The organism is Streptomyces sp. YGL11-2 (genome assembly GCF_050054615.1).
Taxonomy (GTDB): domain Bacteria; phylum Actinomycetota; class Actinomycetes; order Streptomycetales; family Streptomycetaceae; genus Streptomyces.
On sequence record NZ_JBNHIN010000017.1, the window covers coordinates 112,198 to 160,501 of the forward strand.

The 48,304-nt window shown below is 70.2% G+C and carries 45 protein-coding genes and 2 pseudogenes; 18 read left to right on the top strand and 29 right to left on the bottom strand.

Annotation, left to right across the window (positions count from 1 at the left end; genetic code table 11):
- The first annotated feature begins 933 nt into the window (after nt 1-933).
- Complete coding sequence (gene helR, locus ACO1BR_RS20870; RefSeq protein ID WP_426796584.1) at nt 934-3,084, top strand: RNA polymerase recycling motor ATPase HelR; 2,151 nt, start codon at nt 934-936, stop codon at nt 3,082-3,084.
- 1,126 nt (nt 3,085-4,210) lie between these two features.
- Here helR and ACO1BR_RS20875 read toward each other — a convergent pair.
- Nucleotides 4,211-4,843, bottom strand: a complete 633-nt coding sequence (locus ACO1BR_RS20875; RefSeq protein ID WP_426796639.1) for a TetR/AcrR family transcriptional regulator — start codon at nt 4,841-4,843, stop codon at nt 4,211-4,213.
- 67 nt (nt 4,844-4,910) lie between these two features.
- Between ACO1BR_RS20875 and ACO1BR_RS20880 the strand changes: the two genes are divergently transcribed.
- Both ACO1BR_RS20880 and ACO1BR_RS20885 read left to right on the top strand, forming a co-directional pair.
- Complete coding sequence (locus ACO1BR_RS20880; protein WP_426796585.1) at nt 4,911-6,245, top strand: alpha/beta fold hydrolase; 1,335 nt, start codon at nt 4,911-4,913, stop codon at nt 6,243-6,245.
- Nucleotides 6,246-6,808: 563 nt separating this feature from the next.
- The gene (locus ACO1BR_RS20885) at nt 6,809-6,958 is read left to right on the top strand and encodes a hypothetical protein (protein WP_426796586.1); all 150 of its coding nucleotides are present in this window, start codon (nt 6,809-6,811) and stop codon (nt 6,956-6,958) included.
- A gap of 76 nt (nt 6,959-7,034) precedes the next feature.
- On the opposite strand, the gene ACO1BR_RS20890 is transcribed toward ACO1BR_RS20885, so the two are convergent.
- From ACO1BR_RS20890 to ACO1BR_RS20900, 3 genes are all read right to left on the bottom strand, one after another.
- A complete protein-coding gene (locus ACO1BR_RS20890) occupies nt 7,035-9,710 on the bottom strand; it encodes a glycosyl hydrolase (protein ID WP_426796587.1) in 2,676 nt (891 codons plus the stop codon).
- A 385-nt stretch (nt 9,711-10,095) separates the two neighbouring features.
- Nucleotides 10,096-11,019: an LLM class F420-dependent oxidoreductase gene (locus ACO1BR_RS20895; protein ID WP_426796588.1), complete on the bottom strand. Its 924-nt coding sequence runs from the start codon at nt 11,017-11,019 to the stop codon at nt 10,096-10,098.
- Between the two features lie 221 nt (nt 11,020-11,240).
- Nucleotides 11,241-11,810: a cysteine hydrolase family protein gene (locus tag ACO1BR_RS20900; protein ID WP_426796589.1), complete on the bottom strand. Its 570-nt coding sequence runs from the start codon at nt 11,808-11,810 to the stop codon at nt 11,241-11,243.
- A gap of 229 nt (nt 11,811-12,039) precedes the next feature.
- Here ACO1BR_RS20900 and ACO1BR_RS20905 point away from each other — a divergent pair.
- A pseudogene (locus ACO1BR_RS20905) lies at nt 12,040-12,300 on the top strand (IS5/IS1182 family transposase); the annotation flags it as partial.
- Nucleotides 12,301-12,320: 20 nt separating this feature from the next.
- Here ACO1BR_RS20905 and ACO1BR_RS20910 read toward each other — a convergent pair.
- The 4 genes from ACO1BR_RS20910 to ACO1BR_RS20925 form a co-directional block, all read right to left on the bottom strand.
- A complete protein-coding gene (locus ACO1BR_RS20910) occupies nt 12,321-12,551 on the bottom strand; it encodes a hypothetical protein (RefSeq protein WP_426796641.1) in 231 nt (76 codons plus the stop codon).
- A gap of 317 nt (nt 12,552-12,868) precedes the next feature.
- Nucleotides 12,869-14,254, bottom strand: a complete 1,386-nt coding sequence (locus tag ACO1BR_RS20915) for a (2,3-dihydroxybenzoyl)adenylate synthase (protein WP_426796590.1) — start codon at nt 14,252-14,254, stop codon at nt 12,869-12,871.
- 422 nt (nt 14,255-14,676) lie between these two features.
- On the bottom strand, nt 14,677-15,498 hold the full coding sequence (locus ACO1BR_RS20920) for an SGNH/GDSL hydrolase family protein (protein ID WP_426796591.1): 822 nt from the start codon (nt 15,496-15,498) through the stop codon (nt 14,677-14,679).
- Nucleotides 15,485-16,054 carry a PadR family transcriptional regulator gene (locus tag ACO1BR_RS20925; protein WP_426796592.1) on the bottom strand — a complete coding sequence of 190 codons (570 nt, stop codon included), beginning with the start codon at nt 16,052-16,054 and terminating at the stop codon, nt 15,485-15,487. The genes ACO1BR_RS20920 and ACO1BR_RS20925 overlap by 14 nt, the downstream gene beginning before the upstream one ends.
- A 132-nt stretch (nt 16,055-16,186) precedes the next feature.
- Between ACO1BR_RS20925 and ACO1BR_RS20930 the strand changes: the two genes are divergently transcribed.
- Nucleotides 16,187-16,618: a nuclear transport factor 2 family protein gene (locus tag ACO1BR_RS20930; protein ID WP_426796593.1), complete on the top strand. Its 432-nt coding sequence runs from the start codon at nt 16,187-16,189 to the stop codon at nt 16,616-16,618.
- Nucleotides 16,619-16,965: 347 nt separating this feature from the next.
- Here the strand turns inward: ACO1BR_RS20930 and ACO1BR_RS20935 are convergent, their stop codons facing one another.
- The gene (locus ACO1BR_RS20935) at nt 16,966-17,574 is read right to left on the bottom strand and encodes a TetR/AcrR family transcriptional regulator (protein WP_426796594.1); all 609 of its coding nucleotides are present in this window, start codon (nt 17,572-17,574) and stop codon (nt 16,966-16,968) included.
- Nucleotides 17,575-17,619: 45 nt separating this feature from the next.
- Between ACO1BR_RS20935 and ACO1BR_RS20940 the strand changes: the two genes are divergently transcribed.
- The 3 genes from ACO1BR_RS20940 (at nt 17,620) to ACO1BR_RS20950 (ending at nt 19,943) form a co-directional block, all read left to right on the top strand.
- On the top strand, nt 17,620-18,453 hold the full coding sequence (locus tag ACO1BR_RS20940) for an SDR family NAD(P)-dependent oxidoreductase (protein ID WP_426796595.1): 834 nt from the start codon (nt 17,620-17,622) through the stop codon (nt 18,451-18,453).
- A gap of 135 nt (nt 18,454-18,588) precedes the next feature.
- The gene (locus tag ACO1BR_RS20945) at nt 18,589-19,233 is read left to right on the top strand and encodes a TetR/AcrR family transcriptional regulator (RefSeq protein ID WP_426796596.1); all 645 of its coding nucleotides are present in this window, start codon (nt 18,589-18,591) and stop codon (nt 19,231-19,233) included.
- Nucleotides 19,230-19,943 carry a VC0807 family protein gene (locus ACO1BR_RS20950; protein ID WP_426796597.1) on the top strand — a complete coding sequence of 238 codons (714 nt, stop codon included), beginning with the start codon at nt 19,230-19,232 and terminating at the stop codon, nt 19,941-19,943. Before ACO1BR_RS20945 ends, ACO1BR_RS20950 begins: the two co-directional genes overlap by 4 nt.
- A 232-nt stretch (nt 19,944-20,175) precedes the next feature.
- Here the strand turns inward: ACO1BR_RS20950 and ACO1BR_RS20955 are convergent, their stop codons facing one another.
- Nucleotides 20,176-21,222 (bottom strand): alpha/beta hydrolase, encoded by a 1,047-nt coding sequence (locus tag ACO1BR_RS20955; protein ID WP_426796598.1) that lies wholly within the window; start codon nt 21,220-21,222, stop codon nt 20,176-20,178.
- A gap of 379 nt (nt 21,223-21,601) precedes the next feature.
- Nucleotides 21,602-22,555 carry an SGNH/GDSL hydrolase family protein gene (locus tag ACO1BR_RS20960; RefSeq protein ID WP_426796599.1) on the bottom strand — a complete coding sequence of 318 codons (954 nt, stop codon included), beginning with the start codon at nt 22,553-22,555 and terminating at the stop codon, nt 21,602-21,604.
- A gap of 177 nt (nt 22,556-22,732) precedes the next feature.
- On the opposite strand from ACO1BR_RS20960, the gene ACO1BR_RS20965 reads away from it, so the two are divergent.
- Both ACO1BR_RS20965 and ACO1BR_RS20970 read left to right on the top strand, forming a co-directional pair.
- On the top strand, nt 22,733-23,923 hold the full coding sequence (locus ACO1BR_RS20965) for a PucR family transcriptional regulator (protein ID WP_426796600.1): 1,191 nt from the start codon (nt 22,733-22,735) through the stop codon (nt 23,921-23,923).
- Nucleotides 23,924-24,183: 260 nt separating this feature from the next.
- Nucleotides 24,184-24,795 carry a methyltransferase family protein gene (locus tag ACO1BR_RS20970; RefSeq protein ID WP_426796601.1) on the top strand — a complete coding sequence of 204 codons (612 nt, stop codon included), beginning with the start codon at nt 24,184-24,186 and terminating at the stop codon, nt 24,793-24,795.
- 109 nt (nt 24,796-24,904) lie between these two features.
- Here the strand turns inward: ACO1BR_RS20970 and ACO1BR_RS20975 are convergent, their stop codons facing one another.
- The 6 genes from ACO1BR_RS20975 to ACO1BR_RS21000 form a co-directional block, all read right to left on the bottom strand.
- On the bottom strand, nt 24,905-25,762 hold the full coding sequence (locus tag ACO1BR_RS20975; protein ID WP_426796602.1) for a class I SAM-dependent methyltransferase: 858 nt from the start codon (nt 25,760-25,762) through the stop codon (nt 24,905-24,907).
- 21 nt (nt 25,763-25,783) lie between these two features.
- Nucleotides 25,784-26,128: a VOC family protein gene (locus ACO1BR_RS20980; RefSeq protein WP_426796603.1), complete on the bottom strand. Its 345-nt coding sequence runs from the start codon at nt 26,126-26,128 to the stop codon at nt 25,784-25,786.
- 1 nt (nt 26,129) lies between these two features.
- Nucleotides 26,130-26,309: a CopG family transcriptional regulator gene (locus tag ACO1BR_RS20985; RefSeq protein ID WP_159506267.1), complete on the bottom strand. Its 180-nt coding sequence runs from the start codon at nt 26,307-26,309 to the stop codon at nt 26,130-26,132.
- Between the two features lie 365 nt (nt 26,310-26,674).
- The gene (locus ACO1BR_RS20990; protein WP_426796604.1) at nt 26,675-27,865 is read right to left on the bottom strand and encodes a glutathionylspermidine synthase family protein; all 1,191 of its coding nucleotides are present in this window, start codon (nt 27,863-27,865) and stop codon (nt 26,675-26,677) included.
- A 7-nt stretch (nt 27,866-27,872) separates the two neighbouring features.
- Nucleotides 27,873-28,205 (bottom strand): hypothetical protein, encoded by a 333-nt coding sequence (locus ACO1BR_RS20995; protein WP_426796605.1) that lies wholly within the window; start codon nt 28,203-28,205, stop codon nt 27,873-27,875.
- A 252-nt stretch (nt 28,206-28,457) separates the two neighbouring features.
- The gene (locus tag ACO1BR_RS21000) at nt 28,458-29,447 is read right to left on the bottom strand and encodes a phospholipase D-like domain-containing protein (protein ID WP_426796606.1); all 990 of its coding nucleotides are present in this window, start codon (nt 29,445-29,447) and stop codon (nt 28,458-28,460) included.
- A 766-nt stretch (nt 29,448-30,213) separates the two neighbouring features.
- On the opposite strand from ACO1BR_RS21000, the gene ACO1BR_RS21005 reads away from it, so the two are divergent.
- Nucleotides 30,214-30,852 (top strand): TetR/AcrR family transcriptional regulator, encoded by a 639-nt coding sequence (locus tag ACO1BR_RS21005; RefSeq protein ID WP_426796607.1) that lies wholly within the window; start codon nt 30,214-30,216, stop codon nt 30,850-30,852.
- Nucleotides 30,853-31,149: 297 nt separating this feature from the next.
- On the opposite strand, the gene ACO1BR_RS21010 is transcribed toward ACO1BR_RS21005, so the two are convergent.
- Nucleotides 31,150-31,740 carry a hypothetical protein gene (locus tag ACO1BR_RS21010; RefSeq protein WP_426796608.1) on the bottom strand — a complete coding sequence of 197 codons (591 nt, stop codon included), beginning with the start codon at nt 31,738-31,740 and terminating at the stop codon, nt 31,150-31,152.
- A gap of 99 nt (nt 31,741-31,839) precedes the next feature.
- Between ACO1BR_RS21010 and uppS the strand changes: the two genes are divergently transcribed.
- Entirely contained in the window at nt 31,840-32,655 is an 816-nt protein-coding gene (uppS, locus tag ACO1BR_RS21015) for a polyprenyl diphosphate synthase (RefSeq protein ID WP_426796609.1), read from the top strand.
- Between the two features lie 87 nt (nt 32,656-32,742).
- Here uppS and ACO1BR_RS21020 read toward each other — a convergent pair whose 3' ends face one another.
- Genes ACO1BR_RS21020 through ACO1BR_RS21030 form a run of 3 tightly spaced genes read right to left on the bottom strand, consistent with a single transcriptional unit; the run spans nt 32,743 to nt 34,153 of the window.
- The gene (locus ACO1BR_RS21020) at nt 32,743-33,216 is read right to left on the bottom strand and encodes a hypothetical protein (protein ID WP_426796610.1); all 474 of its coding nucleotides are present in this window, start codon (nt 33,214-33,216) and stop codon (nt 32,743-32,745) included.
- Complete coding sequence (locus ACO1BR_RS21025; protein ID WP_426796611.1) at nt 33,213-33,572, bottom strand: DUF6114 domain-containing protein; 360 nt, start codon at nt 33,570-33,572, stop codon at nt 33,213-33,215. The genes ACO1BR_RS21020 and ACO1BR_RS21025 overlap by 4 nt, the downstream gene beginning before the upstream one ends.
- Nucleotides 33,572-34,153: a DUF6230 family protein gene (locus ACO1BR_RS21030; RefSeq protein ID WP_426796612.1), complete on the bottom strand. Its 582-nt coding sequence runs from the start codon at nt 34,151-34,153 to the stop codon at nt 33,572-33,574. The genes ACO1BR_RS21025 and ACO1BR_RS21030 overlap by 1 nt, the downstream gene beginning before the upstream one ends.
- 360 nt (nt 34,154-34,513) lie before the next feature.
- Between ACO1BR_RS21030 and ACO1BR_RS21035 the strand changes: the two genes are divergently transcribed.
- Nucleotides 34,514-36,313, top strand: coding sequence for a coagulation factor 5/8 type domain-containing protein (locus ACO1BR_RS21035; RefSeq protein ID WP_426796613.1), 1,800 nt, complete (start codon nt 34,514-34,516; stop codon nt 36,311-36,313).
- Nucleotides 36,314-36,344: 31 nt separating this feature from the next.
- Here the strand turns inward: ACO1BR_RS21035 and ACO1BR_RS21040 are convergent, their stop codons facing one another.
- The 3 genes from ACO1BR_RS21040 to katG form a co-directional block, all read right to left on the bottom strand.
- Nucleotides 36,345-37,322: a fused DSP-PTPase phosphatase/NAD kinase-like protein gene (locus ACO1BR_RS21040; RefSeq protein WP_426796614.1), complete on the bottom strand. Its 978-nt coding sequence runs from the start codon at nt 37,320-37,322 to the stop codon at nt 36,345-36,347.
- 177 nt (nt 37,323-37,499) lie between these two features.
- Nucleotides 37,500-38,822 (bottom strand): cytochrome P450, encoded by a 1,323-nt coding sequence (locus tag ACO1BR_RS21045; protein ID WP_426796615.1) that lies wholly within the window; start codon nt 38,820-38,822, stop codon nt 37,500-37,502.
- 72 nt (nt 38,823-38,894) lie between these two features.
- The gene (katG, locus tag ACO1BR_RS21050; RefSeq protein WP_426796616.1) at nt 38,895-41,111 is read right to left on the bottom strand and encodes a catalase/peroxidase HPI; all 2,217 of its coding nucleotides are present in this window, start codon (nt 41,109-41,111) and stop codon (nt 38,895-38,897) included.
- Nucleotides 41,112-41,690: 579 nt separating this feature from the next.
- On the opposite strand from katG, the gene ACO1BR_RS21055 reads away from it, so the two are divergent.
- The 3 genes from ACO1BR_RS21055 (at nt 41,691) to ACO1BR_RS21065 (ending at nt 43,843) form a co-directional block, all read left to right on the top strand.
- The gene (locus ACO1BR_RS21055; protein ID WP_426796617.1) at nt 41,691-42,101 is read left to right on the top strand and encodes a Fur family transcriptional regulator; all 411 of its coding nucleotides are present in this window, start codon (nt 41,691-41,693) and stop codon (nt 42,099-42,101) included.
- A 49-nt stretch (nt 42,102-42,150) separates the two neighbouring features.
- Nucleotides 42,151-42,465 (top strand): hypothetical protein, encoded by a 315-nt coding sequence (locus ACO1BR_RS21060; protein WP_426796618.1) that lies wholly within the window; start codon nt 42,151-42,153, stop codon nt 42,463-42,465.
- A 136-nt stretch (nt 42,466-42,601) separates the two neighbouring features.
- Nucleotides 42,602-43,843 carry an FAD-dependent monooxygenase gene (locus tag ACO1BR_RS21065; protein ID WP_426796619.1) on the top strand — a complete coding sequence of 414 codons (1,242 nt, stop codon included), beginning with the start codon at nt 42,602-42,604 and terminating at the stop codon, nt 43,841-43,843.
- Between the two features lie 73 nt (nt 43,844-43,916).
- Here the strand turns inward: ACO1BR_RS21065 and ACO1BR_RS21070 are convergent, their stop codons facing one another.
- Nucleotides 43,917-44,783, bottom strand: a complete 867-nt coding sequence (locus tag ACO1BR_RS21070) for a helix-turn-helix transcriptional regulator (RefSeq protein ID WP_426796620.1) — start codon at nt 44,781-44,783, stop codon at nt 43,917-43,919.
- Nucleotides 44,784-44,933: 150 nt separating this feature from the next.
- Here ACO1BR_RS21070 and ACO1BR_RS21075 point away from each other — a divergent pair, with 150 nt between their 5' ends.
- The gene (locus tag ACO1BR_RS21075; RefSeq protein ID WP_426796621.1) at nt 44,934-45,695 is read left to right on the top strand and encodes an SDR family oxidoreductase; all 762 of its coding nucleotides are present in this window, start codon (nt 44,934-44,936) and stop codon (nt 45,693-45,695) included.
- Between the two features lie 223 nt (nt 45,696-45,918).
- Here ACO1BR_RS21075 and ACO1BR_RS21080 read toward each other — a convergent pair whose 3' ends face one another.
- The 3 genes from ACO1BR_RS21080 to ACO1BR_RS21090 all read right to left on the bottom strand — a co-directional run bounded on the left by ACO1BR_RS21080 (nt 45,919) and on the right by ACO1BR_RS21090 (nt 47,289).
- A complete protein-coding gene (locus ACO1BR_RS21080) occupies nt 45,919-46,695 on the bottom strand; it encodes a glycosyltransferase (RefSeq protein WP_426796622.1) in 777 nt (258 codons plus the stop codon).
- A 94-nt stretch (nt 46,696-46,789) separates the two neighbouring features.
- Complete coding sequence (locus ACO1BR_RS21085; protein ID WP_426796623.1) at nt 46,790-47,083, bottom strand: hypothetical protein; 294 nt, start codon at nt 47,081-47,083, stop codon at nt 46,790-46,792.
- 5 nt (nt 47,084-47,088) lie between these two features.
- A complete protein-coding gene (locus ACO1BR_RS21090) occupies nt 47,089-47,289 on the bottom strand; it encodes a hypothetical protein (protein WP_426796624.1) in 201 nt (66 codons plus the stop codon).
- A 137-nt stretch (nt 47,290-47,426) separates the two neighbouring features.
- Here ACO1BR_RS21090 and ACO1BR_RS21095 point away from each other — a divergent pair, with 137 nt between their 5' ends.
- Nucleotides 47,427-47,861 (top strand): VOC family protein, encoded by a 435-nt coding sequence (locus ACO1BR_RS21095; protein ID WP_426796625.1) that lies wholly within the window; start codon nt 47,427-47,429, stop codon nt 47,859-47,861.
- A gap of 69 nt (nt 47,862-47,930) precedes the next feature.
- Here ACO1BR_RS21095 and ACO1BR_RS21100 read toward each other — a convergent pair.
- Nucleotides 47,931-48,071: pseudogene (locus ACO1BR_RS21100) on the bottom strand (transposase); the annotation flags it as partial.
- Nucleotides 48,072-48,304 lie beyond the last annotated feature (233 nt).

Consider the following 48,304-nt stretch of genomic DNA (forward strand, 5'->3'; position numbering starts at 1 on the left):
CGGCTGCGCAGCCGCACCAGCAGACGAGCTTCACGAATCCTGGCCGGTTCACCTTCACGGTTCCCGGTAGCCCCACTGACGTGAAGATCCTGACCATCAGGGTCTGGGGCGCCGGGGCCGGAGGGAGCGCCGGAGGAGCCGGTGGTGGCGGGACCGGTGCCGGCGCAGCACGAGGCTGCCGCGGACTCCGGATACCTGGTCGATGCTCCGGCTCCGTGACACCGCGGTCGTGCGGCAGACGCAGGCGGCGTATCAGTGGGTCTTCGATCACCGGGGCGGGTTGGATCGTGGCGTGCGCTGAGCGGTGTCCGGCCCGCACGGCGGCTGTTGGCGGAGGGCTCGCCGTCGGTGGAGTGGCCCGGACGTGCCGATTGCCCGTCGGCAGTGGATGCGCAGGCGGACGACCATGCTGTCTGGTGCCAGATCGTCCAAGTAGGCGTGGGCGAAGGTGAGGTAGCTCATTGCGGACCGGGGAGGCCGGTGTCGTGGAGCCAGACTCCGTCCAGGGTGAGCGGATGTTCCGTGGGGATGGCCCGCTCCGCTCGGGCTGCCGGTCGTCGTGAATCGCCGGGAGGAGCGCAGTGCGCGTGAATCGCCGGGTGCGGCGCGTTACGCCGTGTGAAGGGCTTGTCTGTCCAGAGCGGACGATCACGGCAGAGGGGAGTACTCACCACTCCTTGCCACTCTCAACGTATAGCGCACTGGGGGCCTTGCGGCAAGGCCCCGGTCATACCGCACAATCACTGACCTCAGCCAGAACCTTCGGTAATGGGGGGCTTCTCCAAGTGCATGTGTTGTTGTCGGCCTGTGGGTCGTGTGGTGGTGGCGAGCCGTCGGTGGGACTGCCTCCGCGGTCGCGGGCGCTCGGCGCCGAGGTGCGTGCGGATGCGCCGTTGGACCTCGCGGGCGCGACCTCGGATCGGAGCTGGTGACGTGAATCCCCTGACCACCAGCGCGTTCGACCTTCCCGACCGCCTCTCCCCCAAGGCCGACCCGGCACTGATAGCCGACGACGAGCGGCACTTCGCGGCCGTCGCGGAGAGCCTTGAGCAGTCGATAGCCGAACTGTCCGACCGCCTCGACGCCGAGCTGAAGGCGCCCGGCGGCATCGGCCGGCAGGCGATGGACCGGGACGCGGAGGTCCAGCGACTGACCGGGCGCCTGCGCGCCCTGCGTCGCTTCGGATGGGATCTGTGCCTGGGGCGCGTCGTGGGCGCGGACGACCCCGAGCCCGTGTACATCGGACGGCTCGGCCTCACCGACAGCACGGGACGTCGGCTGCTGGTCGACTGGCGCTCCCCCGCGGCCGCATCGTTCTTCGCAGCGACCCACGCCAACCCGATGGGGTTGGCGAGCCGCCGAAGGTACCGCTGGACGAGCGGCCGGATCAGCGACTACTGGGACGAGGTGTTCACCGCCGACGGACTGGACGGGCATGCCGCGCTGGATGACCAGTCCGCCTTCATCGCCAGTCTGGGCAGCACCCGGTCGTCCCGGATGCGCGACGTGCTGGCCACCATCCAGGCCGACCAGGACGCCATCATCCGGGCGGGATCCCGGGGCGCTCTCGTCGTCGACGGCGGTCCGGGCACGGGCAAGACCGTGGTCGCTCTGCATCGGACCGCTCACCTCCTCTACTCCGACCCTCGCCTCGGCCACCGTCGAGGCGGCGTGCTGTTCGTCGGTCCGCACCAGCCCTACCTGGCCTACGTCGAGGACGTCCTGCCCAGTCTCGGGGAGGAGGGCGTGCAGACCTGCACCGTACGGGACCTCGTCGCCGAAGGGGCCGGAGCGGCGGTCGAGGCCGACCCGGACGTCGCCCGCCTGAAGTCGTCCGCGGACATGGTCAAGGCGATCGAGGCGGCCGTCCGGTTCTACGAGGAGCCGCCGGCCGAGGGGATGACGGTCACGACCGACTGGGCCGACATCTGGCTGAGCGCCGACGACTGGGCCGAGGCGTTCGACGCGCCGGATCCCGGCACCGAGCACAACGAGGCGCGCGAGCAGATCTGGGAGGAACTGGTCACGATCCTGCTGGACAAGCTCGACGGCGATGTCCCGCCCGACATCTTCCACAGTTCGCTGCGGCACGACGAGGAGCTGGTCACCGCCCTCAACCGCGCGTGGCCCCTGCTCGAAGCGGCAGACCTCGTCGGTGGCCTGTGGTCGGTCCCCGCATATCTGCGGCTGTGCGCTCCCTGGCTCAGCGGCGATGAGGTGCGCAGGCTGCAGCGCAAGGAGGCGCCCCAGGCATGGACGGTGTCCGATCTGCCGCTCCTGGACGTGGCGCGGCAGCGGCTCGGCGACCCGGAGGCGGCACGACGGAAGCGCCGGCAGGAAGCCGCTGTCGCTGCCGAACGCGCCCGCATGGCCGACGTCATCGACAACGTGCTGGCGGCCGATGACGACGGTGAAGGCGCCGTGACGATGCTGCGCGGACAGGATCTGCGGGACAGGCTGATCGATCGGACCGCCGTGCCCGGCGCCGACCCGGACCGGCTCGCCGGCCCGTTCGCGCACATCGTCGTGGACGAGGCGCAGGAACTGACCGACGCGGAGTGGCAGATGCTGCTGCTGCGCTGTCCGTCCCGAAGTTTCACCATCGTCGGGGACCGCGCCCAGGCCAGGCACGGGTTCGCGGAGTCGTGGCAGGAACGGCTGAAGCGGATCGGGCTCGACCGGGTCGAGGTGGCCTCCCTGAGCGTCAACTACCGTACGCCGGAAGAGGTCATGGCGGAGGCCGAGCCGGTCATCCGGGCCGAGCTCCCGGACGCCAACGTGCCGACCTCCATCCGCAGCGGTGGCGTACCCGTCACCTACGGAGCCGTTGCGGATCGGGAGTCGATCCTCGGCGCCTGGCTCGCCGCGCATGCCGATGGGACCGCCTGCGTCATCGGCGATCCCACGTTCCTGGGGACGACCCGCGTGCAGTCGCTGACCCCGGAACTGTCGAAGGGGCTGGAGTTCGACCTGGTCGTCCTCGTCGATCCGGAGGAGTTCGGCGCAGGCATCGAAGGAGCGGTCGATCGCTATGTCGCGATGACCCGCGCGACCCGGCAACTCGTCATCCTGACGAGCTCCTGACGTCGGCCGTTGTGGGCCACCTCCCCGATCCGCCACTGGGGCGCCGCTCCTCGTGGCGCCCCAGTCCCGCCCCAGCTTGGCCGGTTCCCCGTAGCACTCCGGGGTCCCATTGCCGATCATCTCGGGCATCCGGACATCACCCCCGCGGACCCGGGTGCGGCACCCCTCTATGCCGCCAACTCGCCGAGGGCACCCGCTTCTTGACACCATATGGTGGCCCACAGGGGCTGGGCAGGGTGCATTGGAGCGGCGCGTGAAGCCGTCGCGCCCCCGCCGCCAGTGCATGGAACGGCATACCAGCGAACAGAACACCGCCGTCGGGTTCCGGGACGCACTTGGGTGCGAGTTCCACCATGGGGGTGGCGCAGGGCAAGGGTGTGGTCACCGCGACCGCCTGCGCCGGGAGCTGAACGAAGTGACCGCGGACGAGCCGTCTTCGGCCCGGGTGAGCGGCTCGGGTGAGCGGCTCGGGGAGTGGGGAAGCATCGGCGCGCATCGCGCGTCCGGGGGTGTGCGTCGAGCGGGCTGGCCATGGGCACATACGGCCACGGGCCGGGCGTGAGGTGTGCATCCGTGCGCTGGTGGCGAGGGGTTGTCTTCGCCTGTGGGCCGGGGTCGACCGGAGAGAGCCGGCCGATTCCCGTGGTGGGAACGTGCGAGCCGCCCGGTGGCTTGAACGCCCTTCTGTACGGAGGTACGCATCGGGCCGGCGACAGCCGAGAGCGCCGGGCGCTCGTACGCCAACCACCCACGGTTTTCTGCGGTGTGAGGCGCGGCGTTGCTCCTGGGTGGGGTCCGTGGGACGGCGGATCCCGGCCGTCACCGGCGGTGGATCGCCTCCCGATCGCAGCGGACCGTCCGGGCCTGGCTCGGAGGTATGCGTGTGGTGTGCAGCGTGGCGTCCGAAGCGCCGAACCAGGCTCCTGACCGGTCGGGGCCGCCTGGCGGCACTCCCCAGATGACCGGTGTCGTGCGCAGGGTCGTCGTCATGCTTGCCGAACTGGCGAAGCAAGCGCTCCCCTGCCGCTGACGGACCTCACTCGCCGCACCGGCCCGCCCAAGACCACGGTCCAGCGCCTGCCGGCGTCGATGTGCGACGCCGGGCAACTCCCACTGCCAAAGGCCCTTACAAGGGCTCACCCAATGAGCCGGGTTCGGCGTGCCGAAGACTGCGGAACACTGCGGGAGTCGTCCAGCCGCGCAGCATGGCGTGAACCGTCGAGCGGAATGCGGCCTCGGCCGTGTGGGCGTCGAAGGCCCCAGACAGTTCGAGCGTCACGAGCCCGTGCAGGGTTACCCAGAGCGAGAGGGCGATCGACGTCACTTCGCCGGCGAGGACGGCCCCTTCCACAGCCCGGTCGATCGCCGCGATGAGCGGCCGGATGGGGTCACGGGTGCCGACCGCACCCGACGGCTCGAAGGATTGCACCCCTCCGAACAGCACCATGTACAGGTGCCTGTGTCCGCATCCCCATCGCCGGTACGCGACGGCCAGTGCGTACATGTCGGCGAGGGGCTCCTGAGAAGTCGGCACCGCCGACAGGTCCTGGAACAGGCTGGCGACAGCTCGGTCGCGTACCGCTCCGATCAACCCGTCCTTACCGCCGAACAGGGAGTACACCGCCGTCGTCGACGCGCCGGCGGCAGCCGCCACGGCGCGGACCGTGACCGACTCCCGCGGACCCGTGGCGAGCAGTTCGGTCGCGCACTCCACAAGCCGCTCTCTGACCGTCTCGTCGTTCGTCCTGGGCCTACCCACGACGAGAAGCCTACCCCCTCTGATAACGTCGTTTTGAAACAGTGTTCTGAAACCACGGAGGTTCACCTTGCCCACCTTCGCCATGCGCCCCATCCGCTTCGCTGGACGCTTACTGCTGGCGCTGACTGCCGTCACAACGCTGGCTGTTGTCTTTCTCGTATCGATCGTCCTCACGGACGGGGCCGGCTCGGGACTCGCCGCATGGCTCACCACCCTTGGAGTCGCTTCTGTCGCCGCACTGTGGCGGGGCCACAGCCGTACCGGGGCGGCGCGACTCGTGCCGTTCCTACCGGTGGTTGTCGCGGCGGCGCTGACGGCGTCGGTCTGCATCCCGACCGTGCCCACGACCCGGCGGTACCCGCCCGCCCTGCCGTTCGTGGCCACACAGCACTGGACCCTGGCCACAGGCAGCCAGGTCGCGGTCTACCACTACCCGCCCGCAGAACCCGGCACCCGACACCCCATCCCGCTCGTGTACCTCAACGGTGGACCAGTCCGCGGCATATCGGTACTCGACCACCGGTTCCTGCAACTCCTGGCGCGCCAGGGCTACGACGTCTACGCCTACGAACAGGCCGGCGGCGGCCGCAGCGACCTGCTCTCCATGGACCAGTACACGATCTCCAGATCAGTCCGTGACCTCGACGCCTTCACCCACCGTCTGGACAGGGGCAAGGTCGACGTCCTCGGCTTCTCGTCAGGCGCGGTCGTGCTCGCACGTGCCCTGGCCGACCCCTCCGTCGCCGCACATCTGCACCGGGCGATCGTCGCCGAGCCCGGCCCGATGGACGGCTCCACGTCGAGGATCGCCGGTCACCAGGGACGCCCATCCGCACGCGACCTCGCACCGGGCACGACCGGACCACGATCAACACAACTCCCCCGGTACGCCGCGGCATTCGGACTCATGCGGCTCGGACTCCTCACCCCCGACACCGGACTGATCGGACAGGCTGAGGGCGACAACGCATTCACCGCCGCAGACCTCGGCAGCGACACCGCGTCCGCCTACTGCGCACGCGACGCGCACCGCATCCCGACCGAGGACACGGCACAGAACTTCTCCTTCAGCCCCGCTGCCAGCCTCCGCATCCAGCAGACGGTGCAGGACTCCCCCTCCAGCGTCCCGCAACTGAGGCGCTCGAAGACGCCCGCCATGCTGATGATCGCCGAGTGCTCTTCCCAGGTTCGCCAATGGGCGACCACCATCCTTGCCAATGACCCCGCCATCCAACGCACGCAGTACATGCCAGGCGTCGGGCATCACATGTGGAACGGCCTGGACGACAACAACGACCGAGCCGCCGCCGTCATCACCTCGTTCCTTCAAGGCAAGCCAGCACCCCTGCCGAACCACCCCACCCGCGACGAGATCCCCGCCTTCCTGCGCGACCACGAATGAACACGGCCCGACCGAGGTCGCGACCGTCTGCTCGCGGAGGACCTCGGCGGCAGTCCGGCATCCCTCGGCATTCCGGCATCCGTCGGAACGCACTCACGCCATCCGAAGGGCAACGGCCAGGAACCGGACCGTAGGTCAACGCGTCACAGTGGCGCGCGGTGGTGGAAGGGGGAGCAGTGGCGGCGGAGTACAGGAGGCGCAGTGCGTCGCAGGGGATGGCCTGGCCTTGGTTCGCGGCTGTGCTGGTTGCCGTGTCCTGCGTCCTGACCGCCTGCGGGGGCGGCGGCAGCGGCTCGGGGACGCGCGCCGCGCCGTCGCGCCGTTCCGTCGATCCGCGCACCGCGACGCCGGCGCCGTCTCCCCCGGCGGGAACCTCGACGTCCCCCGGGACGGCCTCCACGTCACCGGACTGTGTCGCCGGCTCCGCCACCGTCACCCACGGCCCTGGGGACGCCTCCGTCCGGGACCTCTGTGTGCGCGCCGGCGCGACGGTCACCGTGGTTCTGGGGCCTCGCTCCGGGAGCGCCTGGCCGCAGCCGCACAGCAGCAATCCCATGCTGGCCATGGTGACTTCGACCGCCGCCGGCCGGAACGGCGCCACCCGCGTCACCGTGCGGGCCGCGCGCACCGGCCTGGTGACCGTGACCTGGGGGCGGGACGAGACTCCTGTCTTCACCCTCCGGCTGAGTGTGGCGGCGTATCCAGTGCAGTGATCGGGACGCGCACGGCCGGTGCGCGTCCCGCAGGTGGGGTGCGCACCGGCCGCCGGGTGACGGGGATCCGTCGTGGTCAGTCGTTACGGGTGGCCTTGAGGCGCCGTACGTCGAGGGACCAGATGCCGCGACCGTGGGTGGCGGCGTACAGCTTGCCGTCCGGGCCGAGTCGCAGCTGCATCACGGCCGCAGTGGGGAGGTTGTGTCCTGCCACCTGCCACCGGGTGGCACCGGCGGGCCGGTAGAAGGTGGCCAGGTCGGTGCCGAGGGCGAGACCGCCGTTCGAGAGCAGCTTCACCGTGTTGGCGGGAACGTCGGGCAGGTTCGCCGAGATGTCCGTCCAGTCGGTGCCGCCGTTCTTCGACTCGAAGACGTGGCCGACGCCCGCGCCGGGTCCTTCGGTCCACTTGCGGGAGAAGCCGTTGACGGCCACATACACGTGCTGGGCGTTGGCCGGGTCGACCTCGAAGCCGGAGATGTAGCGGTTGGGGAGGGTGCCGTCGACCGGGAGCGTGAGCTGGTGCCAGCCGGTGCCGTCGGCGTTGCCGACCGCGATGCCCCGGCTGAAGCCCTTGCTGTCGCAGGGGCCGCACCAGCCGGCGTACACGGTGCCGCCCGAGGTCGCCACGGCGGTGGCCACGTGGCCGTCGCCGAGGTCGTAGGCGTTCTTCCACTCCTTACCGGACCGGATCGCGAAGCCCTTGTGCTGCACCCATACATGCCGGCCACCGGCCACCCAGGTGTTGCCGTCCTTGGTGTCGGCGGTGATCGGGGCGATGAAGCGGGCGCCGGCGCCGCCCAGGTCCTTGTCCGGCGGCGCGACCTCGTACTCGGTGGCCTTGGTCGGGTCCGTGTTCCACGAGCCGTCGTTGACACCGCAGTTCTGGGTGACCCACATGTCGAGGTAGACGTACTCCGCAGCGATGTTGCAGCCGTTGGCGGGGTCGGCGATGGTGTCGGCGCCGTCGCCGCCGAAGTTGGATCCCATGACCTTGTCCCGGCCGCGCAGGATCGACTGGCCGTTGTCCTGGAGCCCGCCGGTCACCGAGACGCCGCCATGGGCGAGGTCCTTGCCGACGCCCACCGAGTAGTACTGGAGGGTGTCGAGGGTGCCGTCGTTGAGGGACTGCCAGTCCTTCGCGTGGCCGCCCGAGTCGACCGCACCGTTGAACGGACGGCGGTATATGCCGCCGTCGTTGCCGACGTACGCCCAGGTCCTGCCGTGGTAGCTGCCGATCGCGACCGCGTGCTGATCGGAGTGGGTGGTCTGCGAGCAGTCACCGGTCTGCTTGGCCGGGTCGATGCTCCAGCAGGGGAAGGGGAAGTTCCAGTACGGTCCGGGTGTGGTCCAGCTCGTACCGCCGTTCTTGGTCTCGAAGACCTCTTCCAGGCCCAGGTACACGTGGTCGGCGTTGGCGGGGTCGACCTGGAGGAACTGGTTGTACCAGGACTGGATGCCGGGCTGGTAGCCCGCGCTCTGCAGCGCGGACCCGGATGCCTTGAGCTTGGTGTAGTCGGCGATCTGCGTCCACGGCCCGAACGGCGAACCGTTCTTCGACACGTACACGCCCTTGAGGCCGCTGTCCGGGTTGGCGGTGGTCTGCGCCGGCGACTGGTCGATGGCGTACAGCCGCGAGCCGTCGGCAGCGGCGGCGAACGTCATGTTGCCGACGTCGGCACTGACGGTCGGCAGGTCGCCGAGCCCGCTGACCGGCTTCCAGCCGTCGTCCTGCTTGGCGTACAGCCCGTTGTAGGTGTCTCCGCCGCGCCAACCGACGGCGAGCAGGACCTTGGACGGGTCCTTCGGGTCGACGGCGATGTCGTTGGCGATGTTCTTGTACGGGGCGCTCGGGTCGGATGCCTTCGAACCGCCCGGCAGATAGTCCGGGTTGGGAGCGAACTCCAGCTTCCACGGACCGGACAGGGTGGTGGTCGAGTGCGACCACACGCCGCGGCTGGTCGCCGCCCAGACCGTGCCGCCCACGAACCGCAACGCGTGGATGACGGTGCTCTCCAGCTCGGCACCGCCCACCCGGTTGCCGGGCCGGAACTGCCCGTGCCGCGGATCGCCCAGAACGTAGACGCCGGTACCGACGAAGGCGGTTGCCCCGGTGTTCGACTCGCCGGTGGCGTACCAGAGGCGCTTCTTGCCGTCCAGGGCCAGGGTCCCCGTGGACAGCGAGGGAAGTGCGTCGGCGATCGGCTCCCAGTGTCCGCCGCCGGTCTTCGACCGGAAGACGCCGCCGTTGGCGCCGCCCGCATACACATACCCCTGGTCGTCGGCGGCGATCCCGGTGATCCGGCCGGTCACCTTCCCGAAGCCGCCGCTGGAGTTGGAGTTCACGTCGCGGTAGCGGGGGTCGTCGGCGTTGTACGCCTTCTTGGTGACGTGATCCCAGTTGCCTGGTGTGTGGCGCATCGACTGGAGCTGCTGCCAAGCGGCCCCGTAGGCCCCCGGCGCGACCACGCCGGGGGCCGTGCGTGCCTCGGTGAACTGTGCAGTGGCTTCGGCGGAGTTCTCCGCCTCGTCGGAATCGCCCTCCGAGCTGCCCGGGGTGGCGGCAGCGGACTTTCCCCGACCGGCGTGCGCCGCCTTGATGTGCTGCCGACCGATGTCGGCCTGGTGGCGCGCGTTCCAGGGCCGGGGTCTGGACTCACCTGACGCTGCGAACGACTGGGTGGTCGCCAGTCCGAACGCGGCGGCGACGGCGGCGCAGGTGATGAACCGCCGACGATGCCGTTGGGGCACCATGCCCTCTCCTCCCTGCGCCGAGTATGGGGGGCTCGACGCGGAGGAGATCTTGGCGTGCCCGCGACAGCGCTGCGAAGGGGGCCGCAGGAAAAATGGTGCGGAGTTTACGTTTGCGGCCCGCCTGGCTCGAACTTCCCCTAACTTCCCGTTAATAACTGCAAGTTGATGTTATTCACGGTGCCGGCGGAGCCGGCGGGAACGGCTGCCGGCAACCCGAGCGAGTCCGGCACAGCGGCTGGCGAGCGGACGGCGGCGCCGGTGGGGGTGCCGTGCCGGTGGGGCGCCGGTGCCGCTTGCGGCTCCTCATCTTCCCCCGTCCCCTCACGCATCGCTCACGCACGTGCCGGACACCCCGCGGCCGTCAGGTCCCGCCGCCCACCGGCGCTCACCCGGCGAGTTCCCCGAGCAGTGCCCACGTACGGCGCCGGTCGGCGTCTCCGGCGATCTCCGTCCCGGAGAACACCACCTCCGTCGCCCCGGCGTCCCGATAGCGCTGCACCTCGGCGGCGACCGTCTTCTCGTCGCCGATCACCGCCACATCGGCGGCCCGTCGGCCGCCGGAGAGTCCGATGACCCGCGCATAGGACGGAATCTGCTCGTAGAACGCGAGCTGCTCGACGGCCTTCTCCCGCACGGAGTCCACATCGTCGGTCACCACGCCCTGCACCAGCGCGACGATCCGGGGCGCGGGCCGGCCGGCCGCCGATGCGGCCGCCGTGACGGCCGGAACGATGTGCTCGCTCAGGGCGCGCGGCCCGGCCAGATAGGGCAGAATCCCATCCGCCAACTCACCGCTGGCGCGTAGCGCCTGGGGCCCCATCGCGGCGACGAGCAACGGCACGCCCGCCTCGGCGCCCGGCACCCGGGCGGGGATCGGAGTCCTCGCGGTGAGCAGTTCGCCGTGGAAGTCGGCGGTACCGGTCTCGGTCAACTGCCGCAGCGCGGTGAGGAATTCACGCAGTCGCGCGACGGGTCGCTCGAAGGGGACACCGAAGCCCCCCTCGGTCAGGAGCTTGGTACCGAGCGCCAAACCGAGGTGGTAACGGCCGTGCGTAGCCGCCTGGGCCGTCAGAGCCTGGCTGGAGACCACCAGCGGGTGGCGGCCGAAAACGGGAATGGCGGACGTACCCACGTGCAGGCCGGGCACTTCCCGCCCGACGACCGCCGCGAGCTGGGGTGAGTCCACACCGAAGGTCTGCCCGAACCAGGCAGACCGCAGTCCGGCGGCCGCGGCCTCGTGCGCGAGCCGCACGGTGGCGTCGATCTGGTTGTCGGCATCGATCGCGTTGAGCGCTACTCCTGTCACCATGACGCTGCAAACCAGCGGAGCCGGCCGGGTATTCCGGTTCTCGCGTAGCGGCTCGGGGATTCAGGATGAGGAGCCGGGCTGGGTGAACTGCTCCTGAAGAAGCCGACGTTCACCCAGCCACACCTTGGCCTCGGGGGCGTTACGGTGGGCCGGTTTCGACCGCACCAGGCCCCCGAGTCTTGAGAACGGACCGCGGACTCAAGCGCGGGTGTTCCCTCACGTCACACTTGCTGTGGTGCAGTGGCTTCCAGCCAGTCCTCGACGGTCACCACATCCGCCCACTGCGGGAACAGCTTTTCCGTGAGGGTCCGGTGCACCCCGGGGTCGGTGTCCAGGCAGCCATCCGCCAGGACGGTGAGGCCGAAGTCCATGTCGTTGGCCTGGCACAGGGTGTACAGCACCACACCGCTGGTGGCGATGCCGGTGAGAACAAGGCTGTCGATGCCACGGGACCTGAGCACCAGGTCGAGATCGCTGCCCGAGAAGGCGCTTGCCCGCCTCTTGGTGACCACCACGTCCCCCTCCTCGGGTGCAACGTCCTGGTGGATCTCCGTACCGGGGTCCCCCACGACGTACCGGCCCTCCCGCACCGCTGCGGAAAGCACCCTGTTACGCGTACTGACGTCGGCGCTGATCGGACGTAACCCGATGACCACGTAGATCACGGGGATACCGGCCGCCCGGGCACCGTCGATCGCCCTGCGCAGGCGCACCAGATATCCCGAGCCGTCGTCCACGATATCCACGATGTCCCGTTGGACGTCCATCACGAGGAGGGCGCTGTGTGCCATGGTCGCTGTCCTTGTCTTCTCCGGGGAACGTCGCCGAACCGTTCGGCGTGACCCGCTCCACGGTGTACGAACGCCCGGCAGCACCACGACCGTTCCCCGCCGGCCCAAGAAGACCGCGGCCACGGGCACGATTGCCGTCAGAACTCCACGGTCACCGTCCGACGCCGCCCCATGACGACGTCGGTACACGGTGCGGTCACCGTCCCCGTCCCTGGTCTGTGGCGCCGGCCAGAACCGGCAGTACCTGCGGCGACTGCAGATCCAGCACACGATCCCCGAACGCCGGGACCAGCGGGCCAACCACCAACCGCACGTCGGCCGAGGCAGACGCCCCGCCGACTTCGACCGGGCGCGCGACGCCCGCAGGCACGAAGTCGAGCGGGCCGTCAACGCTCTCAGAAGCATCCGAGTCACAGCGACCCGATACGACACAAGGGCGTACGTCTTTCACGGAGCGGTCACCGTCATTGCAATCCGGCTGTGGCTCCGCCGATACCCGTCGGACCGTTGTCAGCTTGAGCTGAGCAGGCCCTTGAGCCCATCCCCCACCCCACTCGCGGTCGATCCCACGGCCTGGTCCACCTTGCCACCGGGAGTACCCGGGTCGAACAGTGTGCCGATCGCATTGGTCAGACTCTTACCTGGTTCGATCTTGGCCGGGTCGCCTTCGGCGTTGGCGGCGGGGGCGCCGAGAGCGAGGAGTGCGGCGGCACTGAGGGCGACCGTGGCGATGCCTCGCATGAACTTCCCTTCACTTAGGAAACGTTGGGAACTGACTACGACTGTCCGGTCGTGGAGACACGGGTGGATCGCCGCTATCACTCGCTTGGGGCCGCCGAAAAGGTCAACCTCGATCGCGAACAGTCGCCCAGGCAGCAGGCCAACGAGCGCAGGGCAGTACCAGCGGCCAAGCAGCAGACCCGCCGGACACGCCTGAGCCGTCACTCCACGTACAGCCCCCACCCGGGCCGGCATCGTGCGGGCCCTGACCTGCTCGAAACCGGTTCAGTCATTCACGTACCCGGTGGTGGTCGTGAAGGCCGGCGGCCGGCCTTCCATCACAGGCTGGATGGATCTTCGTGGTCGGCCCGCAGCGGGGCGTCCTTGAGGCGGCCGGTCACCACCAGGTTCCCGTCCGAGGTGCGCCGCGCGCGGTCACCGGTGCGGAAGTAGCCGTCGGTGGTGAAGGAGCGTGCGTTGTGGTCGGGCGCCCGATAGTAGCCCCGCAGGGTATACGGGCCGCGGGCGAGGAGTTCCCCGGGCTCCCCGTCGGGCACGTCCTTGCCGTCGACGTCGACGATGCGGATCTCGTCGTCGGGCGAGAGCGGGCGGCCCTGCGTGGTGAGCACGCTCTCGTCCGGATCGGCGGGCCGGGTGAGGGTGAGCGGCCCCTCAGCCCTGCCGAAGACCTGCTGCAGACGACAGCCCAATGCCTGTCCTGTCCGTTCGGCGGTCGGCCGGTCCAAGGGCGCGCCAACGATCTGCACGAGACGCAGACTGCTCAAGTCGGCCTGGACCGTGGGAAGTAGGTCGAGCCAGAGCCGGGCGGCGGCGGGCACCACCGATGTGATGGTGACCCGCTCTCGTCCGATGGCCGGAAGGCATGCGGCGGGATCCGGGTTCTCGACCAGGACGACGGTGCCGCCGACGGAGAGGGTCCCGACGATGCCGGGGCAGCCGAGGACGAAGTTGGACTCGGCGGGCAGCGCGGCGAGATACACGTCGTTCTCGGTGAGCGACACCAGCTCGGCGGCGGCCCGTGCCTGGTAGGCGTAGTCGTTGTGGGTGCGCGGAACGATCCTGGGCGCGGTGGTGTCACCGGAGAGCAGGAAGAACGCCACCTGGTCGGCGCTCTGCGCCCGCGCCGGCGCGGGCGGGGCGTCGATGGAGCCCAGGGGGAAGTAGTGGCAGCCCGACCGGTCGGCCGAAAGGCCGCCGTACGGGGACGCGGTGCCCGGCGCCTCATGGGTGAACACCCGTCGCAGAAAGGGCCCTTGGGCCGCGATGTCCGCGGCCATCGCCGTGTGGTCGAAGCCCTGGTACGTCGAGGGACCGACGTAGCCGGTCGCCTCGGTGATCCGCACGAGGCGGGACACCTCGGGCGTGCGGTGCGAGACCGGGCAGAACACGGGGAGCGCGCCGACGCGCATCAGCGCGAAGACGGTGATCACGAACTCGGGAACGTTGGGTAGCTGGACGACGAGCCGTTGCCCGGGCCGGAGGCCGCGCAGCCGGAATCCGGCGGCCATGCGGTCCACGCGCCGGTTCAGGTTCGCGTACGTGATGCGGGTGCCGCCGTGCACGAGCGCGGTTCGCGGTCCGTACTGCAGGGACCAGCCGCGCAACAGGTTGTCCAGCGTGTTGCCACGCCAGTGTCCGGCCGCCCAGTAGCGGTCGACGAACTCCTCGGGCCAGGGAGTGCAGCCGCCGAGCATGGATGACATTCGCCTTCTCCTGTGCCGCGTTCTGAACCGGAAGCCGTGCGGGTCGCGTGTCGCCGTGACGGGACGCGGCAGCGGTGACCTCGACGGCCGCGCCCCGGCCTCCATCACCCCCATCGCCCCCTTCTCAACGCCGGGGCGGCCCCTTCCTCTTGACCTTGACCACCCAATCTCTCAACACCCCTCTACGCAATGCGCGTTCCCGACCATGGACCTGGAACTCCCTCAGCAGAAAGTCCAATGAGCGCCGCTGACCAGGAGGAATGGTCGGGGTTCGAGCACCGCTCACAGCTCATCGAGCAGACCTGGGGCCCGACCCTGACCCACGATGCCGGCGATGCGGGCCGGGCCGGGGCGCGGATCCGCCGGTGCCGGCCGGAGCCTCGGCTGTCCCCACCGGCTGCTCGTGCGGTCTCCGGACCTGTTCAGCTCCGCTCCTCATTGCGGCCTGGGCCAGGAGGAGTCTGTACGGCGAGGAGGTGAGGGCGTTTTGCGGTGTGGCCGTCGCCGCTTGAGCGGCCGCGCAGGCGTCTGCCCAGCCAGGGTCCGAGGAACGCGGCGGCCCAGCGCAGTTCGGCGACGGCGGCGTTCCATCCGGTGGGTGCGGGCGTTGCGAGAGGGGGCAGGGGGTGTGTCCAGGTGTCGTCGCTGCCGGGCAGTGCGAGGGCGTGGGCGACGGCGGCGGCGATCCGCTGGTGGCCGAGTGGGCTGGCGTGGAGGCGGTCCGGGCTCCACAGGCGGGGGTCGGTGACCACGGGGTGGTGGCTGGTCTCGGCGACGGTGACGCCGTGGCGTCGGGCCGCCTGGCGGATGCGGTCGTTGAGCGTGCTGACGCGGCGACTGAGCGGCCGGGCGAGCGGGGTGATGCGTGCGATGTCGGGGAAGGTGAGAGTGGCGACGCGAGCGCCCTGGGCGGTGAGCGCGGCGAACATCGCCTCCAGGTGGCCGGCGACCTCGTCGGCGTCGAACCGCGGCCGCAGCAGGTCGTTGACCCCCGCGACCACGGTGGCCAGGTCGGGCCGCAGTGCGAGGGCAGGGGCGAGTTGCTCGGTGTGGACGTGGCGGGCCAGGCATCCTCGTACGGCCAGGTTGGCGTACCGCAGACCGGGGTTGTGCGGTGCGAGGTGTTCGGCGAGCCGGTCGGCCCAGCCGCGCAGCCCCGCTGTGTCGTCGCCGTCGCCGAGTCCCTCGGTCTGGCTGTCGCCGAGGGCGACGTAGCGCGCGTATCGCGGATCAGTACCGGGCACGGTCCGCCTGCCTTTCCCGCAGGATCGTGCTGGTGCGCTCGCACCAGTCACGGTTGCCCTGCTCGAAGGCGAGCCCACGAAGGCAGGTCAGGTAGGGGCCGATGCGCTCGCTGTGGCGTAGGAACTCCGCTTCGGTGCGGTCGCCGCGCATGGTGTGCAGCAGCTTGCCGAACAGGTCGATCCTGGTCTGGGCGAAGGCGGCGCGCTCGGTGAGCCGCGCCGTCAGCTCCTCGATGTCGACGTGGTCGGCGGCCTGGACCTTGACCAGCAGGTCGTCGCGGATGAAGGAGGACTTGCCGACGGTGGCGGTGAAGTGTTCCAGTTCGGCCAGGCCGGCGTCGGTGACCTGGAACAGGCGCTTGTTGGGCCGGGTGTCCTGGACGACTTCGCGGCCTGTGACCAGCCCGTCCTTCTCCAGCCGGGTCAGCTCGGCGTACAACTGCTGTGGCTGTGCGTGCCAGAAGTTCGCCACCCCGAGGTCGAACGCCTTGGTCAGCTGGTATCCGCTCAGCTCCTCGTCGAGCAGCGCCGCCAGCACGGCATGACGCAAGGCCATCGGATCGCCTCCGCTTCTTCGTGTCCTTCGTGGTTCTACGTGTTCTTCGTCCTGCTTGGCGCTGTCCGCGGTTCCACCTCTCATGATACTCATGAATCTGATTGGTCTTATCCATGAGCATGAGGGGACGTCATGAACGCAGCAGAACGCTTCCGCGCCGCCGTCGACCGCCGCGACCTCGCAGCGATGGAGGACCTGTTCACCGACGACGTTCACCTGTACAGCCCCGTGAAGTTCCAGCCCTTCGAGGGCAAGCCGATGGTGCTGGGCCTCTTCGGAGTCCTGCTCCGTACCTTCGAGAACTTCCGCTACATCGGCCAGTTCGCCGGCACCGCCGAGACGAGCGCCGACGGCACCGCTTCTCCGTCGACGGTCCTGCTCTTCCGCACCACCGTGGGCGGCAAGCAGATCCACGGCATCGACCTGCTGCACTTCGACGACGACGGCCGGATCAAGGAGTTCACCGTCATGGTCCGGCCGCAGTCCGCCGTCCACGCCCTGGGCGAGGCGGTTCTCGCCGGGCTGATCGATGACGGTCTGGTCCCCGCGCCCGCCGATCGGTGACGTGGGTTCCCTGGTTCGCCCGCCGGAGAGCGATCGCCACCGCGGCCACGATGGCGGGCACGACCAGGGCACGCACAAGGGAAAACCCGGCCGCTCGGCACCTCACCGGATCGCGTTCGAGGGGTCGGTAACCGCAGATCCAAGACGCCTCCGTCCACACCGACGTGACACACAACCCGGTGGCCGTACCGCCGTACGTCTCGCGCCACTGCCGCACCCGTACCGGCAACCAGCCACGGGCGACCAGGCATTGCGGTAGGGCAGCGTGGCGTCCCTCCTCACGCCCGGGGTTCGTCGGCCCCCGGTGAGCCGAGTGCCGGTGCCATCGGTTGATGCCTGCCGCGCGATCAGGACGCGTCGTCCGCGAAACCCCGCTCAAGGGCATCGAGCGCTGCACCCACCGTGGCATTGAGTCGCCGACGGACACTGACCGGCGAGCGTCCCGCAAGGAGCCCGTCCTGGACGACCGAGTGCCGCAGGATGAGTACACCCGTCGCCGCCGCAGCCCACGCCGTCGATCCGCTCGCCTCCCCCAGCGGTGTGAGCCACGACTGGAGGAGGGAAGCCCGTCGGGCGGTCAGTGTCGGTGAGTCCCGTTCGCACTGCGCGAAGGTGCGCATGGCGGCCCACATCGCTTCGTCGACCGCTCCCCATGAGCACGGGCCGGCGAGGATGGGGCTGCTCACCACCAGGGGGCGGATCGCGGTGGTCGCGGAGGCGGTCCCGCGATCGGCGACCGTTGCCACCAGCTGCTCCAGAACAGCCGGCTCGGCATCGAAGAACAACTCCTCCTTCGCGCCGAAGTAGTTGACGACCGTCTTGACCGACACGTCAGCGGCGGCGGCGACGTCGGCGAGCGTCACCGACTCGAACCCTCGCCGCTCGAACAGTCGGGTCGCGCAGTCGGAGATCCGCTGCCGCGTCTCTGCTCGCTTGCGCTCACGAATACCTACCATGATAGAAAGTTTACCAGCATGGTAAGAATCTTGAAAGGCGGAGCCATGGATGGACAGTTGCGCTGGCTGGTGACAGGCGCCAGTTCGGGCCTGGGAGCGGCAGTTGCCGAAGCCGCGATCGCGCGGGGGGACGAGGTCATCGCGACCGCTCGCGATGCGGCACGGCTGGACCGTCTCGTCAGCCGAGCCGCCGACCGGGTGCGCGCGGTCGAGCTGGACCTGTCCGACCCGGTGGGAGCACGGGCGACGATCGCCGACATCGCACGGGCCGGGATCGACGTCCTGGTGAACAACGCCGGCTACGGGCTCATCGGCGCCTTCGAGGAGGCCACCGATGGGCAACTGCGTGAGGCATTCGAGGTCAACCTCTTCGGCGGCCTTGAACTGACCCGCGCTCTCCTGCCCTTCATGCGCGAGCGGAGCTGGGGGCGCATCGTGCAGATGTCGTCGATCGTCGGTGTCACCTCCGGGCTCGGCGGCGCGGCGTATGCGGGCCCCAAGGCGGCCCTCGAAGCCGTGTCGGACTCGATCGCGGCCGAAGTCGCACCGTTCGGCATCCACCTCACGATCGTCGAACCCGGCGCGTTCCGCACGGACTTCGGCGGACGGTCGCTGCGCCTGACCGACCAGCTTCCCGAGTACCGGTCGATCGTCGGGCCACCCCGCAACGCGTTCCTCGCCCACCACGGCACCCAGCGGGGCAACCCCGCGCGCGCCGCCCAGGCCATCCTCGACGCGGTCCTGTCGCCGCAGCCCCCGCGACGACTGCCGCTCGGCCCGGACGCCTTCGGCGTGCTCCGCGCCCACTACACGGCGCGACTCTCCGAACTCGACGCTCTGGAGCCGACCGCCGCGGTGACCGACTACCTCGGGTCCTGACCCGGCGGGCCGCCCAGTCCTGACCGAACCGGTCCGGGAAGTCCGGCCGGGTCGCGGACCGGCAGGGCCGTGCCGTCCCGCCCGCATCCGTACACCGTCTTGCTTGGGCGAGCAAACCTCGCTACCGTCTTGCTCATGCAAGCAAGGAAGAGCTCGTCCAAGCAAAATGCGGGCGGCAAGGCCAAGCGCTCCTTCACGGAGACGGGCCGTCGCGCCCAGATCGTCACCGCGGCGATCGACGTCATCGCCGAAGTCGGTTACCACCGGGCCTCGTTCGCGAAGATCGCCGAGCGCGCCGGGCTGAGCAGCACGGGGATGATCTCCTACCACTTCGACGGGCGGGACGACCTGATGCGCGAGGTCGTCGCCGAGGTACTGCGGATCGCGGAGGGTCACCTCCGCCCCCGCATCGAGGCCCACGAGAGCTACGCGGCCCGCCTGCGCGCCTCCATCGAGGGCAACCTCGATCTGTGCGCCGAGTACCCGAACCACCTCGCGGCGATCACCGAGATCCTCACCAACCTCCCCGGCGGCTCCCCCGGCATGGCCGCCTTCCTCGACACCACGGAGGCGAACCTCGCCGTTCAGGTGGAGCAGATCCGCAAGGGGCAACGCGCGGGCGAGTTCTGCGACTTCGACCCGTGGGTGATGATGCGCGCGATCCGCGCCGCCATCGACGACGTGGTACGCCGCGCCACCCACGATCCCGATCTCGATGTACGGGCCGCCGGCCGGGAGTTGGCCGACCTGTTCGACCGGGCCACCAGAAGCACGTCATGACCACAGCGAAAACGGGGGAACGCGCCATGGCAACACAGCAGGCACCGCAGACCGACACCGACGGGGGCACCGCAGCGCCCGCCCGACGCCGCACCGCGGCGCTGCGCCGTCGACTCGCCGCGCAGCTGCTCTTCGAACTCGTCATCCCGCTCGGCTCCTACTACGGGCTGCGCGCGGCCGGCGCCGGCCAGTGGCTCTCGATGGCCGTAGGCGGCCTGCTGTTGCTGCCGTGGATCGGTTACGGCATCGTGCGGCAGCGGCGGGTGGAGGCGATGGCGGTGTTCACGCTGAGCCTGGTGGTGGTCGGAACGCTGCTGTCCCTGATCACCGGCAGCCCACGGGTGCTGATGATCAGGGACAGCTGGCTGACCGCCGCGATCGGACTCTGGGTGCTCGGCACCCTGCTCACCCGGCGTCCGTTCATCATGACGACCTCGCGCGGCATCGTCATCGCCAAGGTCGGCGAGGCCGGACTGGTCGAATGGGAGGCGCGGTGGGATGTGGAACCGATGTTCCGTCACCACCTGCGACTGGTCACGGCGGTGTGGGGCGCGGTCTTCCTGCTCGACGCGGTACTGCGGGTGGTGCTGGCGTACACGATCCCGGTGGACGCCTTCCCGCTGGCCAGCACCGTGCTCTGGCTGGTGCTGCTCGGCGGGCTGCTCACGTTCCACAACTGGTACATCACCCGGCACGGCCTCAAGCTGTAGGGAGAGCCACGGGCACCGACGTCGGGGGGGATCATCCCGTGGAGGTGCTCATCCCGCGAGGGCCGGTCCTTGTCTGTCTGTTACTCGCAGGGATGGGTTGGTGTTGTCCGTCGGCCGGGGTGCGGCAGGGCCTCAGGCCGTCGGACGGCGGTCGCGGAGAGCCTTCGCAACCGCCCGCGTTCGAGGCCCGTCGTCGGACGGAACCGCTCGGTTGCCGCAACCGGCCATGGGCTCAGCGGGCAGGTCCGCTGCTCGGAGCGGACTGTGTGAGGATGCGCCGAAGCCAGCGGGAACGGGCGTTGCCGGCGTCCTGGCTGAGGACTGCCTGTGGGGCGAAGGTGTCGAAGCCGTGGCACGCTCCGGGCCATACGTGCAGTTCGGCCTGGCCGCCGGCCTGCCAGATCGCCTGGGCATAGGCCACATCCTCGTCCCGGAAGGTCTCGGCCGACCCGACCTCGATGTAGGCCGGGGGGAGCCCGGACAGATCCGTGGCGCGGGCGGGAGCGGCGTAGGGCGGCAGGTCCGCGGCGCCGTACCGGTCGCCCAGCAGCGCCTGCCACGCAGTGGTGTTGGAGGTTCGGTCCCAGGTGTCGATGCCGGCCATCTGATGACTGGAGAAGGTGTCGTTGCGGTCGTCGAGCATCGGGGACAGAAGCAGCTGTCCGATCGGTGTGGGCCCGCCTCGGTCGCGGGTGAGCAGGGCGACCGCCGCCGCGAGTCCGCCACCGGCGCTCTTTCCCCCCACGATGATCCGGCCCGCGTCGATGCCCAGTTGGGCCGCTTGCCCGGCCACCCAGACGAATCCGGCGTAACAGTCCTCCACCGGTGCCGGATACTGCGCCTGCGGCGCCAAGCGGTACTCGACGGAGACGACGGCCAACTCCAGTGTGAGAGCCCATTCGCGCAGCAGTCGCGGAAGAACCGACCACGCGTTGCCCGCGATCATCCCGCCGCCGTGCATGTAGTACAGCAGGGGCAACCGCCCGGCGATCCCGGCGGGCCGTGCGCTCACGAGCGTGACGTCCTGCCCGCCAGACACTCCCGGTACACGCAGCTCGGTCACCTCGAAGCGGCCGTCGGCCCGGAGATCCCGGACCGTCGGCCTGGGCCGGGCCGCGGCATCCCGCTGCTGCCGGGCCGCAAGGTTCTCCAGGGTGATCGGCTCCCTCGCCGCGTCGCCCAAAGCCGCCAGTACCACCCTCAGTTCGGGGTCGAAAGGAGGCGCGTCCCCAGCCGTCGAGACCGGGCCGCGCTCCGGCGGCATGCCACCGGCACTCATGCCAGGCCCTCCCATCGGGCCAGGGGATACCGGCCGGTGTCCCGGCCGCAACAGCTCGTCAGTGTATCCGGGCTGGCGGGGAACGCTCGCGTGAGGTCCATGCGGCGTAGTCAATCACCTGGGGGCTGGTGCGGGTGGTGGGCCGGGCTCGCCCGCCGTGGAGCCGGGACGTGCACCTGGGCTGTTCGGCCCTGACCTGACCTGCACACCCACCGCTCCGCCCCACCGGACGAAAGCCGGTGGGGCGGAGTACGCCAGGCCGAGTGCGTCAGGCGGCGTGCGCCGACATGGTGCGGTGCCACGCCACACCGGTTCGCTGCGCTTCGTGGGTGAGGTGGCCGGGCGCGGCGCCGGAGGGCACCGGGGACGGTCGGGTGGTTCAGCGGCCCAGTGCCCTCAACACCGCCTCGGCCATGGCGTGTTCACCGACGGCGTTGGGGTGCAGCGGTGCGGCGGGCGAGGTCGGCAACAGTCCCTCGATCCAGGGGGACGCGGAGCAGCTGTCGTGGCCCTTGGTCGGGGTGAGGGTGTCGACGTACGTGGCGCCCGCCGCGGTGGCGGTCCCGGCCAGTTTCTCGTTGAGCTCGCCGAGGACGGAGCGCAGGAAGCGGAGATCGCCGGTGGTGACGGGCATCCTGCCGAGGCACGTCGTGGGGTCGTCGGGGAGCACCGGCGGGTAGCCGACGACCATCACCTTGGCCTTGGGTGCCTTGCTGGACAGCCTGCGCAGGCCGTCGGTCAGGTGTGCCGCCGCCGAGTCGAGCCGCCTGCTGAGCGTGTCGCCGTAGAAGTCGCGGCAGGGCGTCCCGAGGGGGTCGGTCACGGCCAGGCCCGAGCAGGCGAGCACGACGTCGACGAAGCCGACGTCGGAGGTGCCGAGGTCGTTGCCGCCGAGAGTGAGGGTGACCAGGGACGTGTCGGGCGTGACGGCGTCGAGTTGGGGGCCGTTGACGACGATCCCGGCATCGGTCTGAGGTGCGGTGAGCGCGCTCACCTTGGCGCCGGCGCAGGTCTCGTCCACGTAGGCGGACGGGGCAAGGGCCGTGGCGACGAGGTGGCCGTAGTTGTGGTCGGAGCGCAGGCACAGGCCCGCGGACTGCGCGGGGATCCCTGCCCCGGCGGCGTAGGAATCCCCCAGGGCCACGTATTTCCCGGTCCCGGCCGGGACCGGAGCCGCGGCGTGTGCGGGGACCGGGGTGGTGGTCATGGTGAGGGCAGCGGCGAGGAGCGCGGCGCCGGTCAGTACGGACGCGCTCGTCCGCGCCCCGGTGGCGCGCAGGGGGTCGGCGGTACCGGCGGTGCGGGTGGTGCGCGTTGTTGCGGCTCTGGGCACGGTTCCTCCCAAGGAGGCAGCACGATGGAATACGGTCCGAAACCGGCCGGTAACGTCCTCGTATCGTGGCGGCCGGACGCCGTACGGACCATGTGCCGGCGCACAGCTCCACACCCGCCGTGGTTGTCCCCGGGCACAATCCGTCTCCCCCCACCCGGCCGTTTGTAGCCTGCGGGCATGAGCCGCACGCCCGACGCACCCGCCGAAGTCGCCCCCATAGCGGCTTCGTTGCTGACCCGCACCGACGAACTCGGCGCACGGATGGCCCGCCGCATCCGCGCCGAGGTGACGTACTACCGAGGCGACGAGCACGTGTCCTTCGAGGAGCTGACCGCATCGTGCCGACGCAACTGCGAGCAGGTACTCCACCAGCTCGTCGACGGCCACAGTGCGGACTCCGCGCCGGCGCAGGAGACCGGCCGTGAACGGGCGCGCCAGGGAACCCCGTTGGCCGAACTGCTGCACGCCTACCGCGTCGGATCCGAGACCCTGTGGTCCGCGATCGCGACCGAGGCCCTGTCCGCCCAGGCCCTCACCGCGGAGACGATCACGTCACTGGCCGCGTGGTGGGCGAACCAGGGTCTCGCGGCATCGGCCAGCGTTGCCTACCGCGAGGAGATCTCCGGGCTGGTGCTGCAACGCGAGCGGGAACGGTCAGCCATGGTCGAGGCCCTCTTCACCGGGCTGCTCACCGACCGTACGACCTTCTGGGAAGCCGCCGACGTCCTCGGCCTGCCGACCCGCGGCCCTTATGTCGTGGTCGCCGCCGAGGTGCCCGGCCCCGGACGGGAGGCACTGCCCGGAATCGAAGCGCGCCTCCTTGCCGAACACCTACGATCGGCCTGGCGGCTGATGCCGGACCTGCACGTCGGCGTGGTCGCCCTCCGGCGTCCGGAAGCCGAGGACGCGGCCCTTCGCATGCTGGAGCGGTCACTCACAGCCCCGGTGGGCGTCAGCCCCGCCTACCGCCAGCTGCGCGAGACCCCCAGGGCCCTCCGGCTCGCCCGCCTGGCGCTCACCGGCGCGCGCGGTCGCCCCGCGGGCATCGCACGCTTCGACGACAGTCCGGCCGCGCTGCTGGTGGCAGCCGCTCCCGACGAGGCCGGACGGATCGCCCGTGCCGTCCTCCAAGGCGTACTGCGGCTGCCGGCCGCCGAGCGGAATCGCTTGCTGGAGACCCTGGAGTGCTGGTTCGCGGCGGTCGGCGCGGCGCCCGCCGCGGCGCGGCTCCTGTACTGCCACCCCAACACCGTGCGCTACCGGCTGCACAGAGTCGAGGAACTGACCGGGCGCTCGCTGCGCGATCCCCGCGCGGTGGCCGACTTCGCCCTGGCCCTGCACGCGCTGCGGCTGACGCCCGGCGAGTAGCACGTCACCGTGTCATGGAGAGCGGGCATGGCAGGAGATCCGGTACTGCTTGTGATGCGGCTCCGATCGCGGTGGCACGGACCGTGGTCGAAGCGGCAGCACCTCGGCGGTTCTCGCCCGGGGCCCGGCCCGCCGCGCTTGCCGGCGCCGGCCACCTCGCGCGGTGCCGTCGGCTGCCGGGTCTCCACCCGTGGGTGGAGCCCTCCTTATCAACCCCTGGGTGGTCGCCATCGGCTCCGCGCGAGGCGCAACCTTGACCCATGCACTCACTGCACTCCGTACTTGTCGCGCTCACCGGTGCCTGTGTCCTGATCTTCACCGGGGCCTGGGTCGTGGGTGCTGTGTATTTCGGCGTGAAGAGCCAGGCCGGCCCGGGCGGCTGGGTGCGCGGTATGCGTCGCACCCTGCCGCGCAGGGTCCTGTTGATCGCGGGCGCTTACGCGTTCTCCGAGCTGGTGAGACACACCCCGCAGGTATGGCATCGCCTCCAGTACTGGCAGCCCGAGCTGGCTCTCCTGGGTGCCCTGCTCGCCGTCGCCTCCACCGCGTTGCTGCTGTGGGCGCGATGGGTTCTGGGCACCATGTGGGCCAGCATCCCGATGGTCAAGGAGCACCACGAGCTGCGTACCGACGGCCCCTACCGGCTGGTGCGCCATCCCATCTACACCGGCTTCCTCGGCCTGGTCGTCGGCGGCATGCTGGCCTGCGGCTTCGGTGTCTGGGTTGCCTTCCTCGTGATCGCCGTCCCCTGGCTGCTCCGTCGGATCCGGATCGAAGACGGCCTGATGGCCCGCCAGTTCGGTCCCGCCTACGCGCTCTACCGCACGCGCGTACCGGCGTTGATACCGTGGACGCGCCCCGCCCACCGGTAGGCGTCCCTCCCATCGACGGCCGCCGACCCGACACCCTGCCGCAACCCCGTCCGGCACGGCGCCTGCCGACTTCCGGCCTCGCGAAGAGGCCGGAACGGCCCACCAGGGGTCAGGTGGTGGCCAGCAGCACGTCCTCTCCGCTTGACGGGCGGAGTCCGTCGGTGCGGTCGGCGAAGTAGCGTTCGGCGAGTGCCTCTCCCGACACGTGCCGGACGTCTGCGAAGCCGGCGTCGCGGGCCACTGCCAGCATCTCGGGCGGGGTGTAGAAGCTGATGAACGGCGTTCCGGATGCCTGCGCACCTTCCTCGCTCCTCCGGAGGCCGGGGCGGTCGGCGTCGTCGAGCAGTTCGGTCGGCAGCAGGAAGGTCATGGCCAGCGTCGAGCCGGGGGCGAGCCCGGCGATCTGGCGCAGGGTGGTCGCGGTGGCGTCTTTGGTGAGGTACATGGTGACGCCGGTCGACACGATGACCGCCGGCCGACCGGAGTCGAAGCCGGCGGCGGCCAGCTTCTCCAGCCAGTCTTCGCTCGCCTCGAAGTCGACCGGCACCAGGTGCAGCCAGTCGGGGATGTCGTAGCCGAGTTCGGTCAGGCGGCGGCGCTTCCATGCCTGGGTGCCGGGCTGGTCGACCTCGAAGACCCGTAGGCGGGAGGTGACCTCCGGCCTACGCTGGGCGAAGGTGTCCAGGCCGGCTCCCAGGATGACGTACTGGGTCACGCCGTGGTCGGCCTGCTCCGCGATCAGGTCCTCGACGAAACGGGCGCGGGCCACGATGGCCGCCCGGAACCCCCTGGTGGCGTGCGGGTCCATGTCGGGGCGGTGGCGCCAGTCGTCGCCGGGGGCCGCCAGCTGCAGGCCGATCTCGTCCTTGAGCACGTGCGGCGGCGGGTCGAGCTGGACGTGCAACGCCCGCCACAGGGCGGTCCGCACCGCGGTGTTGTCCGGCTCCCCGATCTGCTCGTCTGCCATGGTGTTCCCCTTTCGCCTCGGTCAGTTACCGGCGGGAGCCTGAAGGCTCCACAGCCGCCCGTCGGGGTCGCGGACGGTCATCTCCCTGGTTCCGTAGTGAGTGTCCTCGAACGGCGTGACCACCTCGACGGCAGGATCGGGGCGGAACGCGTCGGCGTCCGGGACCCTCAACACGACCTGCGTCCGGGGCTCCTGGTCCTTGGGAACCTCGGCGATGAAGACGTACGGCCCGTCGCCGTTGCGGAGCCGGCCGGAGTTGTGGTCGGTCGTGAACTCCAACTCGTAGCCCAGCCCCTGGAAGAACTTCGCCGCGCTACCCCAGTTGTGGGTCGTCAAGAACACGGCCTCGATTCCCTCGGTCGCCATGTCAGGTCTCCTTCCCGGTCGATTGGCCTGTCTGGCCTTGGGCGTCGTCGAGGTAGGCACGCAGGGCGTCGGCAACCAATGCCGACAACGACATGCCCGACTCGATGGCGCGGTACTTGACCTGCTTGATCAGCCCGATCGGCAGGTACACGTTGAACTGCTTGACTTCCTCATCACCCACGAGGGCGATGCTAGCATCCTAGCAAGCTAGTCACCTGTTGATACGACGAAGCGGTCCAGGCGGCTCAGGGCGTCGGCGCCGGCGTGCTTCGCCGCCAGGCACGGGGTCGCCGGCGTGGGCACGGGGGTCGCGGCGTAGGCGCGGCGAGACTCAGGGCATGGGTGAACTCAGGCATGGGTGAACTCAGGCATGAGTGATCTGCGCCGAGCGGAACAGAGCCGCCGGAACGCGTCGCATGCGGCGTCGCGGCGCTTGAGGTCGGCGGGTCTCCCCCGCCCAGTCCGGCATCGTGAGCGCGCTGCGGATCCTGATGGAGCTGTCCGCGCGGCGAGGCGCCGAGGGGGGTGCGCTGTCGCAGCGTGCTCTCAGCGGATGAGGTGCGGCAGGAAACGTGCGTAGCCGTCGGTGACCAGACCCGCTGATTCGCGGATGCCGAGTCCGGCGGCCTCCTCTTCGACGACCCAGGCACCGAGCACCACGCGGTTGCCGTCGAAGTCGGGCAGCGGCGCCAACTCCTGGTAACAGCAGGGCTCTTCGGGCCGCGCGGGGGCGGATCCCGGCGGGTGGACGGTGACGCCCGCACCCTCCCGGCCCAGCAGGGGCTTGGCGACATAGCCGGGGCCGTCCGGGGCGGCCAGCTCGCGGGGGCCGTTCAGGTAGGCGGGCAGAAGGTGGGGATGGCCGGGGAAGAGTTCCCAGAGAATGGCCAGCAGGGCCTTGTTGGAGAGCAGCATCTTCCAGGCGGGCTCGATCCACAGGGTGGTGCCGGTGGCGCCGCCGTTGTCGAGGGTGTCCAGGACGTACGGGCCGAACGCGTCGGCGGCCAGCCACTCCCAGGGGTAGAGCTTGAAGCAGGCCCGGATGAAGCGCAGCCGCTGGTCGACGAATCGGCCGGAGAGCCGGTCCCAGCCGATCTCCTCGACGGAGATCGCCTCGGTCGTCAGGCTCGCCTGCTCGGCCGTCTCGCGCAGGTAGGCGACCGTCATCAGGTCCTCGCCCAGCTCGTCGGCGGCCGAGTGCGCGAAGTGCAGCGGGGCGCCGGGCGGCAGCAGGGCCGCCTGCCGCTTCCAGGCGTCGACCAGCCGCTCGTGCAGCGAGTTCCACTGGTCGGCGGCCGGGAACCGGTCCTCCATCCAGAACCACTGCGGGCTGGCGGCCTCCACCAGGGAGGTGGGGGTGTCGGCGTTGTACTCCAGCATCTTGGCCGGGCCGGTGCCGTCGTAGCGGAGGTCGAAACGTCCGTAGAGGGAGGGGAGTTCGGCGCGGCGGCGCCATGCCTCGGCGACCCTCGCGGCCAGACGCGGATCGGTGATGCCGAGGTCGGCGAACCGGTCGTGGATGACGATGTGCTCGGCGGCGGCCAGGCACATGCCGTGCAGTTCCTCGACGACCTCCTCCAGCGACTCGATCTCGGCGGCCGAGAAGGAGTAGTACGCGCTCTCGTCCCAGTAGGGGCGCAAGGAGTCGTCGGGGTACCGGGTGAGGGGATAGATCAGGCCCTGGGCCTCGACGATGCTCTGCCAGTCGGGGCGGGGCTCGATGGTGTGGCGGTGCATGGTGCGGTCAGCCGCCCGAGGAGCCGCGCCCGGAGCCGAAGCCCCCGCGCTCCACCACCGCGCTCTTACTGAAGCTGCCGCCCTTCACGTAGCGACCGGAGCCGCCGGAGCCGTAGTACCACTGGCCGACCGGACCGCCGTGCGTTCCCTTCCCCTCACATTGCGAGGGGCTGAGCACACGGTACCCCTGGGCCTTGTCGTGACTTTTAGGGTCTACGCACCGCTTGTCCGGTTCGCTCCCGCAGGAGGTGAGGGCCGCGGCCAGCACCCCCATCCCACCGAGGATCACGGCACCGGAGCGCAGCCGCCGCGCCGTGTCCGCATCCGTCTTCCGCGCCACTGCAACCCCCGTCGATCTGTATACGAACAATTGCGCCCACCCACCCTACGACGCTGTTCCGACGGGGGACGCAGCGGGAGGTGGGGCAGCGACCCGCGGGTGATGGCCGACGCAACGGCGCCCCGGCCCCGGATCACCGCCTGATGCGTTCAGGCGGCGATCCAGGGAGCCGGCGACCGGGTGGGCGGTCACGGTCCGGGGAACGGGAGTGCGTGGGGACCGGATCGCACCGGACGCGTGCGCCGTGGCACGTCAGGCCCTGTGGGAGCCCTTCTGGAAGTCGGCGGTGAACGCCTTCTCGATACCCTTGACGACCGCGGAGTCGGCGACGATGAGGCCCAGTTCGCGGTTGTGGTTGAGCGAGTTGCTGGAGAAGTTCTCCGAGCCGGCGAACACCTTCGCGGCGGACGTGCCGTAGTCGGCGACGATCGCCTTGGCGTGGATGTAGTAGCCGGTGGAACTCGTGTAGGTGGCCACCTTGCCGCCGGCGGCGGTGACCTTCTTGAGCTGCTTGTTGTACTTCGAGTGCTGGTTCTCGGCGACGACGCGAACGGTGACGCCGCGCTTGGCGTCCGCGATGATCGCATTCACCAGCGTGGCATCGCCGAACTCCTCCTGCTGGATGTCGAGGCTGTGCTTGGCCCCCTTGATCAGGGCCAGCAGGTGGCTCTGCGAGTCGGTGGGCGACCAGACCAGGTCGGTGCCGTCGGACGGGGTGACGGAGGTCTTCGCGAAGTCGGCGTTGAAGACCTTCTCTATCGCCGCGACATCGGCCTTGTCGTTGTCGAAGACGCCGTAGTCGCGCGAGGTCGCGTAGTACTTCGTGTCGAAGTTGCCAGTGCTGATGTACGACTTGGCGCCGTCGACAGTGATCGTCTTCTGGTGGGTGTACACGTACGCCGAGGACGAGTACGTCACCCCGGCGCCGGCCGCGGACAGCGCCTTGTAGGCGGCACCGTCGATGGACGCGTGCTGGGAGTCGAAGACCACGCGGACCTTCACGCCCGCCTTCTGCTTCTTCACCAGGTCATTGACCAGGGTGGTGTCGCGCAGCTCGTAGATCGTCACGTCGACCGACTTCTTCGCCGAGTTGACGAAGTCGTAGATCGCACCCTCCTTCTGGTCCGGCAGGATCACCAGGGAGAAGGGGCTGGCGGCGTGGGCGGTGGCCGGCACGACGGCAGCCGCCGCGGCCAACGCGCCAACGGCCAGGGTGGGTATGAGACGGCGGGTGGGGGTCACCGGAACTCTCCTGACGTAGTGGGAGGGGGGTGCGCTCAACGCGCGTAGCGCACACCAGTAAGACACAGTGCCGGTGCTTGCTGAAGCTCAGTTGAGTGAACAGAAGGGCAGCGTTGTGCAAAGCAGCACCGGTGCCCCCACACCGATCAACTGCCCCTGGAATTTGCACAGTTAGGGACTCAGCAGGCCATGAGACCGTTCGCCGGGAGACTTGACCTGCATCGCCGGGCCGACGCCGTCGCAGCCCGCCCGGGCAGACGGCCTGGCCGACGATCCGAGCCGGAGTTCCGCTCGGGACGAGCCGCTCGGCAAGCCCACCACAGCACCTGGGCAACCCGATTGCACTCATCGCCAACGACTGCGGACTGTGCGCCAACGACGTCCCGGCAACTCCCCGCAATGATGAAGGCCACCGACGTGGCGCCGGCAGGCACGCCCATCAGGAGCGACTGCGAAACCACCCAGACTCCTTCGGGCCACCTCTGACATCGGGTAGCCGATGCGCAACCGGACGACAGTGGGGCTGGTCAGGCCACTTCGTCTCGCCGGTACACCCACCCAAGTCCTGCTGCTGACATGCCCAGTTGCGGTCCGCCGGCGTCGTCGCCGGTTCTCCCCCGCCGACGGCCGCCCCCGATCACACCCTTCGCCGTACGCACCGTTGGCCGTTCGGGTATGTCGCTTCCTTGGGTAGCAAGCTCCCCGCGTTATCTGTCAGGCGTATTATGTCAAGCGTATTGACAGGGGAGCAACGGAGAAGCCGACGATGCCGAAGCAGGTGGATCACCACGAACGCCGCGAAGTGATCGCCCGAGCCCTGTGGCGGGTGGTCGAGCAGCACGGCGTCTCGCATCTGTCCCTGCGCGAGGTCGCGAAGGAGGCAGGCATCTCCCACGGGGCGCTGCAGCACTACTTCACCTCCCGGGAGGCGATGCTCTCCTTCGCCATGGATCTCGCCTACGAGCAGAAGTCGCTGCGTGTCAGCCAGGGCCTCAAGGAACTCGGTGACCGGCCGCACCCCCGCGACGTCCTCCGGGTGATGCTCACGGAAACGCTCCCGCTGCACGCGGACGCCCGCGCGGCCAGCCGGATGAGCGCCGCCTACGTCCTGGAGGCGCTGCACAACGAGAACATCCACGCTCAGGCGCGCGACGGCATCACCCAAGGGCGCCTGGTCGTCGAGCAGTTGATTCGCCAGGCGATCGCCGACGGGCACATCGGCCCCGATCGCGACCCGGTGACCGAGACGAATCTGCTCCTCGCCCTCACCGGCTTCACCACCCTCATCGAACTGGACGTGGTCGCACCTCAGGAGGCGCTCACCGCCGTCGACCACTATCTGGACAGGCTGTTCGACGGAGACGAGCGGAGCGAGGGGGTCGGGGAGGGCGGCGGCGGGAGGTGAGGCGCGGCGTGGTCCGGGCCCGTGGTGGCCGGAAGCGAGGCGGATGGCTACGACCGAACCGACCGTGGCCGCCTGTCCGCCATACCTACGCACTCGGTCGCCCGGAGGTCGTATCAGGCCATGACGCGTTCGGAGATCGCGCCGTTACACCGCGCACCGCCGCCACCGTCGCGCGATCCAGCCGACCCGCCCCCACCGGCTCGCGGGGCAGGTGGAGTTCGCGGTCCGGGCCGCCGGGGAAGGGCTCGCCGCTTGGCGGCCCGGGCGCCTGTTCCGCCATGGCTGCCGGGCCCCGGCTCAGCCGGCCAGCCACAGCACCACGGCGGTGAGCCCGGCGCCCAGCGAACAGCCCGCCCACACCTGAGGCGCCGTATGCGCTCCGAGCCGCACCCGCGACCAGCCGATGAGCGCCAGCAGCGGAACCCCGATCACCGCACACCACCCGCTCATCTCGAACGAGAGCAGGGCGACCCCGCCCGCTGCGGCGCTGGTGTGCAGCGACACCTTGCCCCGGCGGGTGCACACCAGGAACGCCGCGCCGCCCAACGGGGCGAGCGACGCCGGCACCAGCAGTTCACGCGGGGCACCGAGCCACCAGCAGGCCAGCCACACGACCAGGGCACCGGCCGTGGCGCAGGCGAGCGGCACCGGGCGTTCGGCCCGGCGGCTCAACTCCCAGTCCGACCACCAGCCCCGGCGCACCCCCAGGGCGATGACCGTCACCCCCAGCGCCGCGCAGCCGGCTGCGGTGATTCCCCAGGCGAGCAGGGCCGCCCGCCAGCTGAGTGCGCACCCGGCGGCCACCGGAAGCACGGGGGGCGCGAACAGCCTGCCCGTCCACAGAGCCAGCCGATCCGGCGCGTTACCGCTGCGCGTGCGCTTCTCCACCACAACTCACCAACGATTCGCCCGACCGGATGGTTTGGGGCATGTGACGTCCGCCTCCCAGGTAACGCTTCACCCGGGAGCGTGCTCAGGGGGTAGCTGATGGACAGACTCTCGAAATGGCGGATATCCATGGCGACATGGCTGCTCCGCGGCGTGGACGCGCGGGCCGAGGGAGCGGTGGGGATCCCGCCGCGGCCCCCGGCAGGGAACGGCCGTCCTCTCCATATCGCCATCATCATGGACGGCAACGGGCGGTGGGCCACCGCCCGAGGGCTGCCCCGGATCAAGGGCCACGAGGCGGGCGCGCACGCGGTCCGGTCCGTGCTGGACGCGGCCCTCGACGAGGGCGTTGGCCATCTGTCGTTCTTCGTCTTCTCGACCGAGAACTGGCGCCGGCCCGAGGCCGAGGTGGTCGGCCTGATGCGGCTGGCCGCCGACACCATCCGGTGGGCCGCCGACCACCTGGACTACGCCGAGCGCGGCCTTCGCCTGAGGTGGTGCGGGATACAGGCAGGGCTGGCTCCCGAGTTGGTCGAAGCACTGGGCGAGGCGGAGCTGCGGACCCGGAACGGCCGGTCGATGACCGTCGTCTTCTGCCTCAACTACGGTGGCCGCGCAGAGATCACGAGGGCGGCTGCGGCGATGGCCCGCGCCACGCTGGCCGGGCGGCTGGAACCGGACGCCATCGACGAGCAGGTCTTCGCCCGCCACCTGCTGCTGCCCGACCTGCCCGATGTGGACATGCTCGTCCGTACCTCGGGAGAGCAGCGGATCTCCAACTTCCTCCTGTGGCAGTCGGCCTATGCGGAGTTCTTCTTCGTGGAGACCCTCTGGCCCGACTTCACCGGCGACCAACTCCGGCTCCTCATCCGGGCGTTCGCCGCCCGTAAGCGACGTTTCGGCGCGGTTCCCTAGACACGGTGACGGTCATCGGTGCGGTGCGACGTCACGGTCTCCGGTGCCGTAGGGCTTCCCGGGCACCCGTGCGGTACGCGTTCACGGTCATCGGTGCTGTACGACGTCCCGGAGTCGGCCGCCCTGTACGGAGAAGCCGTCGACGGTGGCGGTCACATCGGTCAGCGCCAGTGGCGGAGCGGCGGCGGCCGGCAGCGGCAGCGTGGCGTCCCAGTACACCGGCAGCACGCCGAAGAGCCGGCCGCGGACGGCCGTGAGATCCACCTCGGCGGCTCCGGGGAGTTCGGCACGGTCGCACTCCAGCATGACATCTCCGTCAGGGGTGCGAGCGGTGACCTGCACCCCGGTGAGTGCGAGGCGGGTGAACCGGCAGTGCAGCAACGGGTGCCGGCCGTCCACCCGCAGGACGCAGTGGGTGGGCCCGGCGCTGACGGTCCGGGCCCGCACCGTCAGCGGTGCGGACGCCGGGGACTGGGACCGGCCCACAGCCGTGACCGGCCCGGGCCCCGACATCACTGCGGTGCTGAGCAGGGCCGTCGCCGCCCACCCGATCCGCTTCACGTGCGCTCCGGGGCAGCGGGCGGCAGCCAGGCGAATGCCCACACGCCGCCGACGGCGGCCAAGCCGCTGCCCACCAGCAGGCCCCCCGCATTGCAGGTCACCAGGGCGACCAGCGCGAGCGCCAGCACCACCAGCCCCAGCGACGTGTGGAACTGCGGGTGCGTGATCAGCAGCAGGGAGGCCGCCAGCAGCGGCACGCTGGTGGAGAACCCCGCGCCGGCGACGATCCCGGCCACGGTCACCGTCGCCGGGCCGCCGGAGAACGGCAGCAGCAGCATCTCCGCCGACCCCAGCACGGCCAGCACGGCGGCGCCCCACGGGCGGCCGCGCCGCCACACCCGATCACACAGCCGCATCAGTAGCATTCCGCCCGGCCGGGCTTGACCGTGACGTCCAGATCGTGCACCCGAAAGCTGCCCACCGTGGCGAGCGAGGAGGTGAACCGGGTCCGGGACACGGCCGCATGACCGGCCCGGACACCCATGCCGCCCTTCGGCAGGAGCCCCACGCGCAGGCCGGTGAAGGTGGCGTCGGTGCCGTTGACGTGATCGGTGTCGACCATCAGCCCCGTCGCCTGGACCGGGGCGGTGCGCCCCGCAGCTCCCCGCAGGGTGAAGGAACCGAACGGCGTGGGCACCAGCAGACTGGCGCACAGCCCCCGGACCGACGCCCGTTCCGTGCTCACCACCGCCACCGGGTGATGGATCCCGTCCTGCTCCACCACGGAATCGGTCACCTCCGTGACCCCGTCGCCGTCCAGTTGCTCGCCGGACACCTTGAACGCACCGCCCGACCCCGCCACGGACACCGCCAACACCCCGTGAGCCATGCACAGCAGCAATCCGCCCGCACCGGCCAGCGCTATGACCGAGGCCGCGGCCAGCCGCCGCCGGTTGAGCCGGTGGTCCGCCCTTGCCGCACTGCGCGCATCTTCCACCACAGCCTCATTGAACTACCGAAGGCAGCCCCGGTTGCCCCTTGCGGCCCGGCGTGTGGAGGCCCACACGGGCTGATCGGAGCGCACAGGGGCGCGCGAAGTGCGGGGAGCCTGACTGGGGGTTCTCCGCACCGTGGCAATGGCAGTGCCGCACCGGCGGATTCCGCGAACAGCGCGGCGATCAGCGGAACTTGAAGCCTTCGGCGTCAGAGAGCGTTCACAGAGCGGTCAGTTGCCGCAGGGACACCGCGACCTTGGCGAAAACTCTTGACGCACCCTTCACTTAGATGAAGCATTCCCGGGCAACAGAGCGCTCCCTCCGCCTTTATCGTTCATTTCCTGAACTCGGAGAGTCCCCTCATGCCCACACCCCCCACCCAAGCCGCGACATCCGGAACCCCCTCCCCCACCCGTCGCACCCTCCTCGGCGCCATGGTGGCGGCCGCCACCGCGGCACCGGCCGCACTGGCCCTCGCCTCCACCGCGTCCGCGCTGCCGGGCACCGCGCAGCCACTGTCCGGCGGCGGCGACCTCGGCCCGAACGTGCTGGTCTTCGATCCGTCCACGCCCGGTATCCAGGCACAACTGGACCAGGTCTTCCGGCAGCAGGAATCCGCGCAGTTCGGCACCGGCCGCTACGCGCTGCTGTTCAAGCCCGGCACCTACAGCGGGCTCAACGCCCAGCTCGGCTTCTACACGTCCATCGCCGGTCTCGGCCTGTCTCCCGACGACACGACCATCAACGGTGATGTGACCGTCGACGCGGGCTGGTTCAACGGCAACGCCACTCAGAACTTCTGGCGTTCGGCGGAGAACCTGGCGCTCAACCCCGCCAACGGCACCAACCGTTGGGCCGTCGCCCAGGCCGCCCCCTTCAGACGCATGCACGTCCGGGGCGGACTCACCCTCGCCCCCAGCGGCTACGGCTGGGCCAGCGGCGGCTACATCGCCGACAGCCGCATCGACGGCACGGTCAGCCCGTACTCCCAGCAGCAGTGGTACACCCGCGACAGCGCGGTGGGCGGCTGGACCAACGGCGTCTGGAACATGGTGTTCTCGGGAGTACAGGGCGCTCCCCCTCAGGGATTCCCCAACCCGCCGTACACCACGCTGGCCACCACCGCGGTCTCCCGGGAGAAGCCCTTCCTCTATCTCTCCGGCAGCGAATACCGGGTGTTCCTGCCCGAGAAGCGCACCGACGCCACCGGCCCCACCTGGGGCAGCGGCACACCGCGGGGCACCTCGCTGCCGCTCGGCCAGTTCTACGTCGCCAAGCCCGGTGTCGCGGCGGCCACGCTCAACGCGGCCCTGGCTCAGGGCCTCCACCTGCTCCTCACCCCCGGCATCTACCACCTCGACCGCGCACTGGAGGTGAACCGCGCCAACACCGTGGTCCTCGGCCTCGGTTACGCCACGCTCATTCCTGACAACGGTGTCACCGCCATGACGGTCGCCGACGTCGACGGGGTCCGGCTGGCCGGGTTCCTCATCGAGGCCGGCCCCGTCAACTCTCCCGTCCTCCTCCAGATCGGTCCGCAGGGGGCCGCCACCGACCACTCCGCCAACCCGACCACCGTGCAGGACGTGTTCGTGCGGATAGGCGGCGCGGGCCCCGGCAAGGCCACCACGAGCATCGAGGTCAACAGCCGCCACACGGTCATCGACCACACCTGGGTCTGGCGCGCCGACCACGGCAGCGGCGTCGGCTGGGACGTCAACCGTGCCGACTACGGCATCCGCGTCAACGGCGACGACGTCTTCGCGACCGGCCTGTTCGTCGAACACTTCAACAAGTACGACGTCCAGTGGTACGGCCAGCGCGGACGCACCGTCTTCTTCCAGAACGAGAAGGCGTACGACGCCCCCGACCAGGCCGCGATCCAGGACGGCACCGTCAGGGGCTACGCCGCCTACAAGGTCGGCGACTCCGTAACGACCCACGAAGCATGGGGACTTGGCAGCTACTGCTACTACACCGCCGACCCCCGCATCCGCCAGGACCACGGCTTCGCGGCGCCGGACGCTCCCGGCGTGAGGTTCCACGACCTGCTGGTCGTCTCGCTCGGCGGCAAGGGCCAGTACGAGCACGTCATCAACACCGCCGGCGCCCCCACTTCAGGCGCGTCCACCACGCCGTCGACACTCGTCTCCTACCCCTGACCCGAGTGGGACCGGGCGGCCGGCGGTCGTCTCAGCGCCCGGCCGCCCAGCGGGAGTACGGGGTCTTGAACCCGTCCGAGTTCTTCTGGACGTAGGCGTAGAAGGCACGCAGGAAGGCCGCCCGTTCACGGGCCTCGGGCTTGTCGGAGTGCGCTTCCGAGGTCAGGTCCTTGCCGCCGATCAGTGCCTGGCGGCGCAGGATGTCGTCGAGGGAGACCCGTCGGGCGTTGCGCATCATGTCGTACATCGCCATGAAGGTGGTGGTGCGCCCCACTCCCGCGCGGCAGTGGAAGTGCAGCCAGGTGCCCTGCGGCAGGCTGCGGACGAAGGCGACGAAACGATCCACCTCGTCGTTCTGCGGCCGGTGGTGGTCGGGCACGGTGAGCCGGACGTAGCGCCAGCCCGCCTGCTCGACCACATCTGCCTCGGTGCGGACCGTCTTGGGATCGCGCACCGGGCCGTTGGACTTCACCGACTTGCCCGGTATCCAGTCGAAGCGCACCGGGCCGGGCCGCTCCAGCTGCTCCCGTCGGCGTTGTTCGTCGGCCAGTACCTGCCCATGGCTCAGCCCGATGTTGGCGTCGTCCTTGTTCCCGAACCAGCTGACCGGCATCCCGTTGACGTACAGGTGGGATTCCTGGCGCAGGTCCACATCGACCACGGGGCCGTGTCCGGCGGGAAGGCGGTCGTTGACCGTCCGCAGGCCGGCCACGGAGAAGACGCCGCTCCCCGAAGCGTGCAGGGTGGCCAGTCCCGCCAACGACGGGACCTTGCCGCCCGGCTCGGGCTTGGCCACGGCGCCGGCCACACGGAAGTTCTTCGGCAGTGCAGGGGTGTCGTCGATGTCGATGATCTGCCGGACCTGCCGTGGGGCCGTGGAACCACCGGCCGCCGTGCCGCCGTTCGCACAGCCCGCCACGGTCGGCAGCGCGGCGAGCGCGGTCAGCAGGGCCGCCGACGCGTGGGTCCGCAGCCGGCGTTGACGGCTGCGCCGTGGATGTTCTGCCATGTGTGTCTCCCCTTTCCCCGGGCCGTCCGGCCGCCGGGCCGGTGGTGAAGACGGCCCTGGGGGCCGGGAGGTTCGTCCTGGACGGCGATCGGAGCCCGCAATGGCCGGTCCTGCATGGCTGTTGATCGCCTGCGGGAGAGCAGTCGACCACGTTGCGAGCGGGCGATACCGCCGCGCCTATCCCGGGATCCGGGGGCTCACCGTCATGCGGATGTCGTCGGCCGCCCAGAGCACGAAGCGTTCGATCGGGATCACCTCGTGGCCCGGTACGGGCCGGAAGCGGAAGCGTTTGAGGAGTACGGCCAGGACCAGCTCGGCCTCGACCATCGCCAGGCCGGCCCCCTCGCAGCTGCGCGGACCGAACCCGAAGGGGATGTAGGCCAGCCTCGGCCGCCGGGCCGTCTCTTCCGGGGTGAAGCGTTCGGGAACGAACTTCTCGGGCTCGGGCCAGTGGTCGGGGTTCATGTGGACGGCCCAGAAGGGATAGAAGATCGTCGCCCCGGCGGGGATCTCGTAGTCGCCCAGGACAAGGGGTTCGGCCGTCTCCCGCGCGCCGTACGGGCCGGGCGGGAAGAGCCTCATCGCTTCCTTGAGGACCATCTCCAGATACGTGAGCCGTCGCAGGTCGGCGTAGTCGGGCGCCGCACGGTCGCCGAGCACGCGGTCCAGCTCATCTGCGACGCGTGCGGCGGCCTCGGGGTGCCGTCCCAGCATGTGCAGCGTCCAGGAGACGGCCACCCCGGTCGTGTGGTGGGCGGCCAGCATCATCACCATGACGGTGTCCCGGATGCGCGCGGGCCGCTCCCCCGCCCCGACGAGCGCCCCGATCAGATCGCTCCGGTCCGTGCGGGCGTCGGAACGATGCGCCGCGACCACCTGGTCGACCATCGTGCGCAACTGGCCGAGGGCCGCCTCCGCCCGCTCGGCACGCTCCTGCCGGCTGCCCCCGTCAGGCACCTGGTAGAGCCGTCCCAGGTGTTCGGTGAGCACCTCCTCGAACGCGGCGACCACGCCGTCCGGGTCAGCGGCCTCGCCCCCCAGCGCGTAGGCGCAGATCATCCGCAGCGACAGCGCGGTGAGATCCTTCTGCAGCACAACGGATTCGCGGCCGGCCTGCTCGGCCCAGCGGTCCGCGAGTGCGGTCGCCAGCCCGGTGAACCGCGCGAAGTGCCGCTCATGGGAAGGGCGTCCGGCGAGCACCGACAGCAGCAGGCGCCGCCAGGGGGTGTGCTCCTCGGCCGGAATCACCTGGAGGTTACCCGCCTCGAACAGCGGGTCCAGGAAGGCGAACAGCCGCTCCGGCCGCTCATCGAGGTGCGCCGTGGCCTCCAGCAGTACGGGGTCGGCGACCGAAACGGCCGTCTCCACGCCCGGAAGCTGGAACCGTACGACCGGCCCGTACTCGGCGTGCAGCCGCAACTGGTAGTGGTGCAGTCCGCCCGCTGCCGCGATGGCGCCGACCCCGCCGTCGGCCCGCGGCTCGGGACCTGGGATGTCCATGACCGCTCCTCCCGGCTCGGAACGGAGACGTCCAGGTCGGCCGGTGCGGGCCGACCTGGACGTGACCGGTGATCAGGCGAGGTCGAACCGGTCCAGGTCCATGACCTTGTCCCACGCCGCGACGAAGTCCGTCACGAACTTCGCCTTCGCGTCGTCGCTCGCGTAGACCTCCGCGACGGCACGCAGCTCGGAGTTCGAGCCGAAGACCAGGTCGGCGCGGGTGCCGGTCCACTTGACCGCACCGCTCGCGTCACGGCCCTCGAACGCGTCCTGCGCCGAGGACGTCGACTTCCACGTCGTGCCCAGGTCGAGCAGGTTGACGAAGAAGTCGTTGGTCAGCGTGCCCGGCTTGTCGGTGAGGACGCCGTGCTTCGACTGCCCGTGGTTGGCGCCCAGGACGCGCAGACCGCCGACGAGGACGGTCATCTCGGGCGCGCTCAGCGTCAGCAGGTTCGCCTTGTCGAGCAGCAGGTACTCGGCCGGCAGGCGGTTGCCCTTGCCGACGTAGTTGCGGAAGCCGTCCGCGGCCGGCTCCAGCGCGTCGAACGACTCGACGTCCGTCTGGTCCTGGGCGGCGTCCACCCGGCCCGGTGTGAAGGGCACCTCGACGTCGAAGCCGCCGTCCTTGGCCGCCTTCTCGATCGCCGCGCCGCCCGCGAGCACGATCAGGTCGGCCAGCGAGAGCTGCTTGCCGCCCGCGGAGTTGAAGGACCCCTGGATGCCCTCCAGCGTGCGCAGCACCTGCGCCAGCTCGTCCGGGTTGTTGACCTCCCAGTTGCGCTGCGGCTCCAGGCGGACGCGGGCGCCGTTGGCACCGCCGCGCTTGTCGCTGCCGCGGAAGGAGGAGGCCGAGGCCCAGGCGGCCGAGACCAGCTGGGAGACCGTGAGGCCGGAGCCGAGGACCTGCTCCTTGAGGGAGGCGATGTCCGCGGCGTCGATCGGCTCACCGGTGCGCTGCGGCAGCGGGTCCTGCCACAGCAGCACCTCGGAGGGGACCTCCGGACCCAAGTAGCGTGCGACCGGGCCCATGTCACGGTGCGTCAGCTTGTACCAGGCGCGGGCGAAGGCGTCCGCGAACTCCTCCGGGTTCTCGTAGAAGCGGCGGGAGATCGGCTCGTAGATCGGGTCGAAGCGCAGCGAGAGGTCGGTGGTGAGCATCGTCGGGAGGCGCTTCTTCGACGCGTCGTGCGCGTCGGGGATGATCGCCTCGGCGTCCTTGGCCACCCACTGGTTGGCGCCGGCCGGGCTCTGGGTCAGCTCGTAGTCGTACTCGAAGAGGTTCTTGAAGAACCCGTTGCTCCACTGGGTCGGAGTGGTGGTCCAGGTGACCTCAAGGCCGCTGGTGATCGCGTCAGGGCCGGCACCGGTGCCGTACGTGCTCTGCCAGCCGAGGCCCATCTGCTCCATCGGGGCGCCCTCGGGGTCCGGGCCGACGTTGTCGGCCGGGCCGGCGCCGTGAGTCTTGCCGAAGGTGTGGCCACCGGCGATCAGGGCGACGGTCTCCTCGTCGTTCATCGCCATGCGGCGGAACGTCTCACGGATGTCGCGGGCCGCGGCGATCGGGTCCGGGTTGCCGTTAGGCCCCTCGGGGTTGACGTAGATCAGGCCCATCTGGACCGCGCCGAGCGGGTTCTCCAGCTCCCGGTCACCGGTGTAGCGCTCGTCGCCGAGCCAGGTGGCCTCGGGACCCCAGTAGACGTCCTCCTCAGCCTCCCACACGTCCTCGCGGCCGCCGGCGAAGCCGAAGGTCTCGAAGCCCATCGACTCCAGCGCGACGTTGCCGGTGAGGACCAGCAGGTCGGCCCAGGAGATGCTCTTGCCGTACTTCTTCTTGACCGGCCACAGCAGACGGCGGGCCTTGTCGAGGCTGGCGTTGTCCGGCCAGCTGTTGAGGGGCGCGAAGCGCTGCTGGCCGGCACCGGCGCCACCGCGGCCGTCGCTGATGCGGTACGTACCGGCGCTGTGCCAGGCCATCCGGATCATGAGCGGGCCGTAGTTGCCGAAGTCGGCGGGCCACCAGTCCTGCGAGGTGGTCAGCACCTCGGCGATGTCCCGTTTGACGGCGCCGAGGTCCAGGCCGGTGAACGCCTCGGCGTAGTCGAACTCCTCGCCGAGGGGGTTCGCCACGGCGGGGTTCTTGGCGAGGATCTTCAGGTTGAGCCGCTCCGGCCACCACTGGCGGTTTCCGCCGCCCTGGGTCGGGTGCGCGGCGCGCCCGTGAGCGACCGGACAGCCGCCCGCGCCCTCGGTCGTCGCGCCTTCGGCCTGTGCGTCATGGATCTCAGACATGGGAATCCTTCCGGATGAGGCGGATCACAGTGCTCAGCAACCATCAGCAGTGGAACGGGCGGGGCGCAGGCCCCGGTTGGACGGCCCCGGCTTCGTGGGCCGGGAGGCCGCTGTCGTCGGACGCGGTCGGACGGAGAGCCTCGTCGACACGGCCTGCGGGTCCCGCCGCGACGATCGCGGAGCGGGCCCGTGAACGGTGCGAAGGGAGACATGACCGACATGATCGACATAGCCTGCATGGCCTACGCGACCGCATGCCCCGGGGGCGATCGTCTCGGCGCCGAGGTGGTAACCGTCCACGAGGTGGTCACCCGCCGGGCGCCGGCGCCGCACGTAGGGACACCGCGCACGGAGCCGCCGGCGCTCGCCTGCTCGCTGCTGTGGCCGTCCGCAACCGACGCAACAGGATGTGGTGGTGAGCGGACCCGTCTGGTGAACCGTCACGTGCTTTTCCCTGCGATTGTCTCGTCCCTTGGCTATCGCCGGAACAGATCCTACGATGGACGAGGTCCAAGTCAATACGGCAACCAGATCCATACGGATTCATTCGCCGGACGATGCACTGTGAGGCTGGTGACCATGAGTGACCTGCTGGAACGGCTTCGCGGACGTGGCTGGCGGATGACCGCCCAACGTCGGGTCGTCGCCGAGGTTCTCGACGGCGAGCACGTCCACCTGACCGCGGACGAGGTGCTCGCGCGCGCCACCGCCCGGCTGCCGGAGATCTCCCGCGCGACGGTCTACAACACCCTCGGTGAACTGGTCTCGCTCGGCGAGGTGGTCGAGGTGACCACCGACGGCCGCGCCAAGCGCTACGACCCGAACGCACACCGCCCGCACCACCACCTGGTGTGCTCGCGCTGCGGCGCCATCCGCGACGTCCACCCCGACGGCGACCCCCTGGCCGATCTGCCCCCTTCCGAGCGGTTCGGCTTCGCCGTCTCCGGCGTCGAGATGACCTACCGGGGCCTGTGCCCCGACTGCACCTGAGCCGCGCCCGCCCCCGGACCTCCCGGGCGCGGCGGGCGCCCAGGAGACCATGAAGGACGTCGCCGTAGAGGTCCTCCACGGCTGCGTAGCGAGCGGGAACACCTGGCGCGACCCGCTGCGACGCCTGGACGACGAGGCCGAACTACGCCGCAGTGCACGGGGGTTCATCGCGCCGCGGGCGGAGCTCCACCCGACCCCCGCCTGGCGGGCACAGCCGGAGAACGGCGACTTCGACGCCTCGTTCCCCCACGGTCCGCACATCATCCTCTACGGAGACGAGACCCAGCTCGACCGCCGGCCTTCCCCCTTCCCTACGGCCCACCGACCTGGCCTGCGCAATCGCCGGGTGCGGACCGCCCGGTGAGTGGCAGTCAGCGATGTGGGCGGCGCCGGCGGGGGTGCGGTCACGGGGGTGTCGGAGCGGTGTCGGCGTCCTGTCGGCGGGCCGTCGGCGCCCCCGTCAAGGATGGTCGAACGGCACCGATCCCGAGAGGCTCACCATGACGAACAGCGCCCGACCGCACCACTCGCGCACGACCTCGGCCCTGATCTCCGGCGCAGGCATCGCCGGAACCGCTCTGGCCTACTGGCTAGAGCGCTACGGCTTCCGCGTCACCGTCGTCGAGCGCGCCCCGGAGCCGCGCGCCGGCGGGCAGGCAGTGGACGTGCGCGGCAGCGCCCTCCACGTCGTCGAGCGGATGGGGCTGCTCCAGGACGTCCAGGCGCGCAAGACCGGCCTGCGGGGCATGTCGCAGGTCGATGCGGACGGCCGCGAGCTGCGCCGCACCACCGAGCGGACGCTCAGCGGCGGCCCCATCGACAGCCCCGACGTGGAGATCCTGCGCGACGAGCTGTGCACCCTGCTGCGGCGGGCCGCCGGACCCGGCGTCGAGTACCTCTTCGGTGACTCGATGGACAGCCTCGTTCAGCACCAGGACGGCGTCCAGGTCCGCTTCACCAGCGGCGCCGAGCGCTCCTTCGACCTCGTCGTGGGCGCCGACGGCCTGCACTCGGCCACCCGCCGTCTGGTATTCGGCCCCGAATCCGACTACCTGCACTCGACAGGCACCCACATCGCCGCGTGGAGCGCCCCCAACCACCTCGGCCTGGACCGCTGGGAGGTCTTCCACGGACCCGGTGGCGACGGCGTATGGGGCTGCATGGCAATGACCGTGCGGGACAACGCCGAGCTGCGCGTCTTCGTCGGCTTCCACTCCGACGAGCCGACCGAGCGGCTGCTGCCACGCGACACCACGGAGCAGAAGCGGCTGATCGCGGAGCGCTGCGCCGGGCTGCGATGGGAAGTGCCGCGCTTCCTCAAGGCCATGTGGGAGACGGACGCCTTCCACTACGACGTGGTCGCCCAGATCCGGATGGGCCACTGGTCACGCGGCCGTGTCGCGTTGCTCGGCGACGCCGGGTACTGCCCCTCGCCGCTCACCGGGCAGGGCACGAGTGTGGCGCTGACCGCGGCCTACGTGCTCGCCGGGGAACTGCACGCGGCCGACGGCGATCACCTGGCCGCCTACCCCGCCTACGAGGAGCGGCTACGCGACCACGTCACCGCCAATCAGGCACTGCTGGACGTGGGCAGGTCCCTGACCGACACCGGGGATGCGGGCTCGGAGACGGATGGCGGGGCCGACTCCGCCCCCGCCGGCGCGGCGGGCTTCGAGGAGCCCGCCCCCGAGACCATGGCGGCCTTCCTCGCCGCCACGGCCTTCGACCTGCCTGACTACTGACGGCACGACAGGAGGTGCGGCGACAGGCACCGGGCGGCGGGACCGACGGTGTCGTCGCGGGGCCGCACTCCGGTCAGACCGCCGGTGTCGCCGCCCAACTGGCCAGCAGCTTCAGGCGCTCCTCCGTCTGCGAACCCGGCTCCGGCGGGTAGACCACCAGCATCTGATCGGGCTCCCCTGTCACCGTCAACGTCTCGTAGGGCATGGTGAGTTCGCCGACGACGGGGTGCGTCATGCGCTTCGCCCCGTAGGTTTTCTCCTTGACCTGATGGTCCGCCCACAGCCGGCGGAAGTCCTCGCTCCCCAACGACAACTCGCCAACCAGCGTGGCCAGTTGTCCGTCCTGCGGATGGTTGCCCGCGTCCAGGCGCAGATGGGCGACCGTCTCCGCGGCCACCGCCGGCCAGTCCGGGTACAGCTCATGCGCCCGCGGATTGAGGAACACCTGGCGTGGCATGTTGCGGTCCTTGGGGGCCATCTGCGAGAAGCCGACGAGAGCGTCGCCGAGGGCGTTCCAGGCGAGCACGTCCATACGCCGGCCGAGCACGAACGCGGGGGCCTTGTCGATGGTGTCCAACAAGAGGCGCAGGCCGGGGCGGACCTTCTGGGGAGCGTGCCCTCCGGCGGGCGTGCCGCGCGTGGCCGAGGGGCGGCGGGTGGTGGGCCTGGCCACCGCGCGCAGGTATTCCTGCTCGGTGTCGTCGAGGCGCAGGACGCGCCCGATGGCGTCGAGTACGGCGTCCGACACCGAGGGGCCGCGGCCCTGTTCGAGGCGGATGTAGTAGTCGACGCTGACGCCCGCGAGCTGGGCGACCTCCTCGCGGCGCAGGCCCGGCACCCGCCGCCTGCCGTGACCCGGCAGGCCGACCTCCTCGGGCTGGATGCGGGCGCGCCGCGAGCGCAGGAAGTCGCCGAGTTCCGGGCCGATGGATATGTCCATGCCGACGATCATAGGCCCCGGGACCGCTGTGTTCCTGGTACTGCCGGACCCAGGAAAACGGCAGCCCTGGGTATGCGCGGCGGCCGGGTCCAGGGTGGGTGTCGTCGCCGGGAGACGCCGGCGACGACACCCATCGAACCAGGAGTTCCCATGTCGTACGACACCCTCACCGGCCGCACCGCCGTCGTCACCGGAGCCGCCAGTGGCATGGGCGAGGCCACCGCCCGGTTGCTCGCCTCGCACGGCGTGCGGGTGGCACTGCTGGCGCGCCGCACCGATCGGCTCACCGGGCTGGCCGCCGGGATCGAGGCGGACGGCGGGCAGGCTCTCGCGGTGACCACAGACGTCACGGACGCGGACTCCGTGGATGCGGCGGTGGAGCGGGTGCACGCCGCGTACGGCGAGGTCGACCTGGTGGTCAATGCGGCAGGCGTGATGCTGCCGAACCCCGTCACCGACGGCCGCGCCGACGAGTGGCAGCGCATGCTGGACACGAACGTGGCCGGCGCCCTGCGCGTCATCCGCGCGTTCACCCCGGACCTGATCGCCGTGGCGGCGGCGGGCCGGACGGCGGACCTGGTGAACATCTCGTCGATCGGCGCCCACGTCCCGTTCCCCAACTACGCGGTGTACGGGGCGACGAAGGCCGCCCTGACCTACCTCTCGCAGTCCCTGCGCACCGAGCTGGGCCCGCGCGACGTCCGTGTCACCAACATCGAACCCGGGCTCACGGACACGGAGTTGGGCGGCCACATCGACAACACGGAGCTGTCCGGCCAGCTGGACGGCATGTTCGACGCGCTGATCGGCCTGTCGGCGGACGACATCGCGGACCTGATCGCCTACACGACGAGCCGCGCCCGCCATGTGAACCTGCGCCAGGCGATCGTGCTGCCGACGCGGCAGGCATGACGTCGGCGCGCCGGAGAAGCTGGGGCGGGAGCGGCGACGACGTGTCGTCACCCGGATCCGTCGCCTGCGGCCCTGGAAGTGGTCCGGTCCCAGGCCGTGCCACGCAACACGAGCGCTCATGACACCCACCCGCTACACGGCGCGCGCCGTCAACACCCTCCGTCGTCGACCAGCTACCGCTAGGTGTATTGGCCCGAAACGACCTGCCGCCGAACGTGAGCTCTCACCTGCTCCCCTCCATCTGGGACGCGAACCCGTGCTGGTGTACCTGCTGCCACTTCCAACCTGACTCCCGCAGGGCGTCGGCGCGTTGGATGAGCGCGTCGATCCGAGTGGCTGCTTCGGCCGGCTCCCAGTAGCGATGGGATGCGGTCGTCTGGTTGGGATGCTTGCGGTAGAGAACGCTCGGCTCTGCTATGAATTCACCGGGTGCCACCGCCTCCGCGGCAAGGAGGAGAGCAACCGTCTCGGCTCCGGACAGCGCCTGCCAGCCGCCAAGCGCCATCACCAGGCGACGGTGAGCGGCGAAGGTGGTCGCCTGAACGGACAGACGCTGCTCCAACACCTCGCGATAGAAGCGGTCGGGCTCCAAAGCGCCATCCGAGGGGTCGAACGGACCTGGTGCCGTGCTCCCGTCCTCGTGGAGGTCGATGCAGGCGGATACGCACCACGGCACACGTTCCAGGGTCTCGATGTCCCGCTCCAGCGCGCCCGGCAGCAGTACGTCATCTGCGTCCAACGTCCGAATCAGGTCTCCTGTCGCGCGCGCAAGGGCGTGTGTGCGTGTCACCGCTATGCGCGCTCGCAGTCCTGTCCCGTAGGTGATCCTAGGGTCACTGGGCAGGCTGTTCGCAGGGATACCCGAGACGCCGTCCTCTTGCACGCACCACTCCCATTGCCAGTCATCCGGGAGCTTTTGTTCACGGAGGGATTCATAGGTGTCACCGATGAAGTGGTGGCCGCCTTCGTGTACGGCGGTGATGACGCTGATGGTTCGCATGGAACGGGTCCTGTCGGAGAGGGTTTGCTTCGTCCGCGATCATGACATGAACAAATGGCCAGAGATTCACCCTCGGTTCCCTGTGTATCCGGCATTACCGCGCGCGGTTCCGGTTGAAAACGCCCGCAGAACGGGTCCGTTTCCCTCGGGTACGCCCAGCAGCCGGATGGGCACGGCCCGCGCGTCGGACTCCGGCCTCACCGTCCGCCGGCGAGAAGCGGTACAGGAGCGCGATGCACTCCTCGAAGAACGCGCGGAGCTGCTCGGGATTGAGCCGCAGCGTCGACCGGGAGAAGAGCGCCGCGTCGGCCCAGGGACCGAGCGCGTCGGGCTCGGCCTCGAACCGGCTGGCCAGTTCCGCGAGTTCGGCGAAGTTGAGCCGGTGCATCTCCGTCAGGGCCTGGCGCAACTCGGGGGTCTGGCGGCTGTACGGCGGGAACCGCCGGTCGCCGGGCACCGGTCGCCGGGCACCGCCCGCCACCACCGCTCCCGCCCCTTGGCCAGCTCCGGAACCTCCTCGACGAAGCCGTGCTCGACCATCCGCCTGAGGCGGTGGCTGACCAGGCCGGTGCTCTCGCCGGTGGGCTCCGCCACCAGGTTCGCGCCGTTCTCGCGGATTTTCCGGTTTGATCACTTGGTGTCCAAGGTGGCCCAGGGCCCGACAGGATGCGGGCGGATCATCCCGGGGAAATGAGCGGCACAGTCCCAAGTCCCCTTGGTACGGTGCACCGATGTCAGCGACCAAGAAGTTCCAAGTCACCTTTGACTGCGCAGAACCGGAGCGTCTCGCTCGTTTCTGGTGCGAGGTGTTGGGGTACGTCGTACCGCCGCCGCCAGAGGGGTTTGCCACTTGGGATGATTTCAAGCGTTCGCAGCCACCTGAGCAGCGGGATTCGTGGTTCGCCTGCAGTGATCCGTCAGGTGTGGGCCCGCGACTGTACTTCCAGCGCGTCCCCGAAGGGAAGGCCGCCAAGAACCGAGTGCATCTTGATGTGCGGGTCGGCACCGGACTCGTGGGGGAAGAACGCCTCGCCGCACTTGAGGCCGAATGCGCACGACTGGTCCCGCTCGGTGCGACCCACGTGCAAACGCTGTATGCCGATGAGGAAAACGAGTCGTGCATCCCGATGCTGGACATCGAGGACAACGAGTTCTGTATCGACTGAGCATTCTCCGAGCCGGGGAGGTGGGGAGCTGCCTCCCCTGGGCCTCTCTGGTCTCGTATGGGGAGGGAGTTACCCCGTGAGGGCGAGGTTGTACGGTCGGGCGATGCCGAGCATGGCGGTGTGAACGCCGTCGCCTTTCAGGCGGCAGTCGCGAAGGATCTTCCAGGACTTCATCCGCGCGAGGACGTGCTCGACGCGGGCCCGGACCTTGCCCGGGGCTGTCCGGGATGGCTCCGACGCCATGATCAGACCAGGCACGGCAAGATCATGCCACCAAGATCAGCGGTTACGGGACAGCCCTTGGTTGGACGATCTCTCCGAACTCCCGGCCAGATGCCCCGTGTTCGCCCAGGGTCCAGGGTGCTCCACCTGGCCGGACACCGGTCCGGCAGCGCCCCGCCGGCTCGTCGGCGCCTCCTGCGCGGCGCTGTCCCGCGCCCGGG

Coding starts and splice junctions, on each gene's coding strand:
- ACO1BR_RS20885 (WP_426796586.1), top strand. CDS start 6,809: ATGGTGACTTCGACCGCCGCCGGCCGGAACGGCGCCACCCGCGTCACC.
- ACO1BR_RS20890 (WP_426796587.1), bottom strand. CDS start 9,710: ATGGTGCCCCAACGGCATCGTCGGCGGTTCATCACCTGCGCCGCCGTC.
- ACO1BR_RS20895 (WP_426796588.1), bottom strand. CDS start 11,019: ATGGTGACAGGAGTAGCGCTCAACGCGATCGATGCCGACAACCAGATC.
- ACO1BR_RS20900 (WP_426796589.1), bottom strand. CDS start 11,810: ATGGCACACAGCGCCCTCCTCGTGATGGACGTCCAACGGGACATCGTG.
- ACO1BR_RS20910 (WP_426796641.1), bottom strand. CDS start 12,551: ATGCGAGGCATCGCCACGGTCGCCCTCAGTGCCGCCGCACTCCTCGCT.
- ACO1BR_RS20915 (WP_426796590.1), bottom strand. CDS start 14,254: ATGTCATCCATGCTCGGCGGCTGCACTCCCTGGCCCGAGGAGTTCGTC.
- ACO1BR_RS20925 (WP_426796592.1), bottom strand. CDS start 16,054: ATGGCCTTGCGTCATGCCGTGCTGGCGGCGCTGCTCGACGAGGAGCTG.
- ACO1BR_RS20930 (WP_426796593.1), top strand. CDS start 16,187: ATGAACGCAGCAGAACGCTTCCGCGCCGCCGTCGACCGCCGCGACCTC.
- ACO1BR_RS20935 (WP_426796594.1), bottom strand. CDS start 17,574: ATGGTAGGTATTCGTGAGCGCAAGCGAGCAGAGACGCGGCAGCGGATC.
- ACO1BR_RS20940 (WP_426796595.1), top strand. CDS start 17,620: ATGGATGGACAGTTGCGCTGGCTGGTGACAGGCGCCAGTTCGGGCCTG.
- ACO1BR_RS20945 (WP_426796596.1), top strand. CDS start 18,589: ATGCAAGCAAGGAAGAGCTCGTCCAAGCAAAATGCGGGCGGCAAGGCC.
- ACO1BR_RS20950 (WP_426796597.1), top strand. CDS start 19,230: ATGACCACAGCGAAAACGGGGGAACGCGCCATGGCAACACAGCAGGCA.
- ACO1BR_RS20955 (WP_426796598.1), bottom strand. CDS start 21,222: ATGAGTGCCGGTGGCATGCCGCCGGAGCGCGGCCCGGTCTCGACGGCT.
- ACO1BR_RS20965 (WP_426796600.1), top strand. CDS start 22,733: ATGAGCCGCACGCCCGACGCACCCGCCGAAGTCGCCCCCATAGCGGCT.
- ACO1BR_RS20970 (WP_426796601.1), top strand. CDS start 24,184: ATGCACTCACTGCACTCCGTACTTGTCGCGCTCACCGGTGCCTGTGTC.
- ACO1BR_RS20975 (WP_426796602.1), bottom strand. CDS start 25,762: ATGGCAGACGAGCAGATCGGGGAGCCGGACAACACCGCGGTGCGGACC.
- ACO1BR_RS20980 (WP_426796603.1), bottom strand. CDS start 26,128: ATGGCGACCGAGGGAATCGAGGCCGTGTTCTTGACGACCCACAACTGG.
- ACO1BR_RS20990 (WP_426796604.1), bottom strand. CDS start 27,865: ATGCACCGCCACACCATCGAGCCCCGCCCCGACTGGCAGAGCATCGTC.
- ACO1BR_RS21005 (WP_426796607.1), top strand. CDS start 30,214: ATGCCGAAGCAGGTGGATCACCACGAACGCCGCGAAGTGATCGCCCGA.
- uppS (WP_426796609.1), top strand. CDS start 31,840: ATGGACAGACTCTCGAAATGGCGGATATCCATGGCGACATGGCTGCTC.
- ACO1BR_RS21025 (WP_426796611.1), bottom strand. CDS start 33,572: ATGCGGCTGTGTGATCGGGTGTGGCGGCGCGGCCGCCCGTGGGGCGCC.
- ACO1BR_RS21035 (WP_426796613.1), top strand. CDS start 34,514: ATGCCCACACCCCCCACCCAAGCCGCGACATCCGGAACCCCCTCCCCC.
- ACO1BR_RS21040 (WP_426796614.1), bottom strand. CDS start 37,322: ATGGCAGAACATCCACGGCGCAGCCGTCAACGCCGGCTGCGGACCCAC.
- ACO1BR_RS21045 (WP_426796615.1), bottom strand. CDS start 38,822: ATGGACATCCCAGGTCCCGAGCCGCGGGCCGACGGCGGGGTCGGCGCC.
- katG (WP_426796616.1), bottom strand. CDS start 41,111: ATGTCTGAGATCCATGACGCACAGGCCGAAGGCGCGACGACCGAGGGC.
- ACO1BR_RS21055 (WP_426796617.1), top strand. CDS start 41,691: ATGAGTGACCTGCTGGAACGGCTTCGCGGACGTGGCTGGCGGATGACC.
- ACO1BR_RS21060 (WP_426796618.1), top strand. CDS start 42,151: ATGAAGGACGTCGCCGTAGAGGTCCTCCACGGCTGCGTAGCGAGCGGG.
- ACO1BR_RS21065 (WP_426796619.1), top strand. CDS start 42,602: ATGACGAACAGCGCCCGACCGCACCACTCGCGCACGACCTCGGCCCTG.
- ACO1BR_RS21070 (WP_426796620.1), bottom strand. CDS start 44,783: ATGGACATATCCATCGGCCCGGAACTCGGCGACTTCCTGCGCTCGCGG.
- ACO1BR_RS21075 (WP_426796621.1), top strand. CDS start 44,934: ATGTCGTACGACACCCTCACCGGCCGCACCGCCGTCGTCACCGGAGCC.
- ACO1BR_RS21080 (WP_426796622.1), bottom strand. CDS start 46,695: ATGCGAACCATCAGCGTCATCACCGCCGTACACGAAGGCGGCCACCAC.
- ACO1BR_RS21085 (WP_426796623.1), bottom strand. CDS start 47,083: ATGCACCGGCTCAACTTCGCCGAACTCGCGGAACTGGCCAGCCGGTTC.
- ACO1BR_RS21095 (WP_426796625.1), top strand. CDS start 47,427: ATGTCAGCGACCAAGAAGTTCCAAGTCACCTTTGACTGCGCAGAACCG.